The sequence below is a fragment of the Lysinibacillus sp. UGB7 genome (assembly GCF_049058285.1).
GTDB classification, from domain to species: domain Bacteria; phylum Bacillota; class Bacilli; order Bacillales_A; family Planococcaceae; genus Lysinibacillus; species Lysinibacillus sphaericus_B.
Map to the genome: position 1 here is coordinate 1 of NZ_JBMGUV010000013.1, position 57,671 is coordinate 57,671.

General features: G+C 37.4%; 59 protein-coding genes, 3 pseudogenes and 1 riboswitch (1 of these 63 running past the window's edge). Of the genes and pseudogenes, 31 read left to right on the forward strand and 31 right to left on the reverse strand.

What is annotated here, in order from left to right:
* The coding region (locus ACOMCU_RS13160; RefSeq protein WP_421050452.1) for a cache domain-containing protein at window positions 1-306 on the reverse strand (306 nt) is incomplete at its 3' end.
* A 586-nt stretch (window positions 307-892) separates the two neighbouring features.
* Between ACOMCU_RS13160 and ACOMCU_RS13165 the strand changes: the two genes are divergently transcribed.
* Window positions 893-2,326, forward strand: coding sequence for a BglG family transcription antiterminator (locus tag ACOMCU_RS13165; RefSeq protein ID WP_421050453.1), 1,434 nt, complete (start codon window positions 893-895; stop codon window positions 2,324-2,326).
* A gap of 281 nt (window positions 2,327-2,607) precedes the next feature.
* Here the strand turns inward: ACOMCU_RS13165 and ACOMCU_RS13170 are convergent, their stop codons facing one another.
* From ACOMCU_RS13170 to ACOMCU_RS13180, 3 genes are read right to left on the reverse strand one after another with little or no spacing between them, the layout of a single operon-like run.
* Window positions 2,608-3,867 carry a DUF4179 domain-containing protein gene (locus ACOMCU_RS13170; protein WP_421050454.1) on the reverse strand — a complete coding sequence of 420 codons (1,260 nt, stop codon included), beginning with the start codon at window positions 3,865-3,867 and terminating at the stop codon, window positions 2,608-2,610.
* A complete protein-coding gene (locus ACOMCU_RS13175) occupies window positions 3,864-4,364 on the reverse strand; it encodes a sigma-70 family RNA polymerase sigma factor (RefSeq protein WP_421050455.1) in 501 nt (166 codons plus the stop codon). Before ACOMCU_RS13175 ends, ACOMCU_RS13170 begins: the two co-directional genes overlap by 4 nt.
* Window positions 4,354-4,575 (reverse strand): hypothetical protein, encoded by a 222-nt coding sequence (locus tag ACOMCU_RS13180; RefSeq protein WP_421050456.1) that lies wholly within the window; start codon window positions 4,573-4,575, stop codon window positions 4,354-4,356. Before ACOMCU_RS13180 ends, ACOMCU_RS13175 begins: the two co-directional genes overlap by 11 nt.
* 504 nt (window positions 4,576-5,079) lie before the next feature.
* On the opposite strand from ACOMCU_RS13180, the gene ACOMCU_RS13185 reads away from it, so the two are divergent.
* Complete coding sequence (locus tag ACOMCU_RS13185; protein WP_421050457.1) at window positions 5,080-7,422, forward strand: EAL domain-containing protein; 2,343 nt, start codon at window positions 5,080-5,082, stop codon at window positions 7,420-7,422.
* Between the two features lie 245 nt (window positions 7,423-7,667).
* Here the strand turns inward: ACOMCU_RS13185 and ACOMCU_RS13190 are convergent, their stop codons facing one another.
* Window positions 7,668-9,347 carry a formate--tetrahydrofolate ligase gene (locus ACOMCU_RS13190; protein ID WP_010859036.1) on the reverse strand — a complete coding sequence of 560 codons (1,680 nt, stop codon included), beginning with the start codon at window positions 9,345-9,347 and terminating at the stop codon, window positions 7,668-7,670.
* A 210-nt stretch (window positions 9,348-9,557) separates the two neighbouring features.
* On the opposite strand from ACOMCU_RS13190, the gene ACOMCU_RS13195 reads away from it, so the two are divergent.
* The gene (locus ACOMCU_RS13195; RefSeq protein ID WP_421050458.1) at window positions 9,558-9,758 is read left to right on the forward strand and encodes a cold-shock protein; all 201 of its coding nucleotides are present in this window, start codon (window positions 9,558-9,560) and stop codon (window positions 9,756-9,758) included.
* 239 nt (window positions 9,759-9,997) lie between these two features.
* Here the strand turns inward: ACOMCU_RS13195 and ACOMCU_RS13200 are convergent, their stop codons facing one another.
* On the reverse strand, window positions 9,998-10,783 hold the full coding sequence (locus tag ACOMCU_RS13200) for a VOC family protein (RefSeq protein WP_421050459.1): 786 nt from the start codon (window positions 10,781-10,783) through the stop codon (window positions 9,998-10,000).
* A 565-nt stretch (window positions 10,784-11,348) separates the two neighbouring features.
* On the opposite strand from ACOMCU_RS13200, the gene ACOMCU_RS13205 reads away from it, so the two are divergent.
* Both ACOMCU_RS13205 and ACOMCU_RS13210 read left to right on the forward strand, forming a co-directional pair.
* The gene (locus tag ACOMCU_RS13205) at window positions 11,349-11,837 is read left to right on the forward strand and encodes a flavin reductase family protein (protein WP_010859033.1); all 489 of its coding nucleotides are present in this window, start codon (window positions 11,349-11,351) and stop codon (window positions 11,835-11,837) included.
* Window positions 11,838-12,246: 409 nt separating this feature from the next.
* Window positions 12,247-12,663: a hypothetical protein gene (locus ACOMCU_RS13210; RefSeq protein WP_010859032.1), complete on the forward strand. Its 417-nt coding sequence runs from the start codon at window positions 12,247-12,249 to the stop codon at window positions 12,661-12,663.
* Window positions 12,664-12,833: 170 nt separating this feature from the next.
* Here ACOMCU_RS13210 and ACOMCU_RS13215 read toward each other — a convergent pair whose 3' ends face one another.
* The 8 genes from ACOMCU_RS13215 to ACOMCU_RS13250 form a co-directional block, all read right to left on the reverse strand.
* Window positions 12,834-13,412 (reverse strand): ECF transporter S component, encoded by a 579-nt coding sequence (locus ACOMCU_RS13215; protein WP_421050460.1) that lies wholly within the window; start codon window positions 13,410-13,412, stop codon window positions 12,834-12,836.
* A 240-nt stretch (window positions 13,413-13,652) separates the two neighbouring features.
* Window positions 13,653-13,814, reverse strand: coding sequence for a YezD family protein (locus tag ACOMCU_RS13220; RefSeq protein WP_010859030.1), 162 nt, complete (start codon window positions 13,812-13,814; stop codon window positions 13,653-13,655).
* 71 nt (window positions 13,815-13,885) lie between these two features.
* Window positions 13,886-13,981: riboswitch (SAM riboswitch) on the reverse strand.
* 203 nt (window positions 13,982-14,184) lie between these two features.
* Window positions 14,185-14,403 carry a hypothetical protein gene (locus tag ACOMCU_RS13225; RefSeq protein ID WP_421050520.1) on the reverse strand — a complete coding sequence of 73 codons (219 nt, stop codon included), beginning with the start codon at window positions 14,401-14,403 and terminating at the stop codon, window positions 14,185-14,187.
* Window positions 14,404-15,189: 786 nt separating this feature from the next.
* On the reverse strand, window positions 15,190-15,384 hold the full coding sequence (locus tag ACOMCU_RS13230; RefSeq protein WP_010859028.1) for a hypothetical protein: 195 nt from the start codon (window positions 15,382-15,384) through the stop codon (window positions 15,190-15,192).
* A gap of 110 nt (window positions 15,385-15,494) precedes the next feature.
* Window positions 15,495-16,583, reverse strand: a complete 1,089-nt coding sequence (locus ACOMCU_RS13235; protein WP_036131304.1) for a DUF418 domain-containing protein — start codon at window positions 16,581-16,583, stop codon at window positions 15,495-15,497.
* A gap of 5 nt (window positions 16,584-16,588) precedes the next feature.
* Window positions 16,589-17,176 carry a TetR/AcrR family transcriptional regulator gene (locus ACOMCU_RS13240; protein ID WP_010859026.1) on the reverse strand — a complete coding sequence of 196 codons (588 nt, stop codon included), beginning with the start codon at window positions 17,174-17,176 and terminating at the stop codon, window positions 16,589-16,591.
* A gap of 232 nt (window positions 17,177-17,408) precedes the next feature.
* Window positions 17,409-18,083: a phosphopantothenoylcysteine decarboxylase gene (locus ACOMCU_RS13245; protein WP_010859025.1), complete on the reverse strand. Its 675-nt coding sequence runs from the start codon at window positions 18,081-18,083 to the stop codon at window positions 17,409-17,411.
* A gap of 409 nt (window positions 18,084-18,492) precedes the next feature.
* Window positions 18,493-19,368 carry a LysR family transcriptional regulator gene (locus ACOMCU_RS13250; RefSeq protein WP_010859024.1) on the reverse strand — a complete coding sequence of 292 codons (876 nt, stop codon included), beginning with the start codon at window positions 19,366-19,368 and terminating at the stop codon, window positions 18,493-18,495.
* Between the two features lie 134 nt (window positions 19,369-19,502).
* Between ACOMCU_RS13250 and ACOMCU_RS13255 the strand changes: the two genes are divergently transcribed.
* From ACOMCU_RS13255 to ACOMCU_RS13270, 4 genes are all read left to right on the forward strand, one after another.
* Window positions 19,503-20,399, forward strand: a complete 897-nt coding sequence (locus tag ACOMCU_RS13255) for a DMT family transporter (protein ID WP_010859023.1) — start codon at window positions 19,503-19,505, stop codon at window positions 20,397-20,399.
* A 391-nt stretch (window positions 20,400-20,790) separates the two neighbouring features.
* A complete protein-coding gene (locus ACOMCU_RS13260; protein ID WP_421050461.1) occupies window positions 20,791-21,870 on the forward strand; it encodes a GerAB/ArcD/ProY family transporter in 1,080 nt (359 codons plus the stop codon).
* Window positions 21,857-23,296, forward strand: coding sequence for a spore germination protein (locus ACOMCU_RS13265; RefSeq protein WP_421050462.1), 1,440 nt, complete (start codon window positions 21,857-21,859; stop codon window positions 23,294-23,296). The genes ACOMCU_RS13260 and ACOMCU_RS13265 overlap by 14 nt, the downstream gene beginning before the upstream one ends.
* A 5-nt stretch (window positions 23,297-23,301) precedes the next feature.
* Window positions 23,302-24,432 carry a Ger(x)C family spore germination protein gene (locus ACOMCU_RS13270; protein ID WP_421050463.1) on the forward strand — a complete coding sequence of 377 codons (1,131 nt, stop codon included), beginning with the start codon at window positions 23,302-23,304 and terminating at the stop codon, window positions 24,430-24,432.
* A 417-nt stretch (window positions 24,433-24,849) separates the two neighbouring features.
* Here the strand turns inward: ACOMCU_RS13270 and ACOMCU_RS13275 are convergent, their stop codons facing one another.
* A complete protein-coding gene (locus tag ACOMCU_RS13275; RefSeq protein WP_421050464.1) occupies window positions 24,850-25,374 on the reverse strand; it encodes a general stress protein in 525 nt (174 codons plus the stop codon).
* Between the two features lie 135 nt (window positions 25,375-25,509).
* Window positions 25,510-25,950 carry a Dps family protein gene (locus ACOMCU_RS13280; RefSeq protein WP_421050465.1) on the reverse strand — a complete coding sequence of 147 codons (441 nt, stop codon included), beginning with the start codon at window positions 25,948-25,950 and terminating at the stop codon, window positions 25,510-25,512.
* A gap of 355 nt (window positions 25,951-26,305) precedes the next feature.
* Here ACOMCU_RS13280 and pepF point away from each other — a divergent pair, with 355 nt between their 5' ends.
* Both pepF and ACOMCU_RS13290 read left to right on the forward strand, forming a co-directional pair.
* Entirely contained in the window at window positions 26,306-28,153 is a 1,848-nt protein-coding gene (gene pepF, locus ACOMCU_RS13285; RefSeq protein ID WP_421050466.1) for an oligoendopeptidase F, read from the forward strand.
* Between the two features lie 381 nt (window positions 28,154-28,534).
* Window positions 28,535-29,518, forward strand: coding sequence for an SEC-C domain-containing protein (locus ACOMCU_RS13290; protein ID WP_010859016.1), 984 nt, complete (start codon window positions 28,535-28,537; stop codon window positions 29,516-29,518).
* Between the two features lie 308 nt (window positions 29,519-29,826).
* On the opposite strand, the gene ACOMCU_RS13295 is transcribed toward ACOMCU_RS13290, so the two are convergent.
* Window positions 29,827-30,018, reverse strand: a complete 192-nt coding sequence (locus ACOMCU_RS13295; protein WP_421050515.1) for a zinc-finger domain-containing protein — start codon at window positions 30,016-30,018, stop codon at window positions 29,827-29,829.
* A 184-nt stretch (window positions 30,019-30,202) separates the two neighbouring features.
* Between ACOMCU_RS13295 and ACOMCU_RS13300 the strand changes: the two genes are divergently transcribed.
* From ACOMCU_RS13300 to ACOMCU_RS13320, 5 genes are all read left to right on the forward strand, one after another.
* A complete protein-coding gene (locus ACOMCU_RS13300; protein ID WP_010859014.1) occupies window positions 30,203-30,595 on the forward strand; it encodes a ribonuclease HI family protein in 393 nt (130 codons plus the stop codon).
* A gap of 345 nt (window positions 30,596-30,940) precedes the next feature.
* On the forward strand, window positions 30,941-31,735 hold the full coding sequence (locus ACOMCU_RS13305) for a transporter substrate-binding domain-containing protein (RefSeq protein ID WP_421050467.1): 795 nt from the start codon (window positions 30,941-30,943) through the stop codon (window positions 31,733-31,735).
* Between the two features lie 194 nt (window positions 31,736-31,929).
* A complete protein-coding gene (locus ACOMCU_RS13310; protein ID WP_421050468.1) occupies window positions 31,930-32,586 on the forward strand; it encodes an amino acid ABC transporter permease in 657 nt (218 codons plus the stop codon).
* A gap of 11 nt (window positions 32,587-32,597) precedes the next feature.
* Window positions 32,598-33,344 (forward strand): amino acid ABC transporter ATP-binding protein, encoded by a 747-nt coding sequence (locus ACOMCU_RS13315; RefSeq protein WP_010859011.1) that lies wholly within the window; start codon window positions 32,598-32,600, stop codon window positions 33,342-33,344.
* Window positions 33,345-33,781: 437 nt separating this feature from the next.
* Window positions 33,782-34,396, forward strand: coding sequence for an NlpC/P60 family protein (locus ACOMCU_RS13320; RefSeq protein WP_010859010.1), 615 nt, complete (start codon window positions 33,782-33,784; stop codon window positions 34,394-34,396).
* 422 nt (window positions 34,397-34,818) lie between these two features.
* Here the strand turns inward: ACOMCU_RS13320 and ACOMCU_RS13325 are convergent, their stop codons facing one another.
* Together ACOMCU_RS13325 and ACOMCU_RS13330 are read right to left on the reverse strand one after the other, a co-directional pair.
* Window positions 34,819-36,009, reverse strand: a complete 1,191-nt coding sequence (locus ACOMCU_RS13325; RefSeq protein ID WP_421050469.1) for an MFS transporter — start codon at window positions 36,007-36,009, stop codon at window positions 34,819-34,821.
* Window positions 36,010-36,014: 5 nt separating this feature from the next.
* Window positions 36,015-36,413 carry a MarR family winged helix-turn-helix transcriptional regulator gene (locus tag ACOMCU_RS13330; protein WP_010859008.1) on the reverse strand — a complete coding sequence of 133 codons (399 nt, stop codon included), beginning with the start codon at window positions 36,411-36,413 and terminating at the stop codon, window positions 36,015-36,017.
* A 409-nt stretch (window positions 36,414-36,822) separates the two neighbouring features.
* Between ACOMCU_RS13330 and ACOMCU_RS13335 the strand changes: the two genes are divergently transcribed.
* Window positions 36,823-37,377, forward strand: coding sequence for a DJ-1/PfpI family protein (locus ACOMCU_RS13335; RefSeq protein WP_421050470.1), 555 nt, complete (start codon window positions 36,823-36,825; stop codon window positions 37,375-37,377).
* 61 nt (window positions 37,378-37,438) lie between these two features.
* Here the strand turns inward: ACOMCU_RS13335 and ACOMCU_RS13340 are convergent, their stop codons facing one another.
* The 5 genes from ACOMCU_RS13340 to ACOMCU_RS13360 form a co-directional block, all read right to left on the reverse strand.
* Window positions 37,439-37,771: a DUF3889 domain-containing protein gene (locus tag ACOMCU_RS13340; protein WP_421050471.1), complete on the reverse strand. Its 333-nt coding sequence runs from the start codon at window positions 37,769-37,771 to the stop codon at window positions 37,439-37,441.
* A 208-nt stretch (window positions 37,772-37,979) separates the two neighbouring features.
* The gene (locus ACOMCU_RS13345; RefSeq protein WP_010859005.1) at window positions 37,980-38,123 is read right to left on the reverse strand and encodes a hypothetical protein; all 144 of its coding nucleotides are present in this window, start codon (window positions 38,121-38,123) and stop codon (window positions 37,980-37,982) included.
* 27 nt (window positions 38,124-38,150) lie between these two features.
* Window positions 38,151-38,366, reverse strand: a complete 216-nt coding sequence (locus tag ACOMCU_RS13350) for a hypothetical protein (RefSeq protein WP_010859004.1) — start codon at window positions 38,364-38,366, stop codon at window positions 38,151-38,153.
* Window positions 38,367-38,497: 131 nt separating this feature from the next.
* Window positions 38,498-39,334: a type II pantothenate kinase gene (gene coaW / locus ACOMCU_RS13355; RefSeq protein WP_010859003.1), complete on the reverse strand. Its 837-nt coding sequence runs from the start codon at window positions 39,332-39,334 to the stop codon at window positions 38,498-38,500.
* A 629-nt stretch (window positions 39,335-39,963) separates the two neighbouring features.
* Window positions 39,964-40,698 (reverse strand): SDR family NAD(P)-dependent oxidoreductase, encoded by a 735-nt coding sequence (locus tag ACOMCU_RS13360; protein ID WP_421050472.1) that lies wholly within the window; start codon window positions 40,696-40,698, stop codon window positions 39,964-39,966.
* Between the two features lie 271 nt (window positions 40,699-40,969).
* Between ACOMCU_RS13360 and ACOMCU_RS13365 the strand changes: the two genes are divergently transcribed.
* Window positions 40,970-41,791: a squalene/phytoene synthase family protein gene (locus ACOMCU_RS13365; protein ID WP_421050473.1), complete on the forward strand. Its 822-nt coding sequence runs from the start codon at window positions 40,970-40,972 to the stop codon at window positions 41,789-41,791.
* A 76-nt stretch (window positions 41,792-41,867) separates the two neighbouring features.
* Here the strand turns inward: ACOMCU_RS13365 and ACOMCU_RS13370 are convergent, their stop codons facing one another.
* Entirely contained in the window at window positions 41,868-42,356 is a 489-nt protein-coding gene (locus tag ACOMCU_RS13370) for a metal-dependent hydrolase (RefSeq protein ID WP_010859000.1), read from the reverse strand.
* 231 nt (window positions 42,357-42,587) lie between these two features.
* Between ACOMCU_RS13370 and ACOMCU_RS13375 the strand changes: the two genes are divergently transcribed.
* The 4 genes from ACOMCU_RS13375 to ACOMCU_RS13390 all read left to right on the forward strand — a co-directional run bounded on the left by ACOMCU_RS13375 (window position 42,588) and on the right by ACOMCU_RS13390 (window position 47,089).
* Entirely contained in the window at window positions 42,588-43,505 is a 918-nt protein-coding gene (locus ACOMCU_RS13375) for a DnaD domain protein (RefSeq protein WP_421050474.1), read from the forward strand.
* Between the two features lie 73 nt (window positions 43,506-43,578).
* On the forward strand, window positions 43,579-44,823 hold the full coding sequence (locus ACOMCU_RS13380) for a ferric reductase-like transmembrane domain-containing protein (protein WP_421050475.1): 1,245 nt from the start codon (window positions 43,579-43,581) through the stop codon (window positions 44,821-44,823).
* A gap of 605 nt (window positions 44,824-45,428) precedes the next feature.
* On the forward strand, window positions 45,429-45,788 hold the full coding sequence (locus ACOMCU_RS13385) for a BlaI/MecI/CopY family transcriptional regulator (protein WP_010858995.1): 360 nt from the start codon (window positions 45,429-45,431) through the stop codon (window positions 45,786-45,788).
* Window positions 45,789-45,814: 26 nt separating this feature from the next.
* Window positions 45,815-47,089 carry a M56 family metallopeptidase gene (locus tag ACOMCU_RS13390; RefSeq protein WP_421050516.1) on the forward strand — a complete coding sequence of 425 codons (1,275 nt, stop codon included), beginning with the start codon at window positions 45,815-45,817 and terminating at the stop codon, window positions 47,087-47,089.
* A 451-nt stretch (window positions 47,090-47,540) separates the two neighbouring features.
* On the opposite strand, the gene ACOMCU_RS13395 is transcribed toward ACOMCU_RS13390, so the two are convergent.
* On the reverse strand, window positions 47,541-48,950 hold the full coding sequence (locus ACOMCU_RS13395; protein ID WP_421050476.1) for a serine hydrolase domain-containing protein: 1,410 nt from the start codon (window positions 48,948-48,950) through the stop codon (window positions 47,541-47,543).
* Between the two features lie 34 nt (window positions 48,951-48,984).
* On the reverse strand, window positions 48,985-49,554 hold the full coding sequence (locus tag ACOMCU_RS13400; RefSeq protein WP_010858992.1) for a TetR/AcrR family transcriptional regulator: 570 nt from the start codon (window positions 49,552-49,554) through the stop codon (window positions 48,985-48,987).
* Window positions 49,555-49,859: 305 nt separating this feature from the next.
* Here ACOMCU_RS13400 and ACOMCU_RS13405 point away from each other — a divergent pair.
* Both ACOMCU_RS13405 and ACOMCU_RS13410 read left to right on the forward strand, forming a co-directional pair.
* Window positions 49,860-50,009 (forward strand): annotated as a pseudogene (locus ACOMCU_RS13405) (ATP-binding protein); the annotation flags it as partial.
* A 21-nt stretch (window positions 50,010-50,030) separates the two neighbouring features.
* Window positions 50,031-50,231 (forward strand): annotated as a pseudogene (locus tag ACOMCU_RS13410) (DUF418 domain-containing protein); the annotation flags it as partial.
* Window positions 50,232-50,641: 410 nt separating this feature from the next.
* Here the strand turns inward: ACOMCU_RS13410 and ACOMCU_RS13415 are convergent.
* Complete coding sequence (locus tag ACOMCU_RS13415; protein ID WP_010858991.1) at window positions 50,642-50,905, reverse strand: hypothetical protein; 264 nt, start codon at window positions 50,903-50,905, stop codon at window positions 50,642-50,644.
* Between the two features lie 320 nt (window positions 50,906-51,225).
* Here ACOMCU_RS13415 and ACOMCU_RS13420 point away from each other — a divergent pair, with 320 nt between their 5' ends.
* Window positions 51,226-51,351 (forward strand): hypothetical protein, encoded by a 126-nt coding sequence (locus ACOMCU_RS13420; protein WP_010858990.1) that lies wholly within the window; start codon window positions 51,226-51,228, stop codon window positions 51,349-51,351.
* Between the two features lie 314 nt (window positions 51,352-51,665).
* Here ACOMCU_RS13420 and ACOMCU_RS13425 read toward each other — a convergent pair.
* Window positions 51,666-51,955, reverse strand: a pseudogene (locus ACOMCU_RS13425) (phosphoribosyl-ATP pyrophosphohydrolase).
* Between the two features lie 116 nt (window positions 51,956-52,071).
* Window positions 52,072-52,767, reverse strand: coding sequence for a nuclease-related domain-containing protein (locus ACOMCU_RS13430; RefSeq protein WP_421050517.1), 696 nt, complete (start codon window positions 52,765-52,767; stop codon window positions 52,072-52,074).
* Window positions 52,768-53,138: 371 nt separating this feature from the next.
* On the opposite strand from ACOMCU_RS13430, the gene ACOMCU_RS13435 reads away from it, so the two are divergent.
* From ACOMCU_RS13435 to ACOMCU_RS13455, 5 genes are all read left to right on the forward strand, one after another.
* Entirely contained in the window at window positions 53,139-53,627 is a 489-nt protein-coding gene (locus tag ACOMCU_RS13435) for a hypothetical protein (RefSeq protein WP_010858987.1), read from the forward strand.
* A 270-nt stretch (window positions 53,628-53,897) separates the two neighbouring features.
* A complete protein-coding gene (locus ACOMCU_RS13440; protein WP_421050477.1) occupies window positions 53,898-55,055 on the forward strand; it encodes a pyridoxal-phosphate-dependent aminotransferase family protein in 1,158 nt (385 codons plus the stop codon).
* 302 nt (window positions 55,056-55,357) lie between these two features.
* Window positions 55,358-55,567: a hypothetical protein gene (locus tag ACOMCU_RS13445; protein WP_010858985.1), complete on the forward strand. Its 210-nt coding sequence runs from the start codon at window positions 55,358-55,360 to the stop codon at window positions 55,565-55,567.
* 350 nt (window positions 55,568-55,917) lie between these two features.
* Window positions 55,918-56,295 (forward strand): SET domain-containing protein, encoded by a 378-nt coding sequence (locus ACOMCU_RS13450; protein WP_010858984.1) that lies wholly within the window; start codon window positions 55,918-55,920, stop codon window positions 56,293-56,295.
* A gap of 262 nt (window positions 56,296-56,557) precedes the next feature.
* The gene (locus ACOMCU_RS13455; RefSeq protein ID WP_421050478.1) at window positions 56,558-56,791 is read left to right on the forward strand and encodes a hypothetical protein; all 234 of its coding nucleotides are present in this window, start codon (window positions 56,558-56,560) and stop codon (window positions 56,789-56,791) included.
* Window positions 56,792-56,901: 110 nt separating this feature from the next.
* Here ACOMCU_RS13455 and ACOMCU_RS13460 read toward each other — a convergent pair whose 3' ends face one another.
* Window positions 56,902-57,147, reverse strand: coding sequence for a YkuS family protein (locus ACOMCU_RS13460; protein WP_010858982.1), 246 nt, complete (start codon window positions 57,145-57,147; stop codon window positions 56,902-56,904).
* A gap of 143 nt (window positions 57,148-57,290) precedes the next feature.
* Between ACOMCU_RS13460 and ACOMCU_RS13465 the strand changes: the two genes are divergently transcribed.
* A protein-coding gene (locus ACOMCU_RS13465; RefSeq protein ID WP_421050479.1) for a GNAT family N-acetyltransferase crosses the window boundary here: on the forward strand, window positions 57,291-57,671 show its 5' portion. The gene runs 141 nt beyond the window's last position; 381 of the gene's 522 nt are visible here — the first part of the coding sequence; the start codon lies at window positions 57,291-57,293; its stop codon lies beyond the right edge, outside the window.

Sequence of the window (57,671 nt, forward strand, 5' to 3'; positions counted from 1 at the left end):
GAAATAGCCGTCTTCACCTAAATCAACGTTAGTAGTTATTGCACGGGAACCATCACTTTGTAAATCCCCGATTAAATTTTGTTTTACTTTTTCTTGGGCTTCTTCTAATGATATTTCTCCGGTTTGAACGGCATAATTCATTGAATCAATTAATTGGAGTGCCATTTCTACATTATTTTTTAGCATTTTCTCTCCCAAATCATCCAAGTGCTCTTTAGCAGAATAATAACTGCTTACACCTATTATTAAGCTTGGAATTAATAATAGGCTCAATGAAATAATAATTAACTTTGTACGTATCTTCATTTCCATTCCCCTTCCATTTTATGTAAACGCTTGATTTACCAAATTAATATCGACTAATCTGTAATAATGTTTAATGTAAAATAGTACTAAAGTTACTTGAATTTTGAATAAAACACATTTTAAGGTAATATATTATCCCTCTTCACAAAAAAAATAATATAATGCTATAATTTTATAATCCATCACGAAACCGCGAAGCTAGCCACATACCCAACGAGAATACCAGTACAATCTCCATAAATCTGTACAGATTCTAAAATATCATTAGATAGCGTTTTTCCATTATGTATAAACCTTATCAGAATGGCTATATTGTGTTTGATAATGTCATGAGAAAATTCGTAGTTGAGAGAATACACCTAGGTAAATAGCAGGTATTTGTTGACGATAAAATTATTGAGAAGTTATTATATTAATACAATGTTTAGTATTTTTATGCTGTTTTGTTTTGTGCAAATATTTTTTTACAGTGCTACGTCTCTGAATCAAAGTATTGAGCAATTGAATCTATTAGAGTAATCGCTTGGAGTTAATTTTTGCTTTAGTAAGTACGAATATAGAGATCCTTATCAGGGGGTGACATACCATGACAACTTCAAACAGACTAATCAAGCTATATCAGCACTTAGTAGAACACGAAGATTGGATAACGGCTCAAGAATTAGCTGTGTTGTTGAATTGCTCAATCAAGACAGTCCGAAAAGATTTAATAGAGCTTACTTCTTTCCTTCCAGGGAATTGGCTAATTGAGACTCAACGAGGAAAAGGAGTTTTTTTACATCGCCCCCCCAATCAAACAAGTTTAGCTTTCGAACATCTAATTAATGAAACGGACAAGCTGCATAATTTGATCACATTTCTTATGCGGAATGAATCAGGCTGCTCGCTCTCAGAAGTTAGTCAAGCGCTATACTATAGTGCAAGTACAATCAGTAAAGTTTTGGAATTATTGAGGAATGATTTGAAGAAATATTATTTAAAAATAGACATGAGGCCGATAAGAATCAATGGCAAGGAGTTTCATTTACGCCAGTTCTATTTTGACTTTTATTTACGAAAGCATTGTTTTCATCTGGTATCAGAACAATCTTCAGAATCAATATATTCATTTATGAGTGAAATTGAAAGGAAAGGCGGTTTTACTTTTTCTGATCATGCTTACGCACAACTGCCGATTCTTTTATCCATTTGGCAGAGCCGCATGATTAAAAAAAAATATATAACAGAGTTCGTATACCCTGCAGTTCTTGTTGAATCAGGCAATTCAATTGATTGGCTTCTAACTCTTATAGAAAGCTATCTTGAATCCATTCAGGTTATGGTTATCCCTAGTGAGCTTCATTATGGAGCAGCACTGATACTTGGTGCAGCAAGGATTGAAAAGAAGAAAGATGATGATTGCTTGAGTATGAATAAAATAATTGGACAACCTCAATTGGATTCTATAATGAACGTGATAAAATATGTAGAGGAGCAAACTCAATTACCCTTTTCGAACGACCCTATCTTGGTGCAGCAATGCCACGAATATTTCGAACATGCGAAAATAAGATTGATAACTAAAGTGTATAGCTATGCAAATCACCATAAATCAATCATTAAAAATAAACAAGCTTTCCTTTACAATTGTATTCAAGAAGCAATTGTACGTAACTGTAATTATGCAGAATCGTTTAGGGATGATGACTTTGCAGATATTACGATGTACTTTATGGCTAGCAAAAAAGGCCATGAAATGCAACAAAAAGAAAAAACAATTTTATTGTACATGAATGACCTTGGTGTCTTGAGATATATCATGTTGAAACTCTTAGACCATATCAATGGGCATATTAGATTGATGACGACTAATCAAGCACATGAAATGGTTAGTCTTGCTCTTCATGGAGATTTGGATGCAATTATTACAACAAATCATCATATCTATGGATTAGTAACGAACGATATACCTGTCCTTCAAGTGAGTCCATTGTTAAGCGACAGTGAGATCAAAATGATTAAAAATAATCTAAAAATATAGGCACCTAAAAAACCGAGATAAAACGGGATACTGCTATAGTATCCCGTTTTTTCGCGCTCTCGCTATGCGTGCTTATTCTTTTAACCAAAAATAAAAACGCCTAGCCCACTGCATTTTAGATATAAGAACACAAACAAGGAAGTACTATATTACCCTATTTATAATTCATCCATCTTCTCTCCTCCTGTGACCAAGGTAGCACACAATACAGGAATATTAACAAAAGTATGGAAAAATTAAAAAGATGTTCAAAAAGGAGAGCCTTTTTGAACACCTGCACTTTATTTCAATGGAATATTCAGTTCAATATTTTCTCCAATAGGATTGAAGTAATAGCTTAAATATATTTTTGCTTTGCCATCATAATTTTCAAAGTTCTCCGTCGCAAATAGGTACTCATCATCATCTGAAAACGAGCCACCTGTATATTTTAACGTCGTGCCATCTGCTTTTACAGCGCTATTTAGAAACGTATGTCGCCTTCTATCATCCCATTTCTTTGCAGCAACTGATACACTTTGCTGCGTTACAGAAATATCCCAATCCAAATAATCGGGCTTCGTGAGTACTTCTTTTGTGCCAAAATCAACTTCGATAAAATCCTCGCCCTTTGGAACGGCATGAACAGCTCCAATTATTATTTTGAGTGAATCTGAATCATGGAAATAATTACTTTGTAAATATAGCGTGAATTTACCGTCGTGAATATTTCTGCCCATTGCCATGGCGTATTTAATGCCTTCTCTTCGCTCCCCATTTTCCGTTTCGACCGCAATATCATCAAGCGATAAAATTTGCATCGTATTCGCTTCGTCTACTTCAATATCGAGTGCCGTTTTTAATGGAGAACGGCGAATTTGTGTAATCGTAAATTTCTGACCCTCGACATCTACAGTACGATTCGCAGTAATAGTTTTCTCCTTTGCGATTTCGTTTTGTAGTGAAAACGGTATCGTAATTTCAATGTTCCCCTTATCTTTGTCATAAAAACGAAAAACCACTTTAAAATCCTTTGAAGTATAAGCGAAAGGCTCTGAAAAACCATATTCTACTGTAGAAGAGATGTGTGTTTGATTTGATTGATTGCTTGTAAATGAACCTCCACCTTTAATTTTTTCGTCCCCTTGGAACAATTGAACTTCCTCCAACTGTAATTCCGAAATATCAAATGAGCCATCGGCGTCATAGTAAAGTACTAATCCCGAGGTATCTGCAATCACGCCTTGCAATGTAAGCGATAGGCCATTTTTAGACTGCGTCACATTGATTTCTTCATAGTATTCATTGTCCACAATATCTTTTATCCCTTTATCTCTTACAACCGCTGATACAATTACTTGAAAGCCAGGTATTTTTGCAACATGGCTAGCAATCGTAGGAGAAACACGAATTGAAAATAAAAGGCTTAAGCAAAACAAAGAGACTATTGCGACCGAAACAATGCGCTTCTTTGCTCTTTTTTCTCGTTGAACTTTACGAAACATATCCATCCGAACTTGTTGAAGTTTCTCCTTTGGAACGTCAATCGGTAGTTTACTCATAGCCAGTCCTCCTTTTCTCCAGCGAAGTTTCTAAGCTTCTTTAGTATGTGATGAAGCTTAGACTTTACAGTACCCTCCGGAATTTGATTTAGCTCGGCAATTTCTTTGTTTTTTAGTTGCTGAAAATATTTCATATAGACGAGTTGCTGCTCCGACAAGGATAAATGTTCCAATAACCGCTCCATATCAGAATAGATGGCCCCTTCAAATAGGTGATATTCCTCAATTGGAACGGTTGGTTGGCGTTTTCGCAAATGGTCTTTACAACAATTGATTAAGACGCGCACGAGCCATGTTCTGGCATATTCGTGCTGTTTAACGGTATGCATTTTTTTCAGTGCCTTGTAAACCAGGTCCTGCATCACGTCTAAAGCGTCTTGCTCATTTTTCAGATATGTAAAAGCCATGCGATATAAAATATCTTCATCCATTTCAATAAGTGAAAGTATCGCTTGATGATCCCCACGAATAGCACGCTGCACGATTTCAAATTCCATCCTTTTCCCCTCCTTCCTCCATTAGACGGAGCGATGCTTTATTTCGTTCAAAAATTTTAAAATTATTTAGGAAACCGTCTATGGATTTGCCTTTAAACTTTGCGTCAAAGATGTTCCTTTGAAGACATAAGTTTTTAATTTCTTCTTCAACTAACCTACCCCGTTCGTTCAAGAAATTCACTAAACATAATGTTAAACTTACTTCAATCAAAGCTATCCCCCATTTCTGAAATAACAATTACTTTTCTTCAATTCTACCGCTGCGTAAGTTTAAATACATTTCTTCACAAGAAAACATAAATGTCCAATCAAACTTTATAACAAATTATCAATTTTTTTTACAAAACTACACCATACATTTTTGATCACATCAAGATATATAGTGGGTTGTATTAATTTTTACCCTTATTCATTTGCTACAAGAGTAAAATCTAAAAATTTAAAATAATAATACTATTTTATAATAGATAGAAGGGTTCTTGAGAACAGTGTAGTGGCAATAGAAAGAGGGACTCTGGAGAAAATCTCATTCAGGAGATATTGTATTTTCGGATAAATAATAAGATTTCAATCGATGTTGTCCGTGGTGTGAAGAAAACGGAACTTCAAGTAATCACTGTTCACCCCCAAAGCCCTTTTCTGATGCTTGAAAAACCTTGTGTATCAAGGCCTTAGAGTAAGGCTAAATGCTCAATTGAAAAGAGGGATGATGTTAGTGAATCCATTTAGTGTACGAAATAAATTAATCATATCTGTATCCCTTATCCTCTGTATCCCTTGCGCACTGATTGGCTGGGTTTCGTATAAAACAGCATACGAGCAGATTACTGACAAAACGATGGAAGGGCTTGAGAGGAATCTACAGATATTAGATACTTATATTGATAAAATGTTGAGTTTGCCAAAACAGGAGATTTCTTTATTGGCTCAAAGTATCGATGCAGATAACATAGAAACAAATCAAGAGGACGGAGATTCGGAGATACGAGAGATCATTGACAGATTTCAATCCCTGAGTACAGATATTATTATGACCAGAGTCGCTTCGCACGATGGCGCCTTCATGTTTTCACCCCATCTAACCCTTCCTTCTGACTACAATCCACTAGAACAGAGCTGGTATAAACTTGCAGTTGAGAATCCGGGGATAGTATCCATAACTGCCCCTCGTTTATCAGAATCAAATAAACCAGTTGTCACAATGTCTAGGCAGACTAGTGATAAAAAGGGGGTTGTAGCTGTCGGTATCTCCCTGGAGGAATTGACGCGTAGCGTGAGCCAACTCACAATTGCTGAGGGAGATATTTTATATATATTGGATCCCACAGGAAAAGTCGTCGCCCACCCTCAGGAAAAACTTGCGGAAAAGCCAAAAGGAATTTACTATGACGAGATACTGAGAAGTACATCAGGTGATATAAGTTTTAAAGTTAATGGAAACCCTAAAAAGGCGATTTTTCTTACAAATGCACAAACGGATTGGCGAATTATTGCTGAAATTGATCAACTTAAGATTGCTCAAAGTGTCAAACCAATTTTTAATATTACCCTCTTCGTGCTGCTCATTGCGATTTGTTTAACATCTATTCTGATTTCCGTTATTGTTCGCTCGATTACGAAACCTTTGCAGGTGTTAGTGGATGCTTCTGAGAAAGTGAGCGAAGGGGATTTGTCGGGGCAGGTCATAATCACAAGTCAAGATGAGTTTCAGAAGCTTGGAGACGCTTATAATCATATGATTGACTCTTTAAGTAAATTCGCATTGTACGATCCATTAACTAATTTGCCTAATCGGAGGCAGTTTGTCTTTACCCTAGAACAGGCCATCACACAGGCTAGTTCAGAGCAATCTAAGTTTGCCATTATTTTCATTGATGTGGATAACTTCAAGCAAGTTAATGATACACTTGGGCATTCGGCTGGTGATGAGTTACTTCAGAAGATGGCAGAACAATTGCAGTCTTGTATAGGTTCGCAAGGAATGGTTGCACGCTTGGGGGGCGATGAATTCGTCATTTTTCTAGAACATAGCGCAGATCATGCTAATTTGGAAAAAATGTTGACTACGTTACGTGATAGCTTTGTTCAACCTTTTACTATTCATGGCCAAATCACTTTTGTTCAAATGAGTATGGGAATCGCGAGTTATCCCATCGATGGAGTGACTCAAGAAGAGCTTCTCAAACATGCTGATATCGCCATGTATAAAGCGAAAGAATTAGGGGGAAATAACCATCGATTTTTTGATGACAAGATGAATGAACTCGTTATCAAAAAGGACCAAATAGAGCGAATGATGCGTCTAGCGCTAGAAAGAAATGAATTTAACGTTCATTATCAACCGCAGATAGAATCAGCTAGTGGAAAGATCAGAGGGTTTGAGGCGTTAGTGCGCTGGAATAGCCCCGAGCTTGGATTTGTTTCTCCAGAAGATTTTGTTCCGATTGCAGAAAAGACAGGCTTGATTACACAAATTGACGAATGGGTCATGTATCAAGCCTGCTTGAAAAATGTCGAATTACAACATCAATTCGGTTATCCTTTCCTGATGGCGGTTAATATTTCGGCTTTACAATTAGGAAGAACAGATTTTGTGGATAAAGTCCAGCTCATTTTGAATGAAACGAAGATGAAGCCGGAACATTTAGAAATTGAAATTACTGAGAGTATCTTAGTTGAGTCGTTTGAAAGCTCAATTTCCATACTGCGAAAATTAGAAAGCCTAGGAATAAAGATTGCTCAGGACGATTTTGGCACCGGTTATTCTTCACTTAACTATTTGAATGTATTGCCGATTCATACCCTTAAAATTGATAGGTCATTTATTCAAAATATGACATCGGCGACAGCAGAAAAAACGATTATCGAATCAATTATCAACCTTGTCCATAAATTAGGTCATGATGTAGTTGCAGAAGGGGTGGAGACAAAAGAACAGTATAATTTGCTCAAAGAATGGAACTGCGACTTTGTACAAGGGTACTATTTCAGTAGGCCTGTTTCGGAAGACAAACTTGTCGAATTGCTGATGGAGGAAAAGAACTCCACAAATCAGTAAAAAATAAGGTTCTTTAATGACATAAATAAACAAACAGCCGCATTCTCTAACGAAAGGCCAGATGCTGATTAAAAATATCTCATATTCTATCCGCCATTATTTATATGACTTTGTTTCATAAACTAAGAGAAATGATCTGATAATTCAATTGTATAAATGACTGTAGCCCTTGTCTTAAAAAGATTAAAAGCTGCCCTTTATAATTTAAAGGAGCAGCTTTTATACGTTATATTTTCTATCGAATTTTAGAACAATCCTACCGCATGTCCTTCACTATCGACATCCATACGTAAGGCAGCTGGTTGTTTCGGTAAACCTGGCATTGTCATAATATCGCCAGTTAAACAAACTAAGAAGCCTGCTCCTAGCTTTGGAATAACTTCACGGATTGTCACAGTGAAGCCTTCAGGACGACCGAGTAAAGTTGGTTGATCGGATAAAGAATATTGGGTCTTTGCCATACAAATCGGTAAGACATCCCAGCCGAACTTTTCGATTTGGGCAATCTGTTTTTTTGCTTGATCGGTAAAGTTGACGTCTTTGCCACCATATACTTTTTGCACGATTGTACGTACTTTTTCCTCAATTGATTCCGTTACTTCATATAAAGGTGAGAAGTTGTTTTCTTCATTCAGTACTGCAAGCACCTGCTCCGCTAACTGAAGGCCACCTTTGCCGCCTTCTTCCCAGACATTGGTACGTGCAATGCGTACATGATTTTCTTTACACCAGTTCAGAACTGCCTCTAGCTCCGCTTCTGTGTCCGTAATAAAGCGGTTTAACCCGATAATTGGTTCAACGCCAAATGCGCGAATCGTCTCAACATGTTTAGCTAAATTTTCAATTCCTTGTAACAGGGCATCCACGTTTTCGCCTACTAGTGCTGTTTTCGCTACACCACCATGCATTTTTAATGCACGAATCGTTGCTACAAGCACCACGGCACTTGGTTTAAATCCAGCTTTACGTGCTTTAATGTTCATGAACTTTTCAGCGCCTAAGTCCGAACCGAAGCCCGCCTCCGTCACAACGATATCGGCTAACTTACGTGCTGTTTGTGTTGCCATAATGGAGTTACAGCCGTGTGCGATGTTAGCAAAAGGTCCACCGTGAATAATGGCAGGTGTGCCTTCTAGTGTTTGCACTAAGTTTGGTTTAAAGGCATCTTTCAATAATAATGTTAAGGCACCTTCCACTTGCAGATCACGCACAAATACCGGCTCGCGCTCAAATGTATAACCAATGACGATGCTAGCTAGACGTTCACGTAAATCTTCAATACTTGTTGCTAAACAGAATACCGCCATAATTTCTGATGCAACTGTAATATCAAAACCGTCCTCACGTGGCATACCTTGTACAGGACCACCTAGTCCAACGACTACTTTTCTTAGTGCACGGTCATTTAAGTCCATTACGCGTTTCCATATGATGCGACGCGGATCGATGTTTAACACATTGCCTTGGTGGATATGATTATCGATAAAGGCTGCTAAAGCATTATTCGCTGTTGTGATGGCGTGAAGGTCACCAGTGAAATGCAGATTGATATCTTCCATTGGTACTACTTGCGCGTAACCACCACCTGTGGCACCACCCTTAACGCCCATCACTGGACCAAGGGATGGTTCACGTAGTGCGACAAGGACGTTTTTATTTAATTGATGAAGGGCATCTGCAAGTCCGACTGTTACGGTCGATTTTCCTTCACCAGCTGGAGTTGGGCTAATCGCTGTTACTAATACGACCTTTGCATCTTCACCATGTGCTGTAATCTTCAATGGATCGATTTTTGCTTTATAGCGACCGTATTGTTCCAGTGCATCCTCTGGAATTCCTGCAGCTTTCGCAATTTCTGTAATAGGTTTCATAACCGCTTGACTAGCGATTTCTAGATCTGATAATGGTTGATTTTTCGTTGTCATTTGGCATCCTACTTTCTCTGTTGTTCAACTCCATTATAGACTTTATTGTGAAATAAAACATAACTAGTTATGCAACATTTCGACAATCAATTGACATCGAGTAGCAATTCAGGTATGTTCTAAGAGAAAATGCAATTATTTCATCTTATCAATTATGCTGAGACTTAGTTGATATAGTTTTACATTCAAGCGCACTGGAGGCGAATGCTTATGCAACAAGGAATCGTAAAGTGGTTCAATAATGAAAAGGGTTATGGCTTTATTGAATGTGATGATGGCGAAGATGTATTTGTACATTTTACGGGGATCCAAGAGGAAGGCTTCCGTACACTTGAAGAAGGTCAAAAGGTTTCATTTGATGTAGTGGAAGGCAATCGCGGCCCACAAGCATCCAATGTTATGAAATTATAATTAAGCGTGACGGAGCTGTTCACTAAAAGAACAGCTCCTTTTTGTTTTAAGTATGGTTTGATTTAATACTTCTATAGGTTTTCTGGATAGCTATCGACGATTCTCGATTCTCGGAATTCCAGTGATTCTATCCGTGAGTTCAGCGTTCCTATCCGTCAGTTCTGCTGTTCTATCCATCAGTTCTCGGGATTCCGGCGTTTTCTGCTCTTCTACCAGCGATTCTCTTTTCAGCCTGTTCTTTATGGATTGATCCAATAAAATGCGGCTGGGAAGATTAATGTTTCTTTTGTGCGGTCTGTATCTTGTAAGGTTACACCAAAAGGACCTTCACTTTTGCGGCCAAGCATCATGTTGGTTGCCACTGCTTCTTCATAAAAATCCAAGCGCATATTCGGTAATTGTAAGGAAATACATTGTGGTTGTCTGTCAGGATCGGGCAATTGTAATACTTCTCGCCATCGTTGTACCGTAGCTTCCGCATCTTGTACATAAAATTGCACGGACTCCATCGTAATAGATTGTGTCGTTTTGATTGCTCCACTGGCCTCTAATTGTGCAAAACGCTCTTGATCATCATCTGTCCATTCAATTAAAAATGGAAAATCGATGGCTTGCTCTGGCTGACCAAAGTGTAATAGCTTCCATTTCACAACTGAGCCATCTGGCCGTGTGCGACTACAAGCATCTGGTCCGTAAACTTCTAGCCCCAGTGCACGTAAACGAGCTGCCTCTTCGTCAATATTTGTAGTACGTAAAGCCATACGCGAAAACCCGTAACGCTCCTTGTTTTCTTTAAACGTATGATGTAATGTATAAGGTAATTTCGCCGCTTCCTCAAATAGCACGCGATCATAGACAGCAATTTGCTCAATATACGTTAAGCCAAAATAACTTAACGTATTATACGTTCCCCACATCGTGTGTTGTCCACCATTCACTGTATGGATATTCCGCTTATTTAAGAAATCCTTTATATTTTCTGGTGATTGGACTTGATGAACTAAATGGTCGAAATATAAAGTCATGATTGTTCCCCCTTTCATTCTTTTATTATATACTTTACCTGTTAGTTTTGTTGGTTTAAAATAATAGTAAGAATTTTCTAATAGTTAAGAAATCTTTGTCTATTATGACACCCATATGACGTTGCATTTTCGGCTTATCAAAAGCTTCTCCTCATTTTACAAAAGGAATAGAATTAGCCGCGAAAAATGCTGCTTCGGCATTTAATTCACAAACAGGACGGATTATCGTATGATTAAATAAACAACATGCTATAGGTTGGCAGTTCGCTGTAAAAAAGGCGCTACAACATACTACAGCCGAGCGTATCAAATCTAACTTCTCGCTTTCATAGTTTTGCGGAAGGCTATGCAACCGTCTTATTATTCGAAGATTACGAGATGATTAACAGTTTCCAATAAATTTTTCCGAATTTAACGGCAACTCATTGATTGATAGTTGAACCAATCGGGCTTTTATGGTCAGTTGATCGACCACTTCGTGTACTCGAGCTCTTTTTTCCACTTAAGGTGGGCGTCCTACTGACCGTTTATGCGGGACAAAATAACATAACAAGAGGTGATTTTCATGACTGATAAAGTAACAGCATTTAAACAAGCTCTAGGCAATTACCCAACAGGCGTCACAGTTGTTACAGCATTTAATGACACAAACGAACCTATTGGCTTAACCGTAAATTCTTTTGCATCTGTTTCAATTGATCCGCTTCTCATCTTATGGTCACTCGATAAAAAGTCGCAACTTCATGCTCATTTTTTAGCAGCAAAAAAATTTGCAGTTAATATTTTAGCGAGCGATCAAGCACGTTTATGTACATTATTTGCTAGTAGAATTCCTGACCGTTTTGCTCAAACAACTTGGTCCACCTCTGTACATGGTCTACCAGTTTTACATGATACATTATCCACATTACAATGCGAAACATATAAACAAATCGATGCAGGCGACCATACGATTTTCATTGGGCAAGTCTTGGCAATTGATAATACGCAGAAAGAACCCCTGCTCTACCATCGCCGGCATTTAGGGCAAATCCCTACAAGTTTTTACGAGTAGACTCAGTTCCCGATAGGCATATGCTAAAAAAACAAGTGATTCTTCTACTCATTTTACGCAGATGGTTTGCATTCGTGCAGAAAATTTACTTAATTCAATACAGATAAGGAGTCACCTCAAATTCACAACTTGAAGTAACTCCTTTTTTTGATGGATAACCCACTTTCATTCATCTAGCAGGAAAAATTGCTAAAAAAACAGGCATACCGAATTTTCTACTCTACTAAAATAAAAAAAGGCTTCACTTAGTTAGAATTGGCAACCAAAAAAACTATAAACAATATAGAATACGCCTATTGATAAAGCATTAAATCGGCTTAAAAAATTGTTCCCTATCACCTTCCCCCCTTCCATTTCCATCAACCACTTCCTTCAATCGATATCATATAGTGAGAGGAATGAGAAAACGATGTTCTATTTTAAAAAAGTACTTGTTCTTGTATTGTTCGTATTCATTGCTGCAAGTTGCACCGGTATGGAGCGGCAAAGAATCGAGGTTCAAAAAATGAATGATACTTGTACATATGAAGACTTTAAGGAAATCACCAATGCAAAAAAAGTGAAGATTGCTAAAAAAATACTTCATAATGCTGAATGGAAACAGATGAAAGTAGATATGGCCAGAGAGGCTGATTACCAATTCATTTTTCAGTTTGTCAATCCAGATATTCATGCCAAGGCCATTCCATACTCTGTTTGGATCAGTCCGAGTAAAGATACAATTGAAGTCGTGCAAGGAGAACAGCAATACGTGCATTTGAACACCGAAGATTCTCAAAAGCTATTCGAAGCTCTAACAGAAACTAACCTTGTCGATATAAAGTGAAACTTCATTCAGTGGGATGTTGCTTCTTTCCCACTGATTAGTAGTTGAACTAATCGGGTTTTTACGAGTTAACTCGGTCTCATCTTTGCACTGATCGTTATTGCGGAATCAAATAAAATAAGGGCTGCCATGTGGCGAGGGCGACCCATTTTCAATTATATTTCTCTTGTTTATGAAGCACGATTATATTTCAAGCGTTGTTGGTTCAGCCAAGCACGAATATTCCGGAATACTAACAATGTCACACTCATCACCATGACACCTTTAACAAGATTGAATGGTAAAATCCCTAAAACAATCATATCCTTTAAGGAGGCACCCTTCACAGGTTCCATCCCTAAAAACAATGTGTACATCGGTAAGAAGAGTACATAATTCAGTAAGCTCATACCAACTGCCATCGTAACAGTACCCGCTAGCAAACCAATAATAAGTCCCTTCACACGCTGTATTTTTGTATAGAAAAAATAAACAGGGATAATAAATAACACACCTGTTGCGAAGTTGGCTATATGCCCCACCGGTACACCTGTGATGCTTCCAGACAATAGCCAATCCAGCATATTTTTTAATAGCTCCACTAAAATGCCCGCTACGGGTCCCATCATTATAGCCGCTAATAAGGCAGGCACATCACTAAAATCTACCTGTAGGAAGTTCGGAAACGGTGGTAGTGGAAAATTAAATAGCATTAATACAATAGAAATACTACTCAGCACACCTATATTCATAACATATCTTATTTTCAACTTACTCGCCCCTTATTAAGTGCCGCCAATTAAAGTAAAACTTCCATCCGTAGCAATTTCTTCATACTGCTGATTGTTAGTTGTGCCGGTCAGGCAAAATCGGTCAGTTGACTTGATTCCTTCTTTCCACTCAAGATGGGCGTCTTACTGACCGTTATTGCGGGATAAAAAAGTCCACATATAGGCGAAGGAAATGATCCTTGCCTATGATGTGGCCTCCAGTTTCCTAGTCAGCTGCGATTATTCTTTATTTTTCTGTGGAAATCGTTGCTTTTCAAGTCGATTAATTTGCACAATGACACCATCTTGAATGGTAATATGCACTTCGCCAAATTGTAGATTTTCAATGGCCTTGGCAATTGCTTGTAACTTCATGTCAGCAGTCTTTGCTGTTTGAGACATTAGATACACCCCTTCTTTTATATACTTTTTTGTACAAAAGAGGTCAACGCATCAGGATGATTCGATGGACCCCCTTATCTCTCAGAAATCTCTGCTGGATTTGGCACCGATATAGTCGGTTGCCGAGGCTTCACTGGGCCAAGTCCCTCCACCTCTCTTGATAAGAGTATTACGTTTCTTGGAAATAATTCTATAATTCTGAAAACCTATTGTCAATATAAATATTACAAAACTTAGTTGAATACTAAGGAATTGAGTAAAATGGTTCATTTTGTAAAAAAATCCGTTTGCTTATAATCAAAATAAGCGAACGGATGTTTTTTTCTTTGGAGGCATATACAGAGCGTGGTCATCTATTAATAAAATATTGTTAGGATTCCTCCCCTTTCATGGGAATAAAAATAATAATACATAAGCCAGTAGGAGTGCATTTTGCAATTGACATTTTTCCATTTAATAGAAATACTTTGATATAAGCCCATCCTTCATGATTATTAGGGTCACACTCTTCATTACCTACCTGACCGATTCCGTCATCCTTTACGATAAGTACATTTAGAATAGAATGAATAGATAAAATTAAAATCAAGAGCGGCTTCCAATTTGCGTACTAAATGATCTTCAGGCACCATTTGGTCAATTGCCAGCATTTCTAATTGATCGTGTTCATTATTACAATTTTTCTTCTTCCTAGCTATGACATCAATCATTTATAGACGTACATTAGTTGATTGGAGCGCAGGCGGTGACTTCTGCGGGAATAGCATGAGCGAAAAGGCCCCGCAAGGAGATTGCAGCCATGCCCGCGAAAAGCGTCCGCCGTAGCGGAAATCAATGGATTCATATAGATGCTTCTATTTGAAAAGAAAAAAGACTGTAAACATAAAGTATTTCCGAGATCTGATCTGACCCAAAAAAGTTAGACAAATGATTTAAGAAGCTTCCAATTTGCGTACTAAATGATCTTCAGGCACCATTTGGTCAATTGCCAGCATTTCTAATTGATCGTGTTCATATTACTATTTTTCTTCATCCTAGCTATGACATCAATCATTTATAGACGTACATTAGTTGATTGGAGCGCAGGCGGTGACTTCTGCGGGAATAGCATGAGCGAAAAGGCCCCGCAGGAGCGTAGCGACGAGGAGACTGAAGCCATGCCCGCGAAAAGCGTCCGCCGTTGCGGAAATCAACGGATTCATTTAGTGCTTCTATATTTAAAAGAAAAAAGACTGTAAACAAACTCATTTTTTTGAGTTTGTCTACAATCTGAAGACACCATATGTGTCCTTTTTTATTAATTGATTTTTAGATCTTCATAAGATAATTTACTCAGTGTATTCGAGTGGCAATTAAGTAAGAATCGTCCCCCTCTTTAATTCATATTCAACAATTTCGCCATTATTTCGGCACTTCCTGCTGAGAACATAAAAAATGATAATGACATACAGAACAGCCCTACTAATACGAAACTAATTTTGTTAACAAACAATGATGGCTTTTTCATAAAGAGCCCTTTAATGACTAAAAATAGCCCTAAAAATAATAGTAAGAAATACCAAAAACCCATTATCCCACCCCTTTTTATAACAAGACGTAAACGTTTATTGGAAGGTTCTTACTGCCCTTTATCTTATGTAAGGCAGCTTATTTATTTTTGTTTAGCGAATTCTTGCTCCTCTACTTTGTTACTTTTCTCATTATTATCTCCATGGGGCCTCTATTATATTTTCGTCTCCATAGTACAGAGAATAGCATACTGCCGACGAAAAAAAGACACGAGAATAGTAGGGAAAACGCTATCGTTTGATGCTCAAGTCGGTTTAACACTATTAAAATGCCAATCCCTATAAAGACGTGGCTTACATAATGGGTCAATGTCAGTTGACCTGTATGGATAATGGCACGTATCAGTCCATTTTCAGCAAATTTTTCGGCGATATAAATGGAAACAACAATGACAATAAGTGCCGTTGCAGTATTGGAAACAATGTAAAAGACATTCGGTGGGATTGGCCCTGTTTCAAAGAGAAACCATGCGCTATCCGCATCCAGAACGGACTTAGTTGTTACATTCATCAATACTTTTGACATGACTTCTGTTACTACCGTTATAGCAAGGCCAGCAATCAGCAATTTTTTTCTTATGGTATCTTTCGTTAAATCGAAACGTCCTAAAACTAGCCCTATGAAAAAGAAACAAATCCATGGCAATACAGGGTGATAGCCGTTAAAAAACAAGTTTCTCAAAAACCCTTCTAAAGTCCAAAAATCAAGATATTCCAATAAAAACTGTTGTGGATTCCACCCTGCCATATAATTAAAGATTACTTGAAACGTTTGTGCCGTAACTAACAGCACACTTGTTAACAACAAGATTGTTTTGTTTGAGGACACGATAAAAAATGAGGCAATCAGCATGTATACACCATAATAATGTAAAATATCCCCTGACCAGCCTACAGCATACAAAACCATACCTAACACAAACAGGAAAAGCGATCTTTTCCATAGTGTTTTTCTATTTTGTTGTATAAGGGAAGGGGATTCTGTAGCTCTTGCCTTGGCTGTCATCAACGCGATTCCTATCCCAGCCAATATGACAAATATGGCAGATGCACGTCCTTGGAAGAGGCTTTGAACCCCTATCAACCAAGTAGGGCCATTCCCCTCTGCGCCCGTAATGACACCAAAATTTACAACCAACATACCAAACATCGCTAAGGCTCGAGCAAAATCAAGTCCTTCAATACGTTGACTAGCATGCACCTTCGTCATAGCGGTTGCTCTCTCAATACACTTTCTACAGCTTCTTTCCAAATGCCTTTATAATCTAATTTGCTGCCAGTTAGCATGAAATTCCCAATATTATCGATAACCATCGCCAGCATATGAGCTTTAGTTTCAAGGTTTGTATCGCTTATCGCTTCAATTTGTACAGCATAGCTAAATAAATCGTGATAGCTCTTTAAATAACCAGTTTGAATATCCAGCAGCCTCGCCATATATTTCTCATCCCGTGAAGCTAACAACACGTATTGATTAAAAATTTTATTAAAATGCACATCCGACTCTTGCTCGTCAATTGATTGGTAGCCGATTTCCAACAACTTGTGCTTGAGATTTGTTTTTGTCATATTACTATAGTCAAAAGTGTTGCCTAACGCTATCTCTTTGCATATTTCATCAAATAAATACTCGATTAATTCATCCTTGGATTTAAAGTAATAGTAGATTGCAGGTTTAGATATGCCGACCTCTGACGCAATCATGGACAAACTCGTTTTATCAAATCCTTTTTCCGAAAACATAACGTATGCTGTTTCTATAATTTTTTTACATGTTTCTTCGCGATTACGCATATTATTCCTCCAGAAAGTTTTATTTACCTACCGGTAAGTAAATAATATGGTAAATTATGTTGTAAATCAAGTACTATTTAGATTTTCCCTAAAAATCTATATGAACGCAAAAAACCTGTACAGACTCACTTTCAATCTGCACAGGTTTTTTTGAGGGCATTACCTTAGAAAAATGACAGCGCTGCTAGAGATTCTTTCACGGACGACAAAACTACACTTCGATGATATGGATTTAAATTTTTTGTAAGCATTGCATTAATGCTTTTGCAGTTTCTTCTTTGCCTATCACTTTTATTGGTTGTCCTTCGACTGGTACAATCCAGTGTGGTTCGTCTCCACCGTATAAGGACTGCGAGCTATTCGCTACCATAAACTGTGCATGTGCCGAATCCATACGTAAACGTGCACGTGCCAGTAAGAAATCTACATCATTTGTTGCTTCTAGTTTAAAGCCTACAAGGGTAACATCGGGTTGCCAGTCCTTTATTTGCCCAAGTATTTTTGGCGCTTTTTTAAAGTGGATAATTGGCGGCTCATCAGAAGGCATTTTTCCCGCTTCCTCCATTAAGTTACCTGATTGATCATACACCTTGTCAATCACCCAATCGGAACCAGCTGCTGCCATAATTACGATATCCACTTTTTGCTCTTGGACAGCATGGCGCACCTTATTCCCTAAATCTTCAATTCCTTCAAATTGTACTGTACGCATTTTATCGTGATTTGTCGGAAGTTGCGCGAAATAGCCGTGCATATACAATACATCGGCCCCAGCGGCAAGTGCTGCTTCAGCCAAATAGCACCCCATGCTTCCTTTCGACAAATTCGTATGCCCTCGTACACGATCCCATTTCTCAAGTGTTCCCCCACTTGTAATGAGTACGGTTTTCCCTTGTATTGTCCCCATACACTCACCTTTTCTTATTCGATTACGCCTCGGCGTAATGGTCCCTATCGCGATGCTTTCAGTACAACATACATCTAACACTGACGCTTCGTTGTCACAGATCAACAATTTATCCGCATATTGAATTGGGCTTAGACCTGCACAAAGGCCAATAGGATGTCGGTCATTTCGGTAAAACCATAGGATAAGACGGTTTTACCAATGCGGATAGTTAGCCATACACCTGTCGCATCACATAGGGCAGATAAATTGTCGCATGAGCGCGACAACAGCTAATCCCCTACATGGTCTCCATTCAACAGCAGTGGCTTCCGCCAGAGGCTTTATCTTCATTCAGTAGGCGGGTTGGATGCCTATTGAATAAAGATAAATATACATGTCCTATTTTAACGTAAAAAGACAAAATAACCTATTTGTTATTTTGTTCGTTTAACCAAATGCTTAGAATTTCCGCAAATTTCTTGGTCACTGGTGAAGCATGGCGCTTCATGGCAAGGCCAATGGTACGATAGCCACCTTGCTTCAATGGAATGGCTTTTAATGAAGATGGTAAACGATTAATGACTAATCGCGGTAAAATACTAATGCCTAAATGATGCGAAATCATCGAAAATATACCGACTTCTTCCGACAATTCAAAGCGAATATTCGGCTTCACATGATACTGCTCCAAAATCACCTTGACATCATTTGTACCACGGTATGACGTCATGATAAATGGCATATCCTCAAGTTCCACAATATCAATTTCAGTTCTTTCATAGAGTGGACTTTTATCGGAGACAATACACAAAAGAGGGTCTTGTTGTAGCTCGATAAATTGATATTGCTCAGATTTTTGTCCGTTTAAAAATCCAACGTCTACCTCTCCGCTTAGTAGCCATTGTTCTATTTCATAGTAATCCCCTTCACGAAGTTCCACTTGAATACCAGGAAATTGATTGTCCATAATACGAACGATTTCCGGCATCCAGTTGGAAGAGATACTTGATATCACACCTATACGCACTTTCCCACGCGTAACACCGAGAATATGCGCTGCTTCCTGCTGTAATAATTCTTCTGCGTCCAGTACATGGCGCATAGCACGCAACATGGATTGTCCCTCACTCGTTAAGGTCAAACCTGCGCGACTTCGGTGAATCAGTGCAAAGCCAAATTCCTTCTCTAGGCTAGATATAGCGTGGCTTACGGCTGATTGGGTTAAGCCTAGTGCATCAGCTGCCTTTGTAAAGCTTTCATGTTCTGCTACTTTATTTAAAATCTCATATTTAACTAAACTCATTTGCATTTCCCTCGACATACATGAATTATTTTAATATTAATCATTATAAACATTCGTTTTACTAATCACAACACAAGATATATAGTAAATTTTAGTATAAAACTGTTTTAGTACACAGATTGTAGGTGAGCATAATGAGTAATCAAGGAAAAGCAAATTTATTGATGATAATCGTTACAATGTTTTGGGGATTGTCTTATACGTTTATGGTAATGGGACTTGAAACATTGGCTGTTTATAATGTGGTGGCATTACGCTGTATCATCGCATTTTTAGCAGCAGGAATTATCTTTTATAAACGCATAATAAAGGTCGATTTCAAAACATTAAAATACGCAGCTATCCAAGGCTTTATCTTACTCCTTGTGTTCGCACTTAGTTTATTTGGATTACAAACGACTTCCGTATCAAACGCTGGATTTATTTTAAGCTTAACAGTTGTCTTAGTACCTATTATCAGTAGCTTTATCGACAAAAAATTGCCATCTAGAGCTGTTAGTTTTGCGATTGTTTGTACGATGATTGGCATCACAGTTTTAACTGCCCAAGGTTCGTTTTCATTCCAAAAAGGTGATATTTTAGTGGCGATTGCAGCGTTAGGTTATTCTATTTATTTACTTTTAAACAGCAAGTTTACACGTAGCGTAGAATCGATTTCATACGGAATCTACCAGCTTGGATTTGCGGGTTTATATGCGCTCGTTTTAACACTACTATTGGAAGCGCCAACACTGCCAAAAACAGCTGCTTCATGGATGGCCATTATCGGGCTCGGTATCATCTGTAGTGCCTTCTGTTTCGTAGGTCAAACTGTTGCACAACAGTACACTTCTGCTACACATACAGGTCTCATTTTCTCCTTAGAGCCAATCTTTGCTGCCATGTTTGCAATGATGTTCTTAAGCGAGGGATTGACAGTCAAACTACTGATTGGTGGTAGCTTTATTTTAATCGGTAATTTTGTCGCACAATTTGAACATATGCACCTTTCACGCTTTCTTAAAAAGCAAGCCCAGGAAAAAGTTATATGAAACCGTATCAGACTAGCGACGGAATCGGAGTTACAACCGGCGAACTTCCCTATTCAAGCAGCGATACAGTAAAAACATACACAGCTCGAATAAAAAACCAGAGTGATGACAGCCATCACTCTGGTTTTTCGTATATCCCGTAGATACTTGTTTATACACACTTTAAGGAAATGGCTTTCTCAAAACATTGTTTTAACAACATTTATTTATACAAACCTCCTTAGCCCTTTGATTGAAATTTACATAGAAGGTAATACTATAAAATGAAACTGGTAGTTGAACCATTCGGGCTTTTACGGTCAGTTGATTGACCGCCTCATTAATTTCCATTTGAGGTGGGCGGGCTTACTGACCGTTAATGCGGGACACAGAAATAAGGGGGCTTTTATTGATGATGAACAAAACTATTCAACCATTACATATATATTGCCTATTATTTTTATCCGGTAGTTTCTTGGTACAATTTATGCTAATTCCTACGATATTTTCGGAAGCTGAACGTGAATCTTGGATCAGTGCTCTAATAAGTTTACTGCCTTTCTTTCTGTTGGCCCTCGTTATTTCAAGAATTGCCTCTTCCTTAAATAAAAGGTCTTTACCTCAATTTATATCGGTTCATTACAATAAACCGCTCTACGTAATCGTCATTGCTTCATATGCCGTCTATATCCTTTTATCAACTTTCATAACACTTAAATTTACAATGATTTGGGTTGATGAGAATTTTGCATTTGAGTATCCCTATCTCATCAATGTACTGTTGTTTATTGTCTTGTGCTTCTATGGATCTTTGAAAGGAATAAAGACTATTGCAATTCAATCACTAATTATCGGTACACTTTACATTTTGTTATTTGCACTACTTAATATAGGCAACTCCGTTAACAATGAATACCAGCTCCTGTACCCAATAAATACAGGTAATATTTCTTCAACCCTATTCGGTGTTATATATATGTGTATTGGCATTTTAGAAATCGGCTTTATGTTATTTGTATTAATAGGGCATTCACAAGAAAAACTAAAATTTAAAGGGATTATCGTCATATCGATTGTCTTGCTTTTATTAGCCTTTATTACAATGACCTCTACTATTGCTGAATTTGGGATTTTTATAGCAAAAAAAATGACTTTCCCAGTGAACGAACAATGGAAAGTTTTGTCATTCGGTAAATATCTAACGAGGTTGGATTCATTATCCGTATTTCACATATTGTCGATCTCATTTATTCGAGTCAGTTTGTTTATGTATATATTATCTTCATTTATGAAAAAAAATCGAAATCGTTTACTCTCCATTTTATATCTTTGCTTAACATTAGGATTACTAATTCCTTGGTCCGTCTCTAGTTTTATTTTTTTTGTAAATAGGGTCTATCTTCCCTCAATATTCGTATTTTTATTCATTTTTATTATTGCTACCTATATATTATTGAGCCTGAAAAGGGGGAAACAATTTGAACAAACATAGGAATAGGGAGCGTTTGCAGCAAGCTTTAAGTAAGCAAACGGATATAAGAATCAGCCATAAGCATTATTGGTTTCATGATGAAAACCAAGAAATCATTTTTTTTTACTGTCCAAGTTTAATTGATAGCGACCTTTATTTTAATACGTTATTACCGAGTGTTAGACGACTTGCTGAACAAGGACATATGAATGATATAAAAATAATAAATCGCTATTTAGAGGTTGAAGAGTTACATGATTATTTGCAAAAACTTGAGGACATAAACAGTGGCATTTTTTCTGGATTCATCTATATCTATCACTGCCAATCAGATACGTTATATTCAATCAAATTAGCGAAACTTCCTGAACGTGCCATTGATGAATCCAATATGGAAGTTTCACTAAGGGGACCTCGTGATGGCTTTGTAGAAAATATAGATACGAACCTTTCATTGCTACGAATGAGATTAAAAAGTAATCATTTATGCAGTAAGAGCTATTTAATTGGGACTACTAGTAAGACAAGGGTTTTACTTCTTTATCTAGATAATCTTATAAAACCGGATATTTTAGAAAATGTACAAAACAAGTTAGATGTGATCGATGTAGATGTGATTGCCAGTAGCTATCATATAGAGGAATTACTTTATGATAAAACATCGGCACTATTCCCACTGATCGATTATACCGGAAGACCCGATTTTGTCGTCAATTCACTGAATCAAGGCCGTTTCGCCATACTGGTTGATGGCAGCCCAAGTTGTCTGATTGGGCCGGTTAATTTATTACTTCTTTTAAAGGCGCCTGAAGATGATCAATCCAGTTTCATTTACGGAAGCTTCTCCCGCATTTTAAGAATACTTTCTTTATTTACCAGTATCTTTTTACCAGGGTTTTGGATTGCCTTGACTGTTCATCAGCTGAACCAACTCCCCTTCCCATTATTAGCATCGATATCTACATCTAAAATTGGTTTACCTGTGTCCTCTTCTATCGAAATTTTTATCATGCTAATCTTTTTCGACCTTTTTAGAGAGGCAGGGGTACGCTTACCTAAAACGGTTGGTCAAACTGTCGCTGTTTTAGGAGGATTAATCGTTGGGGATGCTGCAATAAGAGCTGGTTTTACTTCCCCGTCTACATTAGTAGTAGGCGCACTTACTGTCATTTCTAGTTATACATTAATTAATCAAAATATATTGGGAAATGTGTTTTTATTGAGAATTGTCACGTTAATCATATCTTCTTTTTTTGGGATGTATGGCTTTTTTGTCTGTGTATTATTTTTACTAACATATATTTCCTCATTGGAAAGCTTTGGACGCCCTTACCTTTCCACACTGTATAAAGTTAATTTTCCAGATATGATGAAAGGTTTCTTGAAAATGCCGTTCAAATTTAAGTCGAAAGACCGTATGTATAATGCTCACCGAGAAAAGGAGTGAATTTAATGGCTCGTTATAAAGTGATACTGCAAGTAATCATTTTATGTCATTTATCATGGCTATTAATAGGCTGCTCAGGAATAAAAGAAATTCAAAGTGAAATTTATGTTACGGCTTTAGGTATTGATTTTTCTGACAATAAATATCATTTATATTTTCAAGCAGTTGGTTTTAATAATATCACTGGCTCGGAACCAGACATCGGGAAAGAACCTGCTCCAATTGTTATTGGACATGGAGAAGGTGACACAATCCAAGAGGCGATCGATGATATTGAAAAGCATTCAGTTAACCCCCTCTATTATGGGCATATACAAGCTATATTTATTTCCAAAAACATGTTAGATGGACAACTGGATGATTTTTTAGATTATTTTAGTAGAGACTATTATTTGCGTTACAATACGTTAATTTATGCGTATGAACGTAATATTAAGGAAATAATGAACGTACGAGGGTTATTTTATAAACCGCCAAACTTAACATTTACTTATGATCCAAAAGAACAATTGTTTTTTAATACATTTTTTCCGACAGTCACCGTACAAAACATCATAAAAAGATTTTATGAGCCAATTGGTTCGTTAATGATTCCCTCAATAGATGTAACAGATGATTATTGGGATGAAGATAACGACGCAAAAAAAATATTAACCATTGGTGGCGCATATTTTCTTTCAAATAAAAAATTAACAGGGTGGCTACAAGAGGAGGAGCTTGCAGGACTAGATTGGTTTAATAAAGAATTTAAAAACATGAAGCTGGCCATTAAAGATAAATCTGTTTCGATGTCTATCGATAATATAAAGCATACAATTAAAATAGTAGATGGGAAAGCGCCGAAATATGATGTCGAGTTAGATGTTAAAGCATCCATTACAGAAAATCCAAAAAATCTTGATAGAAAACAAATTGCGCAAGAAACCGAGGCCATCATATCATCTCAAATCCAACAAACATTTAATAAAGGACTAGAAATTAATGCCGATGTTTTCAATCTTTCAGAAAAAGCTTATCGATTCAAATCCAATACATGGACGAAAGAGGAAATAAAAGACCTAACGAATACTTCTATTCATCAAATCACCGTCAACGTTTTTGTGAAAGATGGGGGAGCTGTAAAAATTAAGAAATAGTCTATTTGTGTGGTATTGAGTGAGTAATAAGTGTTTCGAAAACAATGAAGTCATTGTGTGACAAAAGGTAATCAAGAAGGTTCATTCTCGATGCCTTTTGTCATTTTTTCTTTCTTTTTTAGTCCATCGCATGCCATGCTTTTGCATCGGAAAAGTACGGGCCTGTTTAAGCTTCGATTCACAATGCTACAGAATATCCTGTAAAGTAGTGAAAAGCCTCAAATCCGATTCACACGGTCAACCTGCCTAACCCTTCCATTGCATTAGACACAAGAGCAATCCATCTTTCCATCGCACTTCTTCCCTTTTCACATTATAAAAGCCTTCCACAGATGAATATGGAAGGCAAAATCCGGTCTTAACCTAAGTTTCTAAGTAATCGGTGAGAGGTAAATCCCCACCGATTACTGTTTTATTTTATAGATATCTTCTTATTTGTTCGGCGTCACTCATGCGTTCCTCAGCTTTTAAGCGTTCTTCACGTTGCTCGGATGTCTCCACATTGCCAACTGTATCATTAAATGGTCCTGGAGCTGTTACGTGTGGATCCAGCGGGTCATGACGATAGCGATTTTCTTCATCATCAGATGCCGTTATCAGTGGCTCACTTGTATCATCACGTTCAGCAAATAAGACAATGGCTCCTTGTTCGACAAGCTGCGAATAATAGGCTGTTTGTCCTTCTGATAAATCAAAACGTTTTAACCCTTCTGTCACAGCAGACTCACCAGTAAACCATGATTTAAACTGGTCTACCCAATTCCCTGCTGCATGCGTTGTAACATCCGGATCCCATTTGACATCCTCTAATTGGCTTTGATTCTTTGCAATAATATGAATATCTTCTGTATGATATCCAGCTAATCGCATACTTTCTAAAATGTGCAGCATTTCGTCTTTTGTATGTGCCACCTCAATTTGTGGGTTTTGTTCATTCATCATGTTCAATTCCTCCTATTTTGTATGGCTTACTATGTTTTTACCCAGCTCGTGGGATACGAAACGCCTTTTACATCTTTTTCATCATACTGTAATATTTGTAATATTTAATTTCACTTTGTCCTATTAGTTCATGATTTAGTTGCCAAGAAATGCTTTTAACATCCATGTATGTTTTTCAAGCGATTGATACATTGCATTGAGTAAATCCTCTGTACGGTCGTCCCCATCTTCTGCTGCTAGCGCCATTGTTGAATTTAATGCTTTAATTAACTTTTGGAAATCAGAGATCGTTGTTTCCACCATTTCCTCAGTCGTTTCCTTCCCTGTGGCTTCCTCTATATAAGATAGCTCCAGATGTTCCTTTAATGTAGCAACGGGCTTACCATCTTTCGACAAAATACGCTCTGCAATTTCATCTAAATTTAACGTGGTTTCATTATATAATTCTTCAAATTTTGCATGGAGTGTAAAGAAGGCGTTGCCCGTTACATACCAATGGTAGTTATGCAACTTTGTATAAAGTACCGAGTATGTTGCTACAAGCTTATTCAATTGCTTATTTAAGTTTTGTGTCATATTTTCTCCTCCAATTATCATAGTTCTAGCCTTTAGTATGCGTTGCATTGTGCATTGGCTATACACTCATTTTTCCCTACTATCATAATTTAAAACATAAACAATGATGTACATTGGCAAATCATTATTTTTGTGCTTAAACCATAACAAAAAGAGAACCTCGTAAAATGGTAGTTACTACACGAACATAGTACGAAGCTCTCTTTTTTCACATGACTTCAAAGGGATGTATTCATGACCCCAATGAGTTTTGTTCATCAACTAGCAAAATATTAAAACTATTCGCTCTAATTATTTCACTTTCCGAAATAGTTTCGTTATAATGAAATCACTTACAATAAAGGGGTGTTCACACATGGAGGTTTTACCATTACGCAAAGATGTTCCACTAGAAGAAACTTGGAATTTACAAGATTTACTTGAGAATGACGCAGATTTTGAACCTACTTTAGCGCAATTAGTGGAGGAAGCGGTAAATTTTGAACGTACGTATCAAGGCACCATTACAGATGCACAAAAAGTGATTGATGTTCTAACAGCTTTTGAAACATTGCAAGTAAAATTCGTCCCGATTGGCGCTTACGCTAGTTTAAACATTCAGGCTGATCGCACGGATGATGCGGCGCAAATGCGTGCTGCGAAATTCAGTACAGCTGTCGGAAAAATTAGTAGTGCGCTATCATTTGTGCGTAGTGAATTATTAGCATTAGATGAAACCATTTTAGAGGAAGCTGCTGCGTTGAGCCCACTTTATAAGCATTATTTAAAAGAATTATTAAAAAAGAAGCCTCACCAATTGCACCCTGAAGTGGAAAAGGCACTTGCGGCACTTAGCTCCACTTTTGATGCTCCCTATGAAATCTATAACACAACAAAGCTTGTCGATATGAATTTCGGTGATTTCGAGGTAAATGGAACAAAACACCCTCTCAGCTTTGTATTATTTGAAAATGATTGGGAGCTTGAAGTAAATACAAATGTGCGTCGGGCAGCATTTGATGCATTTTCTAGCAAGCTACGTGATTATCAGCATACAACAGCGCAAGTATATAACACACATATTCAACAAGAAAAAACAATAGCTAATTTACGAGGTTTTGACTCTGTGATTGACTATCTATTATTTGATCAAGAAGTAGATCGTTCACTCTATAATCGCCAAATTGACCTTATCACACAAGAGCTTGCACCGCATATGCGTCGTTATGCGAAGCTGATTCAGCAAGCAAATGATTTAGAAAAAATGACATTTGCTGATTTAAAAATCGCGCTCGATGCAAGCTATGATCCAAAGTTAACAATGGCTGAGGCGAAAGATTATGTCGAAAAATCCCTGGCAGTCATGGGTGAGGATTATCAAAATATGCTTGAACGAGCATTTAACGAGCGTTGGATTGACTTTGCGCCAAACAAAGGCAAATCAACTGGCGCGTTCTGCTCCAGTCCATACGGCAGTCATCCATACATTCTCATATCATGGAATGCGCGCATGAATGAGGTGTTTACCCTCACACATGAGCTTGGCCATGCAGGACATTTTGTGAATGCACATGGACATCAATCGTATTTCAATAGTCGCCCTTCTCTTTACTTTATCGAGGCGCCATCCACAATGAATGAAATGCTATTGGCAAATTATTTATTAACACATAATGATGACCTTCGTTTCAAACGTTGGGTCATTTCAAATATCGTATCAAAAACGTATTATCATAACTTCGTAACACATTTACTAGAAGCTGCTTATCAGCGCAAGGTCTATGAATTAGTGGACGCTGGCGAATCTGTCAATGCGACTGTTTTAAATAAATTAAAACGCACGGTCCTTGAAGATTTCTGGGGCGATACAGTAGACATTTCTGAAGGTGCAGAGCTAACTTGGATGCGTCAGCCTCACTACTACATGGGCTTATACCCATATACTTATAGCGCAGGTTTAACAATTTCAACACAAGTATCGCAGCGTATTTTAAAAGAAGGCAGCCCCGCTGTCGATGAGTGGTTACAGGTTCTCCAAGCTGGTGGTACAAAATCACCTGTAGAGCTAGCGCAAATGGCAGGTGTTGATGTGACAACAGATCAACCGCTTCGAGAAACGATTGCCTATATCGGGCATCTGATCGATGAACTTGAACGACTAACAAAGGAAATTGAAGCTTCAAGTGAAACTTTAATCGGTGGAGGTTTTCTTCGTCCCCAATGATTGTTAGTTAAACAATCGGGCTTTTAGTGAAACTTCTAACCGTGGGGATGGTATCTTCTCCAGCGTGACATGCAGCCTACTGTTGTAGGCTGCTTTTTTATTTCTATCCGTCACTTTACCTGTTCTTTCCGTCACTCTACCTGTTCTATCCGTCACTCTGCCCGTTGAATCAATTAGCGTTAATGCGTAGATGGTTTTCTTTTTTTAGTTCTAAGCGAGAATATACGTACATATACTAGAATCAGGGCGTCCCTCTACACTTTTTCGATATTTCAAAATAGATAATTATTTTCATTCGTACAAAAGTACCGTTATTATTAAGTGTACGCAATTTATTTAGCAAAATTCGACTAACAATTTTCAAAGGAAGTGTTTCTAATTATGGTAAAACGTAATGATCCATGCCCATGCGGTAGCGGCAAAAAATATAAAAAATGCTGTGAAGGTAAACAGCAAGTAACAGTAGAAACTGTAGCAATTGAAGAATTAGAGCGTGTACTACAAACATTCTATTTAGAGTACCCAGAACGCAAAGATGTCCGTGCCTATATCGAGCACGTGGGCACATGGCAGCCTAAATTAGAGAGCGTACTACAGCGTGAGCTTATTGAGGCTATCGCGTTGGACGACTTCTTCTTCCATCAAGAGCCATCTATCTGGAAAAGTTATTTAAAGAAAACGAAGAAAAAGACGGTTCGACCTTCTACTTTAAAAGTATTAGAAGGTTGGTCACAACCTACACTATTTATTGGTACCGTGTCAGTTGTAGAGGAGAATTATTTTAAAGCTTCACATGTGTTGTCAGAGCAAGAAATCTTTATCCGTCGCGAAAACGACAAGCCAATTCCTGAGGGCATGCATGTATTTGCATTCATCCTACCCGATGGCACGAAAAAAGAAACACATTACTTAGCTGTTTCAACACTTATTTTCTTCCCTCTAGACCATGAAAAGGTATTTGTACAATTGAAGAAAAATTTCGAGGCTTCTGGGAAAAAAGTGGAGGCTTTCTTAAAAGAGGATCATTTATCATTCTGGGAGCTGCTTGTGTCTAACGGCTACAAAGGCGAAGAATTTACTAGCTTTGAAAACGGTGTCCTTGCACAAGTTAAAGATTTCCTTGAGAAAAATGAACGCGATACAGAACCGATGTTAGAGCTATTAGAAGATTATTTAATTGAAGGACAACCTTCTGCACGTAAAGAAGCGGCTATCGCTGCGGGGGCGATTCGTTATGGTCAAGAAAAAGAGCTTTTCGAATCGTTATCAATGACGGTGAAAGAAATTGCTGCAACATTTGATATTTCAGCAACTTCTTTGACAAAGTACTATCAAGACCTAAGTAATTACGTAGCGACTAAATAAAATAGATTTATTTGCGCGCCGCACGTTCAGGTTCCGACCTTGAACGTGCGGCTTTATTATGGTATCCCTATCAACGACCATCATTGAAACAACCTTGTGGATGTTGCACTTCACTATGCATACAATAAAAAAAGCTACTATTGCCATCTGCATAGCAGATAACAAAGTAACTTTTTCTATGGTAACCAACCAATATTATTATTTCCGAACATACTATTATTTATGCACGCGAAAGCTCAAATATGATTATTTTTATGCAAAAAAGTAATTTTAATCGAGTTGTGGTTTTTCGACGTCAGGTAATCACTCTATTTACTATATACTTTTAATAGTTCTTCCCCCAAAAATTGCATTCGCTCCCCTACCGTACAAGCTTCAATACAGAAGCGATGAGCTCCCGTTTTACCACGTTCTCTACGCAGTTGCTTAATGACTAAGCAATCAGCACAATACATATCATGCAGTTCATCAATATCTTTCATAACCGTCACTTTATCCATCAAGAACGTTCACCCCTTTCACGTCCAAATTTCACTTCTTACTATTATGAAGTGAACATTTTGTACAAGCAACTATTTTGTTCACCCTTAATTAACAGAAATTGTTATGATGGTATTGAAGGTTGTTTAACAGCTCCTTTGCTGTACAATTATCATTGAATCTAATCGAAAAGTAGGGATTTATATGTTAGAAGTCTATATAGATGCAGCTAGTGCAGGTAATCCTGGGCCAAGCGGTATTGGCATTTTCATTAAAGGCGAGGGTCATCATGTCCAAATAAGTGAGTATATTGGTCATACGAATAATCATATTGCTGAATTTACCGCCTTAGTTCGTGGCCTAAAAGAAGCACAAAAGCTTGGTACAACCCTTGTCTCCGTACGCTCCGATTCTAAAATTGTTGTTGCCTCTATGGAAAAAGAATATGTAAAAAATGAAGAATTTAAACCTTATCTTGAACAGGCTTTATCACTTGCTGGTAGCTTCGATTTATTTTTCATCAAGTGGGTACCTGATTCACAAAATAAAGCGGCTGATGCGCTCGCACGTGCGGCCATTCAACACGAAAAGAACTAAAGCGCTGACAACATGATCAAGCGCTTTTTTCAATGCTCCGTTTTTCAGCCTCACTCATCCTTTCACTGACATCTGTCAATAATAAGAGAACTAAAAAATTTTAAGATTCTAGCGGCAACAGCTACGAATTTCTGGCACTCTTTACATCGTGAGCTTTGATAGTCTCCCAACAACAATGGCGCGAAATAGTTCAAAAATATATAGTTAAATTTCGAATTATACCCCATGGATATTGACAACTTTATACTACGGTGATATCCTTTAACACATTAGTAATTTAGTAAGAGAAAGCGCAAAACTATTATTTGCTAGTATTACATTTAATATGCGAGGGGAAATTTGACAATGAAGCGTATTTTCACATTACTTATCATGCTTACTGCCGTGCTAGCTTTGGCCGCATGTGGCACTTCAGATGAAAAATCAACAGGTGGTTCTAGTGACGCAGAAAAAGAAAAAATTATTATTGGTATCGATGATAAATTCGCTCCAATGGGCTTCCGTGATGATAAAAATGAAATTGTTGGTTTCGATATCGACTTAGCACGTGCAGCAGCTGAACATATGGGGATGGAAGCACAATTCCAACCAATTGATTGGAAAACAAAAGAATCAGAATTAATGAGTGGTCGTATCGACTTAATTTGGAATGGCTATACAATTACAGATGAGCGTAAAGAAAAAGTATTATTTACAAAGCCATATCTAGAAAACTCGCAAGTAGTGTTAACAAAAAAAGATTCATCGATTAAAGAACTTAGTGATTTAGCAGGTACAGAGGTTGGTATTCAAGCCCTTTCTTCTGCAGCGGATGCCTTAAACAGCAATCCAATTCACAAAGAAATTAAAAAAATTACAGAATTTGCAGATAACGTTTTAGCTTTAACAGATTTAAAAACAGGTCGAGTAGATGCAGTCATCATTGATGCGGTTGTCGCAGAATATTACATGACGCAAGAACCTGATACATTCAAATTATTAGAAGAATCTCTTGCACCAGAACAATATGGTATTGGTGTAAAACCAGGAAATGAAGCATTGTTAGAAAAGCTGCAAGCCGCATTAGATAAAATGAATGAAGATGGCACAGCTGCTGAAATCTCTACAAAATGGTTTGGTGAAGATAAGGTTTTAAAATAAAGTGAAACGTATAATTGGGTGGGGATTCTTTTTATCGCCCCTCGATTATTAGTTGAACCAATCAGGTACTTATGGGTGCTTGACCTTCATTTTCAAGTGGGCGTCTTAGCAACCGTAATTACGGGATAATTGAATGATATTTATGGCTAAGAGTTTCCTTGTGAAACTCTTATCTTTTTGGAGGGAAAATATTTATGGCGGACTACTGGCAAACAATGATTTTGCCGATGCTTGAAGGAGCAAAAATGACGGTATTGCTGTTCATTATTGCGATTCTCGTATCGATTCCATTCGGCTTCTTGCTGACATTAGCTGTAAAAAGTCGGATTAAACCGCTATCTTGGCTTGCACATACGTATATTTATGTGATGCGTGGTACGCCACTTCTACTACAGCTTTTATTAATATGTTTTGGTTTGCCGATGATACCCGTAATAGGCGAGTATTTAGTAATTGACCGCTTTGCCGCTGCTTGTCTTGGCTTTATATTAAATTACGCAGCGTACTTTGCGGAAATTTTCAGAGGTGGCTTACTTGCTATTGATAAAGGTCAGTACGAGGCAGCACAAATATTAGGATTGTCTAAATGGCAAACAACGACACGTATTATTTTGCCACAAATGTTTCGTGTAGCGTTACCGGCCTTATCCAATGAGTCGGTTACATTAATTAAAGACACAGCACTGCTATACGCTGTGGCTGTACCAGAGCTACTTCACTTTGCACAAACAGCAGTAAATCGTGACTTCACAATTGTACCGTACTTTATTGCTGGCGCTATTTACTTAGTCATGACGCTAGTGTTAACTGTATTATTTAAGTGGCTTGAAAAACGTTTTAAATTTGAATAGAGGTGACATGTATGGCACTTATTGAAATATCGAATTTGAAGAAATCATTCGGTGAGCTGGAAGTACTAAAACAAATTACATTTGACATTGAGAAAAATGATGTCGTTGCAGTTATTGGTCCATCTGGCTCTGGTAAAAGCACAATGCTTCGAAGCTTAGTTCATTTAGAAGAGATTAATGGTGGAAGCATTCGTGTGGACGGCGATTATTTAGTTCAAGATGGAAACTATGCAAAACCGCAGGACATAAAAAAAATTACTGCCAAAATGGGCATGGTATTTCAACACTTTAACTTATTTCCACATTTAACTGTGCAGCAAAACCTTGAGATTGCACCGGGTTTGCTGAAAACAGAGTCTTCGGATGCCATTGCACGACGCTGTCAGGATTTACTACAAAAAATTGGACTAGCCGAGAAAGCGAAAGCCTATCCTGCTAAACTTTCTGGCGGACAAAAGCAACGTGTAGCCATTGCACGTGCATTGATGATGAATCCTCAGATTTTATTATTCGATGAACCGACCTCAGCGCTCGATCCAGAGTTGACAGGTGAAGTATTGAAAGTCATGAAGGATTTAGCCGAGGAACATATGACAATGATCGTCGTAACGCATGAAATGGGCTTTGCGCGCGAAGTAGCAAACAAGGTGGTATTTATGGATGGTGGCGACATTATCGAAGCAAATCATCCTGAAGAATTCTTTACGAATCCGCAAAACGATCGGACAAAAGCTTTCTTACAAAAGAACTTAAAATAACAAGACAGGGCTGTCAAACAACAACGCCCGTCTTCCTATATGGTAAAAATCCGCTTCGCTTTCTGCAGGGGCAAGGCATGAGTTGCAGGAGTCTACGCGGATTTTTACTTTTATATCAAAAAAATAGCCTATATATTGTCTTTACTATAGAACAGCCTCGTATTCGTTTTAGGTTAGACAATACATATTACTTAGCAAACATCTCCCACTATTAATACGATGGCTGGGCTAATTTCACGTTTCCCCTTCCATCCATTCCAAACACAGCCTTAAAAAAAACGGATGAAGCCTCAGCATAATACCCCACCTATTATTATTTCACTACAATTGAAATGTATCTTTAATGTTATTTTGTTGACATGTAACTGTAATATTACAATGTTAATATCATTTATATACCAAGTTATAAGCTTTAAAGTTATAGGAGGATACATATTTTGACAAAGATTAAAAAGTTTAAATGGGGCATGAAAATAGCTGCATTAGCATTAAGTTCATCTGTACTTTTTTCAACTTTTGAGACAGCGTCAGCTGCAACTTATACAGTAAAATCTGGTGATTCTTTATGGAAAATTGCCAATCAACACGGAGTTTCTTATCAAACATTAATGAGCTGGAATAACTTATCTTCTTCAAACATTTTTGTTGGACAAAAGTTAAACCTCAATACTACGCTACCTTCTACACCTAATACACCAACTAACCTAGTACAAATTGCGAAACAACAACTAGGTGTAAAATACGCATTTGGTGGAACGAAACCGAGCACAGGTTTTGATTGCTCAGGCTATATCACTTACGTTTATAATAACGCAGGTATTTCGACTCCTCGCAAAACAGCAGCAGGTTTTTACAATTCAGCAAAAAAAGTAAGTACACCAAAAGTAGGTGATTTAGTATTTTTCGCTAATACATATAAGCCAGGTATCTCACATGCAGGCATTTATATTGGCAATAATCAAATGATTAATGCCAGCAATAGTGGCGTTACCATCGCTAACATCAATAGCACCTATTGGAAGCAGTATTTTGTGGGGTACGGTCGTTTATAGTAAACTGTCAGACAGAAAATAACTCGGAAGAAATCGAGTTTGTTTTCTGTCTTTTTTCACTATAAATCTACCATCCACTACGGCGGAACTTTCGGCGGGTTGAGTGGTTCAGAGCTACTGTATGTTTGTCACTTTAATGCTAACTCCTGGTAACTCGGCTGCGAGGTGATGTCATGGTGATGACTTGAGCGATAATCTCGTGGGCAGTTTAAACTTTGAAATGATTAATCTGCACATCAAGAAAAAACTCAACGGAAAAAAATCCCCGTTAAGTATGGAAATGATATTAAAAAATTTTTGGGTTGCTTAACTTCCTTTCTCGATGAAACCGCTGCGCTAAGCAAAAAAACAAAAATCGCCCCATCTTATGTTGCAGTAAAAGTCGATTTATAAGGGAATTTTATCGGATGCCAGTGCTGTCTTTATATGTGAGCTACATTTTTTGCTTTTATTTTGGCTAAACGCAGGAGATAAATGATAAAAACTACAACCAGTAAACCTGCTCCAGTTAAATAAACGGCAGCATAGCCCGCTTGTACGGCCACCATTCCTAAAATATAAGAACCTAGTGCAATACCGAGGTCAAACATTGTAAAGTATGTTGCGGTTGCATAACCACTGCGTGTATGGGCCGTTGATTGTACAGCTAAAGCCTGTAAGCTCGTTGTCACTGCCCCGTAGCCAAAACCAACAAAGATAGCTGCGCACAAAAATAATACTGGTCCTGATACAAACGCCAGCATAACAAGCCCGATAGCAAACGATAGTATGCCCGGAATGATAACAAATTGTGGCCCTTTCGTATCATAGAGCTTCCCTGTATATGGACGTGTAATGAGCATTGCTGCCGCAAATACTGCATAGAAAAGACTCGCAACAGCCATTAAATCCTTTTGCTGTGCGTAAATCGATAAGAACGATAACACACTCGCGTAAGAAAAAGCTATTAAGCTTGCAATGGCAGCAACCGGTAAAGCCTTACGTTCAAATAAATCGTTAAACTTAAATGTCAATTTCCCTTGATATGCAGGTTGCGGTAAATCATCCGTATTAATCGTGGCTGCTAATAGACCACCTGCTAAAACGCATATACTCATGACAATAAATAACACATTAAAACTACTATATTGAATTAATAGTAAGCCAATGAATGGGCCAATAACGACGGCTAAATTTGTAGACATTGTGAAATAACCCAGTCCTGCTCCCTTGCGGCTCACAGGCACAATATCCGCTGCTAATGAACCTGCCGCGGTTGTAATAACACTAAAAAATATCCCTTGAATAAATCGTAAGCCCAATAACAGCCCAAATGGATGAATGAATAAATATAAAACCGTACATAAAAAATAGCCCGCAATAGAGATGACTAATGGTTTTTTCTTCCCAAAGACATCTAATAATTTACCGGAAAAGGGACGGACAATAATTGCCGATAATAAGAAACCCGATAATAATAGTCCCGCCTCCTTGTCTGTTTGGTGAAGCTCGCCAATCGCATAGAGCGGCAATGTCGTGACCAAACCATAGAAAACAAAAAACACGGATATATTCGTCAAAAACAAACTAATGAACCGCTTCGTCCATATTTGAGTACTTTCCCCTTGTTGCATGCCAATCAACCTTTCATTTTTTGCAATAGGTTCATAAATTGCTGCTGCTCTTCCACAGTCAGTGAACCAACCATTTCTGCCTCAAATGCTAAAATTGTTGCAGTAATCGCAGGTAAGCGCTCCTCTGCCATCGCAGATAAGGTCACAATTTTTTCACGCTTATCTTCCCCATCAATTCGCTCCACCCAACCCAAATCTTCAAGTCGAGAAATCCCTCTTGTCACGCTTGGTGCCTCAACATTTAAATATTTCCAAATTTGTGTTAACGTCATGGCTCCGTGCTTCTGTAAGCAATATAAAATTGTCCATTGCGAACTATACAGATTGTGCTGTTTCAATACTTCATTTAAACAATTCGTTAAATAACGACTTTTTTGGAATAAAGCATGGAATATTGGATTCATATTATCACCTCCTCATTTATTTACCTAGCTAAACAAATACTATACGCTTCATTTTTTTCATTGTAAAGAAAGTTGCTTGAACATTCATCGACTGCGCTACCGGCGATTTTCGTGGTTTTAGCGGCGATTTTGACGGTTCTATCAGCGATTATTCATGTCTATCAGCGATATTTCATGGTCTACTAGCGATTCTGACGATTATCCATGGTCTAACAGCTATTCTGACGGTTATACCGGCGATTATTCATGTTCTATCAGCGATTCTCTCGGTTCTTTCAGTGCTATCTATTACTAAATCTGCTAACTAAATATCACCTTAAATTTCCTGTAAAATTAGCCAATTCAGCAGGGAATCTTCCTAAAGTGTCGAATAAAGCTACTAGATTCACAAAGAAAAGGAGATGGAGTTATGGGGAAAAATATTTTAATTATTGCAGGTGACGCTGTAGAGGCGTTGGAAATTTATTATCCATATTATCGCTGCTTAGAGGCTGGCTATAACGTGACGATTGCAGCACCTTCTGCGAAGAAATTGCAAACGGTACTGCATGATTTTGTTGAAGGCTTCGATACATACATCGAGCGTCCTGCGTATGGCTTAGAGGCCCATTCTGCCTTTGCAGATATTGATCCATCGACATTTCATGGGTTAATCATTCCGGGTGGCCGAGCACCGGAATACATTCGTTTAAACGAGCATGTCCCTGCGATTGTCAGCCATTTCTTTGAAGCCAATAAACCGATTGCCGCAGTCTGTCATGCAGCTCAAATTTTCGCGACCATTCCCGAGGTACTTAAAGGGCGCGAGCTAACAGCCTATATTGCCTGCAAGCCTGAAGTCCAAGTAGCAGGTGCTACTTATATTGATGCGAACTTGCATACAGACGGCAATCTCGTAAGTGGTCATGCATGGCCTGATTTACCTGGTGTCATGCGTGAGTTCATTCAAAAATTACAAGGTTAATTACAGTAAAGAGGATGCCTGAACAATGTAGGCACCCTCTTTTATCGTTGAGTCTAAATGTTTATCTAGCGGTTTCTTGAAACTCAATATTCTCCACTTTTTCCGTTGCAGTCGTATACTTAATTCTTACATAAACGCCGAATTCCTTGTTACCATCTTTTAGCCATAGCTTAAATTTTTCTATCGTTGACTGTGCAGAAGTTTCGCTTCCTTCATGCAGATAGTCAACAATTTTCGCACCGGGATATTTGGCGTGTGTCTCTATGATAGCAAGCCTTCCCCATTTCGCGTAGCTAGGCGTTTGTTGTTGCGCATGAGTAATCGTTGGCATATGAAGAGGCGCAGCATTAACCATCATAAAAATTCCAAGTGCAATAAATAATTTTCGCATCATTGAACGCCTCCTTTTACTATAGATTGCGCAATTTACTGAATATCATTTATTCTTTGGAACGTGAAGAAAATGGCATCGGCTCTGTTTAGCCACCAATATTAAGTGGAAACAAATCTTTATCAGTTGGCATAGATTTGCTGTAACAGTAAAAAATAAATGCACTATAAGTATTTATAGCCTTCTTTAGGGCATTAATTTTGTACTTGTTTTATTTATTGCTTTGTTTCGGTTGTTGCACGTTATTATGAATCACTGCATTAAACTCAGCTGAATATTCTTCACGATCATTCTTGTTCTTTTTTTTATGTTCTTGCTTTTTCTTTTTAAAACTTGTTTTACCTTTCTTCGCCATTGCCATTCCACCTCCAGCTAAGATTGACTATTTTCTTTTATTGGACTGCTGATTTTTATCATGGTTCGTTTTATTGTTTTTGTTCTTTGCTTTCGCATCAAATTCTGCAGAGAATTCTTCGTTTAGGTTGTCATTCGGGTTATTGTTATTACTATTACTGTCGTCAAGGTCTTTGCTTTTGTAGGTATCAAAAGGATTATGCGTTCTGACATTCATTGTCTTTTTGTTGTTTTTATTTCCCATTAGCTGTTCACCTCCTCGAGTCTAATGTGCTCAGGATAGAAGGTTTTATGCTTCAGGAATATTTCTTCTGACGATAGAAAAATGGAGGTGCCTCAAAAGTCTTTTGAGACACCTCCATTCCTACCAGTCGATTAGACAGTAGTATATTCTGTAATATTAAGCAGTGCACCAACTGCACCTGAAAAGCCGTGATCATTGATAAAAACCGGTGTATGCTTTTTCGTACGCGTGTAATTGGCGATTACATTGGCGAGATGATCATTATTGCTAAGCGTTGAGCCGATATAGACAATATGTTGGGCATTTTTTTCCTCGGCATATTGAATGCTAAGCGTTGTAATTACTTCCCCCACAAGCCCTTGAACAGTTGCAAGGATATCCTCTGCTGGCTGTTTAATGGCTTCTGTAATACCAACCTTGCCAAAGTTACTTGCCGTTAAATGTCCATCAATGGGTGTGTCCATTCCTTGATAAATATCTTTTACCAGTAAATCAACATCTTCCCGCTTTCCTTTAACGGCCATTTCACGTATTTCGTTGTAATCAGTAATGCCCGTTGTAAGCGCTGACAATCCAATTAATGTGCCACCGCCAACACCTGTTCCTCCAACACGAATATGCGTATTTCCTTCCATATAATGAATGGAAGTTCCCGTACCAATGTTGGTAATCATACTACGTTCAAAGAGATACCCTTCTTTATTTAACAAAAAACGGACACCTTTCAATGTAGCTTCAAATTCTACTATATAATGAATCGATTTCATTGTTTTAATGACATCAAGTAATTGTTCCGTACGTCCCCCCGTAACGCCAATATCCTCAATATCTGGATTATTTATAATCCAATCCTTTACAGCCTGCAAATCATTAGACGGGAAAGTTGATAGAATAAGTTCATTATGTTCGTCTAAATAAGCAACTTTCGTCAATGTGCCGCCTGCATCAATACCTATAGCCTTTGGCATACCATTCTCCTTTTACTTTATTCAGTAGAAATCTCCTATCTCTATAGATGCTGAGATGAATACTAGTTTAGCTTTTATTCAGTCAATGCATAAGCGCCACCTGAATATAGTTCATGCCCCCAGCGAATGTCACGGATTTTGAAACAGTCATTGTACTTCCACAATTCAAAATCTCGACGCCATGTGTAGTTGCATGCTTGCGAAGTGTAACAACAAAGTGTCAGCGACAATTATGCCGAGGTGTAATTGAATATTCGCCCTCCCTAAACTTTACCCCTGTTGAAATGATTGTGCAATAACTTAGCAAACTTTCATGAAAAAAACACGAAAAATATCAAAATCCTTTTATTATTTACACGATTATAGCGTTTCATTTTTAATACCTTAGTTCGATTAATGGTCGTTAAAAATTCAAGCAATGAACGTAACTAACGGTCAGTAAGACGCACACCACAAGTAAGCACACTAGGTGGTCTATCAACTCCGATTGGTTCAACTAACGTTCAGTGGGGATGCAAAAAAACCACTGATAGAGTTTTACTTTATCTTTACTCTATCAAAAAATGCAAAAAAGTGAAAATGCAGTGATTACATGCATTTCCACTTTTATGAATATCTATTTTAGCTAATTAACGGGCTGAGTAGCCGCCATCAATGACAAGCTCTCCGCCTGTAATGTAGGAAGCTTCATCAGATGCTAAGAATAAAATGGCTTTGGCTACTTCTTCTGCTTGTCCGAGACGTCCCATCGGTGTGGCACGAATCAACATGTCCATTGCTTCTTTAAATTGACCAATATTAGCAGTCATTGGTGTTTCGATGACACCAGGGAAAACAGTGTTAATACGGATATTGAATTGACCGAATTCAGCAGCTGCAGCACGGGCAATTGCGCGTAATGAACCTTTTGAAGCCGAGTATTCGTTAAAGCCTGAACCAATAATAGCTGTATACGATGAAGTATTAACAATTGAGCCTTTACCCGCTTCTATCATATACTTCGAAACATGCTTGATACCTAAGAAAGGACCAAATGAGTTAATTTTGTGCATCAGTGCCCAGTCTTGCTCTGTAATATCGTCTGGCATTTTTTTACCTGCAATACCTGCATTATTAATTAAAATATCAATACGACCGTATTTTTCAACGACAGCTTTTGTCACTTGTGCCCAGTTTTCATCGGAAGAAACGTCTAATTTCATTCCTTCTACGTTTGTTAATTCAGAAATTTTTGCTAAGTTTTCTTCGTTAATATCGGCTGCAATGACTGTTGCGCCCTCTTTGTAAAACAATTCTGCCATGGCGGCACCCATTCCTGATGCGCCACCTGTAATAATGGCAATTTTATTGTCTAATCGTCCCATGCTTAAAAACTTCCTCTCATTTAAATTCACCTCGGCGTAGTTATGTTCATTTGACACACAATAACAACAGCCAGGTCCAATACCTTTAAATCTCCACATTAATGTTTATTAATATATTGTTTAGATTTAAATAGTTTACTATTAAACTTTATCACTTTTTTTAAGCATTTACAAAGAATATGGCTGTAAATTGAACAATCTGTTTTATCTTTCCCCACTTTTGCGATACGATATACTATAGATGTGGTACCATTTGAACGGAGGAATACAAGTGAAAGATCAAAAAAAACTCTATAAAGAAGCGATGCATGTTTTAAAAGAAACAAGTCGCACATTTTATATACCGATTACTTTTTTAAAAAACGATTTGAAAATGTCTGTTGCAGCCGCTTATTTAGCGATGCGCGCAATTGATGAAATCGAAGACCACGAAATGCTGTCAAACGATTTAAAGTTCGATTTACTTACAGCTACAAGTGAATTATTAAAGGCTGACTTCGATGCTGAAGCGTATGCTGCGTTAGTAAACCCTTATGCTGAGCAATTGCCTGAAGTATCGCTTCGTTTAGCAGATTGGCTGACATTTTGCCCAGAAGGCGCACGTAACATTGTCCAAGCATCCACAAGTGAAATGGCATTTGGGATGGCGAAATGGGCAAAAGCAAACTGGCAAGTGCATACACGTGAGGATTTGGATGATTATACATACTACGTGGCAGGGCTGGTTGGTACCATGCTATCAGAGCTTTGGGCATGGGGTGCAGACATTCAAACTGACCGTGAGTTGGCAATTGGCTATGGGCGTGGGCTACAAGCTGTCAATATTTTACGCAATCAACACGAAGATTTGGATGATCGCGGTGTCAGTTTCGTGCCAGATGGCTGGACTCGCGATGATTTATTTGCCTATGCGGAGGAGAACTTAGCGAAAGCAGACCTGTATATGAAGGATATTCATAAACGTACAGTATTGCTGTTCTGCCGTCTTCCACTTGCATTAGCACATAAAACGTTGAAAGCGATGCAAGATGGCCGTGAAAAAATGACACGCGCCGAGGTTGAGCAAACCGTTGAAGAGGTAAAGGCAGATTAGGTGGTGCCTGGCACGCACACAATTTTCACACAATTTAATACCCCTGCGCACAGTTCACGCAGGGGTTATTTACTTTTCAGATAACACGAACGAATTGACTAATGAGTTCATAGCCAAAATATAGTGAGAGTCCTGATAACAGTGCTAACACGACCTTTTCCACTTTCCCTCCCGTTTTCGTTGTGAGTGGAAAACGCACCGAAATTTTTATGGGGAAAAATAACTTGACGCCTTGTTTCGTGCCCATATCGAGCAGTATATGACTAACCATTCCGACTATGATACCCGCCGTAATGGCTTCAAAGGGCATAAATGCGTGCAATAGTGTCACGACTAGAAATAAGAACAGTAAACTATGTGTGAAGGTACGATGTCCAAATAGCTTATTGACGATTTTCGAGATGATGGGAAACGTCCGCCCTATTTTACTACCGCCATGGCAAATATCCGGAAGTAATGCACCGACAATGCCCGCCCCTACTAAGACGAATGGGTTATCATTGGAAATTTGTGCAAAGGCAAGGCTTGCTGTAATGCCCCCAACGATATGTGTATTCCCTTGCATAATGATTTCCTCTCCTTATGTATGATAAAAATCTACTTTCCTAATTTAACACACTTCGCACAAAAAGAGAACACACATTCCGAACATACACTCGTATTCACGCTTATTTCAATATTTTTTCTATTTTCTGTCCCTCTTTCAGTCCTACAACGATATATATTGAATGACATGAAAAATGCTTTGTATAGCATTTCTCATCTCACAAACCGACTTGAAGGAGACGTGACGATAATGAACTTACTAATAAACGAATCCCCGCTGCAAGTATTGCCTACACTCGCTGTAAAAATTGGACTCAATCAAGCTCTCGTTTTACAGCAAATGTATTATTGGTTGCGCATTGCTAAGAACTATCGGGACGGACATAAGTGGATTTATAAAACGTTAGAGGATTGGCATAAGGAATTTCCATTTTGGTCAAAAAGTACACTTGAACGTACTATCCGAAAACTGGAGGAACAGCAGTTGATAGTGGTTGGGCATTACAATCGCTTGAAAATGGATCGCACCAAATGGTATCGATTAAATCAAGAAGCGATTGCAGACCTGTGTACGGATCAATGTACGCAACATGATGACATGCAAGTTAGCAAAATGACTGAACCCACAAGTGCATCTTCCGAACTTCCATGCCAGCAAAACGACGAGAACGGTGCCAGCAATTTGACGTCAGCAATACCAAAAGATTACACAGAAAACACAACAGAGACTACCTCATTCGATTCACAGCATGACAAGAAAGCTGTGCCAACCGCTGAACAGTTTCATATTGACAATGGCTTTGGTCGTTTAAACCCCTATATTGCTCAAAAAATAGCTTTTTGGAAAAATCATTTGAATGAGGACTTAGTGATATTTGCCATGAAAACAGCCATCAACTATCAAGTGCCGAAATGGAGCTATGTCGAATCGGTGTTAAAGGATTGGCAGCATAAACAGCTAAAAACTGTGGGAGATGTGGAGATTTATAAGCAATCGACTCAAACAAAACGGCAAGCTGGGCTTAAACAACAGCGCACCGAAATCATTCCACATTGGTTCCAAAAGCGTCAGAATGCACACGCTCATGAGGAAAGTGAACATGCACTTCCTATTGATTTTGAAGCAGAACGCAAAAAAATACTAAAAAAATTGAACCGTCATCTGTAAAAATCACCAACAATTCCGGTATTTATTGTATATCTAGTAGGGCAAACGATAAAAATGAGTACTGGAGGTTATTATGAAATCTTATAAAGGAATTTTATTTATCATCATCATCATGTGTGGTAGTACTTTCCTGTGGTATTTTGCGAAGCCGATAGAGACAATTCATGAACTAAATAAGCTCAGTCATATGATTGCAGGTTTGGCCATTACAGGATTCTTTCTAGTATTTTTATTGTCTACAAGAATGAAATGCATCGAACGCTGGTTCCACGGCTTAGAGCATGTCTATGTTTATCATAAATATCTGGCTATTCTATCATTAGGGCTTGTGATTTTACATGGGCAATTGCAAAATATGGTGCCTGACTGGGATAAAGTGACAAAAAATTCACTCACCGAATTGGCTAAAAATTTTGGAGAACTTGCACAAAATGGCTTTATCGCACTTATTGTGATTGCCCTATTTGCCAAATTTCTAAAATATGAGCACTGGCGCATCATCCACCGGTTATTACTCATCCCTTATGCATTCGGTCTCTATCATGCCTATTTTTCGAGTCGCTATGATTTATTACAGCCGACACCTTTAGGTATTTTCACAGCACTCACTGCAACCATCGGATTCATGTCTGCCCTTTACATGCTCACTATGTATCAGGACATGTGTTTTCAGCACACAGGTAAAATTACAGGCATCCAAAAAATTACTGCAAACGCCGTTGAAATAGAATTGACACTCGATAAAAAACTCGCTTATCGTGATGGACAATTTATCTTTTTGAAAATATTTCAAGAGGATTTAGAGGAAGCACCTCACCCCTTCTCCATAACGGCTGGAGATGGGCAAAAAATAAATGTCACGATTAAGGCACTTGGCGATTTCACGAAAAAAGTGAATGCACTGATTCAGCTAAATACATCCGTCTCCATTGAAGGCCCCTATGGTCATCTAAACTTCGAAGCTGGCAACAAACATCAACTTTGGATAGCAGGTGGAGTCGGCATTACCCCCTTTTTATCGTATTTAAAATCTACGCCAGTGAATCAAGATATTGAATTGTTTTACAGCTATCACGGACAGGACGACGCCATCCACACAGATTTTTTACAAGACTTTGCGAAGGATAATCCACATTTCAAAGTGAACTTTATTGACACAACGCAAATGGACAGGCTTTCTTTTGAAAATTATAACGTGCCTGCTCATACCAGCATCTTTATGTGTGGCCCTGTAAAAATGGTAAAACGCTTCTCAAAGCAATTCAAATCCAACAACCGCGACGCCGACATCAACTTTGAAACCTTTAAATTTAAGTAATGGAACGTGTGACCTTTTGAATGAAAGAATCTAAAGTTTAAAGCCATCAATCATCTTGTAAAAAGACCTCAAAAAGTATAATAAATTGAAGAATTGAATAAATTAAAAGACTGATTGATGGGGGTACATCCATCAGCTAAATATAATAGCAAGTTCCCTCAAAGGGACTGGCTACTTATAGGTTAGCTAACCCATCTGAGCCGTTAACTCAAGGATGGGTTATTTTTTATGGTTAAATGAAAGAATAGACCCAATCAACGCTGCGAACGCCAGCGCAATCAAAATTAATTAGGGTTGTATTATTAAATACATGTACAGATTTGCTTTAGAACCTGCACTTAAAATTCAGTTTGATGTCAACTGTAAATTGAAGCCGAGGCACATTAACAGAGCCATCATCGATGAAGACTTTACTAAGCTTTTAATACATGTTAAATGGGTTAGACACAGTATCGAAAGGTTCATTTATCGATATAATTATGCCCTTAAAACGGGTTTTCTACAACAGACTATCTCAATAGTCTTGACAACCACAGACTATCGCAGTAGTATTAGTTTGTGGCAAACTATTGCAATAGTCCACTTAAGAAAAGGAGCATGCGCGTATGCAAGTTAAATTGTTTGATTCGGAATTACAAGTCATGAATATTTTATGGGAAGAAGGCGATTTGACAGCTAAACAGCTCTCACAAATACTAAACGAACGAATAGGTTGGAATAAAAATACCACCTATACAGTCATAAAAAAATGTATAAAAAAAGAGGCCATTGAAAGAATTGAACCTAACTTTATCTGTCATCCAATCATCAAAAAAGAACAGATACAAGAACAAGAAACGACGGAATTGATTGATAAAGTATTTAATGGTTCTAAATCTTTACTATTCGCATCCTTACTAGACAAAAAGAAAATGTCCGCGAGTGAGATCGATAAATTAAAGCAAATTGTTAAAGATCTTGAGTGAGGAATTATGATATGAGTATTCTCAACATGAGTGTAGACGCATCTCTCCTCCTCATCATTGTGCTATTGATGAGGATATTAGTAAGAAATAAAGTGCCCAAGCAAACATTTTTAATTCTTTGGGGAATCGTTGCATGTAAACTACTCATCCCCTACTCTTTTTATTCAAAGTTGAGCATACAGCCTATGCTGAAAAACTTATTTGTTACGCTCACTCACTCAAATAATTCGGAAAGTATGCACAATACAATCGAAATTGCACAAACATCAAACACGTTCTATCATCAGCTTTTGCTTGTGATGACAAGCGATTTCATTCTGTACCTTTGGGCATGTGGCGGTATCGGGGTTTTGCTATTCTTTGTAGTGGCCTATGTTAGATTTTATAAAGAATTTCAAACAGCCATCCCAGTGAGGAATAATGAGTATCTCAATCAATGGCTAAACGAACATCAGTTAAAAAGAACGATTCAAATTGCAGTATCAGATAGAATTACAACCCCTTTAACATATGGAATCTTTAAACCAGTCATCTTATTGCCAAAATCAACAAATTGGGAAGACGCTGCAAGTATTCAGTTTATTCTCACGCATGAATTAATTCATATTAAACGCTTTGACGTTTTGTGGAAAGTCATTTTAACGATTATGGTAGCTTTACATTGGTTTAATCCATTAGTGTGGCTTATGTATTTTTTAGTAAACAGGGACATTGAATTGTCCTGCGACGAAAGGGTTATTAGGCAGTTTGGAGATAAGGCAAAGTCTGCATATGCACGATCTCTCATCAATATGGCAGATGAAACCTATACGGTTGCGCCGCTTTGTAATCATTTTAGTAAAAATGGGATTGAAGAAAGGATAGTGTCCATTATGACCTTAAAGAAAAAGTCGGTTTTAGGAACAGCATTAGCATGTACATTAGTCATTGGAGGAATGACCGTCTTTGCAGCAACTGGCCAAGAGCCACCAACGCTGAAAGAAGGCAAGGAACAAAATGCAGCTATTGTTACTAATGCATCAAATAGTACGACAGAACCACGTGTCATCACAACAAATGTAGGCAAAGAACAAAATGCAGCTCTTGTTACGGGTGCATCAAATAGTACGACGGAACCACATGTCATCTCAACAAATAAAGGCAAAGAACAAAATGCGGCTCTTGTTGCGGGTGCATCAAATAGTACGACGGAACCACATGTCATCTCAACAAATAAAGGCAAAGAACAAAATGCCGCTCTTGTTCCTAATGCTTCAAATAGTGCGACGAAACCAAGTGTAATCACAACAAATAAAGAATAAATAAATTACTGAAAAGACTAGTCCTGAAATCCGGGACTAGTTTCTTCATGTACTCCAGCATTTTTTCATAAGAAAACTCAAATGCCTTGGTATAAAGATTGATTCGATTAACTTAATAAACCTTAATAAAAGAACAAATAGAAAAGCGTGTTTTAAAAAAAGTTTGATCAAAACAAACTTTTTCTATTTGCAATTGAATCATCCTTTGATAAAGTGAAACTTCAATCAGTGGAGTTTTTCTTCATCCCCCACTGATTGTTAGTTGAACCAATCGGGCTTTTACGGTCAGTTGATCGACCACCTAGTTGACTCATTCTCATCTTTCCGCTTGAGGTGGGCGTCTTACTGACCATTATTACGGGATAAAAAGTTTGATAACTTTTGTGATCCTTGCTCAATAAAGCGCCCTATAATTGAATATTTTATTATTTGTAGTAGCCCAAGGATTTGCTTAGTAGATAAATTTCTTTTTAATAATAGTTATAATTAATGTCATAATTCCATTAAGAGCAAATATTACTACCAAACAATAGCTTAATAATGCTATGTCCGGTGCGAAAAAACTAACACTTTTCCATGGGGTACCTATAACATAAACAAATAGTGGGATTAATCCAACAGCTAGGAGGAGTGAGATAATTCCAACCGAGAACGTTATTTTTTTGTTTAGAACCTTCTTTCTTCTAAGACTGAAGAAATGGAATATCGTTAAAATAGCTAAGAGGAATGTAGCCACCAGTAGACTCCATTGGATACTATAGCTCTGAACAGGCAATTCATCTGGTTCTTTTCCGTTCAGGATAGAACGAATTCCATTCATTATATGAGACACTTGAGCATCTTCTATAAAATTATATTTATTGGTTAAAAGCACTGCTGCAATATTCTCTTCAGGTATAAAAAACATTTGCGCTCTAAAATCAGATGTTGCCCCACCGTGGAAAGGGAAATGTTCTGTTTTAGAAAAATGCCAACCGAAACCATATGTTTTACCTTCTTCTGGAGGAGTTTTTAATAACTCCAGGTTTTCTTCTGATATTAAGTCTCCGCCATCTAACATAAATGTTAAAAATTTCGCTAAATCATTTGAACTTGAAGCGATATAGCCGTAAGGTGCTCCCGCATGATCATAGAATCCATCACTAACAACTGGCTTACCAAACCATGACTCAAAACCAGATACATACCCTTTTTCTACCGCACTTTCATAATCAGCAGCGGTATTTTCCATACCAAGCGGGGTAAAAATATTCGTATTCAAAAAATCTGAAAAGGTTTGATTTGAAACATTTTCAATAATTGCCCCTAAGAGTAAATAGTTAGCAGAGTTATATTCATAAACCTCTCCAGGCACGTGAGATAACACTACACCACTTAGTTCTTTTATAGCTTGATTGATTGCCCCCTCTTTCGGCCTATCCTTGTCCGTCACTTTAAGACCTTCAAGCTCACTAATACCACTTGTTTGTTCTAATAGATGCAAAACTGTAATTGGTTTGGAACTGTCTGTTTTATAGGTAAACGATGGAATATAGGACTGTATTGGTTCATCCAGCTTTATTTTGTCCTCTTCCACTAACATCATAATTGCCAGAGATGTAATTGGTTTGCTTAAAGAACCGATAAGAAACGGTGTGTCTGCTGTGACATTTGACCCATCACTTAAAATACCCCATTGATTGTGATAAATCGTTTCCCCGTTTTCTAATATCGCCAATGATGTGCCGGGAATATTATACATAACTAAGGACTCTTCCATAAACTTTGTTATTTTCTGTTTAGTATCTTCCGTTTTAGCAGAAACAGAGAAAGGGGTTAGGAGGAGTAGTAAGCTCCCTATAAAAATGATTGCTTTTTTCATTGTTTTTCTCCTCATATGAACAATCTACGTTCTATTAATCTTTAATTGCTTCTTTTTTCAAATAGATCTCTAATAAGTCAATTAACAATGTATACGTTTGATCAAGGTCAAATTCGTCATCGAACATTTTTTGGAGGGCTAGTCCATCGAAGCAAGCCAATAAAATACTGGCAAGGGCATCAGTTTCTTTGGCTTCAACATTTAGGTTCTTCAAGGGATTAGAAAGACTCTCTCTCCCGTTTTGTAAAATGTTTGCTACTTCTTGTTTATATGGATCATTTTTTAATCCTAAAGAATAAAGCTCATATCTCCAACGATACCAATCAGGATCTTTTTCTACTCTTGATTTAATTTCAAACAAAACATCCAATGGATTCATTTCCGACTCTTTTTTGCCATCATATTGAATATGATATCGTTTTTGAATAGCACTCTGCACGGAGAATAACAATTCTTCCTTATTCTTAAAATAATAATGAACTAGTCCAGGAGTAATGTCAGCTTCGTGAGCAATGTCCTTTATAGAGGCATTATTGAATCCCTTCCTACTAAACACTTTATACGCCGCATCAATTAATCGTTGACGTTTATCATTAGCACTCATTTTATCTCTCCTTATTGTTTGGTTGACCAACCAAATTATATTTCGTATTGTAGCAGAAAGTCAATTGAATATTCAAAAAATATTTGCTTTACATAAAAAATTGGGCTATTAAAAGAAGATTATCAATGAATTATACAAATTACATTCATATATATAGTATTTAACCATAAAAAAATGAGCAGTAAGCTAACCTTGAGAACATTAACTACTGCTCATAATTAAAGTCTACATAAACCATCAATGCTTCCAATACTGTCAATGGCACCACGCCACTTTCAAAATGGGAGTGAGCAAACCACCCTTGACGAGGGGATAAGGCGAGAAAGGAAGATGGAGGGTCTGGTATTGGACTTGCCATCTCTAAAAGAATTATAGAGCTCCATGGTGGAACAATTAAGGCTGATTATAGAGAAGGTTGGTTAACCTTTACAATCGAATATATCATTAAAGAATAATAGCTTAATGAATATGGTTTAGCATTACATGGGAAATTAGGCGTTTTTGGCGAAATTCTATTTGGGATAGTTCTTTACAGTTTGCAATGTATGTTCAGCCTTGCTTATTTAAAGAAATTTAATCGAGGACCATTTGAAACGATACTTCGAATTTGGACAAATTGGTCTTGGAACGGACAGATTAAGATAAAATCGAAGGGAATTACTTTACATGAACAGTGACTCCAAAAAGCACTTGTGCTGCTGTAGCTGCGCTTAACACTATTTGTAATATAATTAACATTTAACCTTACTTGGAAACAACTATATAAATTTTGGAATTCGTTTTCACCTGCCCCCTACTGTATATTAGTACGACCTAATATACAGCTTAGGGGGCGTTTTGTTGCTCCAGCGAAATATGACCACTGGCTATAAACCACACAAACTAGGGATTTTCAATGACAAGCAACCTGGCATTATCATAAAAAAGCACTTGAAGACCGTCTACGTACACTCGATACTAAGTGCATACTATTACAATTCGTAAGACGCTGGTATTACAGAATGCTAAAATTTTGTTGTAAACAAATAATATCAACTAAAAACAAAATAAATGTTTGTTTTAGTTGATATTAGAAAATTAATCATTTTTAATTATTAACGATATTTAGGCACCAGCAGAAATTATCCCAAGCAGAATACCAGCCGTTGAAAATTTCGGACGAATCATCCCAACGCACTTCGAATTTCTTTTGACCGTCTACATCCACTAAATATAAAGCAAGGGTCTCATCCGCCTTAGAGACAACTATCTTCATCCCCACTTCAAGTTCTTCTTCAGTAAATGGAACGTCTGAAACCGATCGTACCTGTGCCTGTTCAAATACTTGTTTTTTAATAATTCTGTAATTCATATTAAACCTCCAATAAAACTTTCTATTAATTTTAAATCCTACTTTATCTGTAAATGATAGGACTATAAAATTATATCCTATATTCATTCAGCAATGAAATCAATATAAAAAAAAGCTTTGCTCTTTTTAATTGCACCAACCGCAAGACTGCTCTGACCAAAAAAATGAGTTTTTACAGACTTTTTTTAAACATAAAAGTATCTATATGAACCCGTTGTACGGCGGACGCTTTTCGCTCATGCTATTCTTTGCAGAAGTCGCCGCCTGCGCTCCAATCAACTAGTGTACGTCTATAAATGATTGAGGTGATGATATAAATAATGAAAGACATAAATTTAAAAATGCTGGCAATTGACCAAATGGTGCCTGAAGATCATTTAGTACGCAAATTGGAAGCTGCTATTGATTTTAATGTTATCTATCCATTAGTAGCATCTCTGGTCTAGAAAACACTTAATGTTTACAGTCTTTTTTGTTCCTCACAACAGCTACAATTGCTGTCATAGCGATGATTGCTCTATTTTGCCAATAAAAAGAAGTAACCACCCTCCGCTAACGGCATGTAAGCAGGGTAATTACTCTTTGAGCTAAACATTCTTATTACTGGCCAACCGCATTTCAAGCGGTATGTCAGCTACATTGACTGGGTGTTACAGCACTCAGTCTTTTTTTATTCTGACTTGATTCTTTCGGTTGAATTGCATAGTCTCTATAACAATCATTTCCGCTTCTTATAAATGCATGCGCTGATGTATTTTCATCACTCCTCCACCTCAATTAAATATATACCTTCTGAAAATCCGCCGCGTTGCTCCTTCTTCTGCACACGAATTTGTTCTATTTGTTCATATGTCACTCCGTAAACATCTAAAACCGTATGTACTAGCTCCAAAATATCAGCGAGTTCTTCTATTGCGTCTTTTGGAGAAGTGGCCTCTTGAAATTCCAGTGCCTCCTCTTGCATTTCGCTTAAATTTCATTTAAAAGTTCGCTTGGTTCTAACACTCTGGTCACACATGTTTTACCGGTTGCTTCAATTACTTGAGGAATCAAATCCCGCACTAATTTATTTTAGACAGGCATTTACTGTACTCCTTTTTAAACATTAATACTCATATGGTAGTAGTATAGCAATATCTTTAAAGTAGATTACTATCATGACTCCTTCATTTCCCATATTTCTGCTGAATCGTTTGGATGTGTCGGTTTTTTACTTCTTGCGATACGTGCATTTGAGGCAAGAGCTTCTTGTAGATAGCATCGATATCAGCTTGCGTAAAATATTGCTTGCCAGATTGTTTACGCGTTTCGATAAAGTGCGGCAAATCTTTGCGCTTTATGACGTGGACATTGTGCGAAGTCACCTCAATTTTTTTCAGCTCGCAACGTTCACTAAAAACGATCACAGAATGAATCACTTCACTTGGTAATGCTAAGGAATCTTGAACAGCTCTGATATGTGTAGCATTTTGGCGAATCGGATTATAAAACTTAAATTTTTTCTTATTGGGCATCGTTTGTGTCCATTGCTGATGTGCTTCGTTGCCAAAAATCCAACCACTGTAGTTTTTCGATTCAATCACATAAAGTCCCGTTCGATCTATATAAAGTAAATCGAGCTCCGTCATGTCCTGAGACTTTCTTTTTGGTACATAGACATTGACTAACTGCTGATGACTTTTCAGTGCATGCTTTTCGATGATTCGCGATGTTAAATACTCACCATACCTACCTTTATTGAACATAACCGTCATCAAATTATGATGTGTCCGTTCATAATAAATACTTTTACGATAAGCCCTTTGTTTACAATAAAAGGCTAGCGTTGCCGTCATGCATAATAATAAAAACACGATTAACATCAAACCCTCATCCCCCCCGGTAATTGCAATAGTTCCACTAAAATTTCTAATCCAAGGGCAAGCACTTAATAGCCATCCGTAATAATCCCTTTTGAAATCGAAATTGTACTACTTTTTTATATGCTGGCATATTATCCTGTGTTGATGTTTCTCCACTTTGATTATACCAATATTTTCTAACAAAATTGTATTTTTTATCAAATTTAATATTCATCAGCAAAAGTATTCGTACATAAGATATTCTAGTGTTCTCTAAATTTTTTCAGAGCTAACCTGGGAATTCTACTAAAAATTACTTAAAAATTGGTATAGCTTTGATATTCTACTATTGTTATTATTAAAAAGCATTTTCATGAAAAGGAGGTTTTTTGATGAATTATTATGATCCTTATTATAGTGATTATGATGCAGTCTTTGGCGGATTCCTGTTAATTGCTATTTTGGTGTGCCTTGTATTGGCTATTATTGGTTATATTATTAGTTCACTGATCTATTTTATGTCATCCAAAACGAATGGCTTTAGCGATGTTGCTTATATTGCATGGATTCCTATTATTAATGTTTATAGTCTTTTTCTACTGACGGCAAATGGTGAGGATGATACTACTGTCCGTGCAGCAGCGAAAAAGAATACACTGATTTATGCGGGATTATTTATTGTTTCATTTGTCCCTTTAGTTGGTATGCTCGCATCGCTTGCTATGCTTGGATATGTGATTTACTACTGTTATCGCTTAATGTATCGGTGGTCAGGCGAATCTGGTAAAGCCATACTTTACATCATTTTGTCGATTATCACAGGTGGTTTATTCTTTATGATTTATGGCTTAATGCGCATGAAGCGTCCATTCAAAGTATAATTACTTGCACACAAAAATCCTCTTTTTGTCTTTGAAGACCGAAAGAGGATTTTTTCATTTTTTCTATACCAGCCTTATTCATCTAAAATCATCCGGATAGTTCTTCGTTATCCCTTTCTTATCTGAACATACCCATTTGGATAACCTTCGTTCATATGCATAAAGTTAGGATCTCTGCCCATTTTTCTAAAAAGGAGTTCGAAATAACTATCAATATGCTATATTATAATTAGAAAATTTAGAATTTCACAAGAAAAGGTGATCATGATTATGTATGAAAACATTTTAAGACATCCGGGGCCAACACCTATTCCAAAAAAAGTTCAACTTGCTATGAATCGGGATATCTTCAGCCATCGTAGCAATGAATTCATCGAGTTGTACCGTGAAACAATCGAACTTGTTAAACCGATTTTTGGGACGAAGCAAGAAATTTTACTACTGCCCTCAGGCGGTACAGCAGCATTGGAAGCGGCAGCAGTCAATACCGTTTCTGTTGGAGAAGATGTGGTTGTCATTACCGTTGGGGCTTTCGGCGACTACTTTGTTTCGATTTGTGAACAATATGGCTTTAACGTACATAAGCTTGAAAAACAATGGGGCCAAGCATGCACAGCTGAGGACCTGCGCGCATTTTTACAGCCTTTACAAAATATTAAAGCTGTTTTTGTGACCTACAATGAAACGTCAACGGGTATTTTAAATCCCATTGCACAATTAGCACAGGTTGTTCGTGAAGAAAGTGATGCGCTATTAATTGTAGACGGTGTTAGCTGTATTGGCGGAGCACCGGCTGAAATGGATGCGTGGGGCGTGGATATTCTCGTTACTGGCTCACAAAAAGCTATGATGCTACCACCTGGGCTTTCCCTTGTTAGTGTCAGCGATCGAGCATGGCAAGTCATTGAAGAAAATAAAACGCCCTCTTATTACTTAAATCTATTAAGCTATCGTAGTTGGGCAGAAAAAGGTATGACGCCAAATACCCCTGCCGTTACGCTTATTTATGGACTGTATGAGGTGTGCAAGCTCATTGAAGAAGAAGGTGGCTTTGCCAAAACCATTGCACGTCATGAACTGATGAAAAATATGGTACGCAGTGCAATGACAGCACTCGGTATCGGACTGTTAACAGCTGACGACTATGCATCCCCAACAATTACAGCCATCCTGGCGCCAGAAGGAATTGTTCTAGGTGAGTTCTTGACGCATCTAAAACAACACTATCATTTAGATTTTGCTGGTGGGCTTGGTCATTTACAAGGGCAAATTTTCAGATTTGGACACATGGGCTATTGCTTCCCTAGCGATGTTTTACAAGCCGTTTCTTTAATGGAAGCCGCGTTACAAGACTTTTCTTATGCTTTTGAGCCAGGTGCAGGCGTGCGTGCAGCCCATGAAGTATTTTTAGCTGCACAGCGCAAATAATAAATAATAATGCATTGAATTAGCTGCGTATTGAAACACAAATTGACTGGTTAACGACATAGTCATTTAGTGTTAATCAGTCCTTTATTTCGTTTAAGAAAGTCATACAGTTTTAAATGTTTCACCGAATTAGTCACACATTTTTTGAACGAACAGAACATGTTAGTTCAAAAAGATACCTTCCACCTGTTTAATTGTGTGACAGCTCATGCTATAATAAGAAGCTTAAGGTTATTAATTTTGAATTGATCGGATGCCAAGAAAAGCCTCCGCTTAGCGTTAAAATATGGAGGTGTAAGAGAATGAATAAAAAATGGACGATTGGTAATATTAAAGAATTTGTTGAAAAAAATTCGGAAAGCAAGTTGCTCACGACGGAATATCATGGTTTTTCTCAAAAATTACTTTTCAAATGTGCATGTGGTAGCAACTTTGAAAAAACGTTTACAAAATTTAAAAATAAAAACCAACGTAAATGTGACGTCTGCCAACCACCAAAAGCGTCACGCTAAACATATAGTTCGTAAACGGGGTGCCGATTTCTATGCAAGAGAAGTTGGCTTTATTTTTTATGACGTAAAGCATACATTTTTTAATTAGACACTTGATGATTAGTTTGATTAAAATCACCTTACGCCCTATTGTCTTTTTAGAGGCGAGGTGATTTTTTATGGCTAAGACTTTAGCACACACCACCAATTTAACCTTGTGAACACTACTATAGTAGATGGTTATTTCTGTTCAGTGACAATAAAGATACTTAATTTACTATAAAGTCGTTTAAAAACGAATAAAAAGAGCTCAATGTTCAAATTAATGTTATTCTTAGAAAGAAAATTTTTTATGTGAGTAGGAGAACAATATGATTGAAGTAAAAACATCTCCAATAAGTGATGGAGAATTCAATAGAGGGGTATTTGCTAAAAGTGATATCAAAAAAGGAGAGCTTTTCCACGAAGCACCTGTTATTTCATATCCAAACGAACAGCATCAATATGTTGAGCAAACCCTCCTTGCTGATTACGCTTTTGAGTATGGGATAAGACATTCTGCTATCCTTCTTGGTTACGGCATGCTGTTTAATCATTCTTATGAGCCGAATGCAACGTATGAGATTAATTTTGATAATCACACATTTGATTTCTATGCTTACACAGATATAAAAGCAGGAGATGAAATTTTCATTAACTATAATGGCGACGTTGATGACAAAGATGAACTGTGGTTTAATAAGGACTAAAAAAAAGAGCAAATAAATGGGGGCGTTAATTCAAATAGAATTGACGCTCTTTTTGTTGAAGTTATTGCACGAAAGCAGCAATTTAGTGAAAAAACAGGAATTAAATTTTTTCGGCTCCCGTTTCCGATAAGTTGACAACCTCTTTTGTTGTAGAAGATGATGGGAATTATATAATTTGTATTATCAGTGCTTTACGGATGGTGTTATTTCAATTGATTAAATAGGCTATGTTGTTCAATTAATAATTTTGAGGAGGTTATTTATGAAAATAGGAGAAGTAAAAGATGATGACAAAGTAATCATTGATGGCTTTGAATTTTATGGACATATTGTCCATAAACAATGTTGTAGTAAATGCAAATTTAATTTAGTTTATTATGAAGATTTTGATGCTTATTTTTGTCCTAAATGTAATCGTTGGACTGAATCAAGATGTAATGACCCTAAATGTAAATATTGCCCTACCCGTCCAGAAAAACCGATATCTCATAAATAAATATATAGTTGAGTCTTTAGGCATCTTTGTGGACACTACCTGATATTAAAAAATCAAAAGGTGCTACCCTAGAAGTCAAAAAGCCCCCCAGATAGCACCCTGTAACGTATTTAGTTAAAAAATTTGTCTACACGCTGCGTTACTTCGTCAGCAGAAAGTCCATTAGCATCAATGACAGGTCCCGCCATTACAGGATCGCTAATGCCCATAACATTTTTGTCTTGCCCTGTGATGACGCAGGCATCACATTTTTTTGCATCTTCTTCATTACGAAGCTGCATAACTTCGTATCCTTTTGCTTTTAATGCATCTTCAACATTTGATAACGATTGTTCAACACCAATTATTCTAGTCAATATTCTTCCACCTCCTCTATGTAATGTGTCATTTAGGATTGCTAATTATTCATCTAATTCACTTTTTTGCGATATACTATTGAAATGACGAAAGCAAGTTAGTTCGATGAGATAAAAGAATGGTCGAATGGAGGAACTTATACATGGATGTATTTCTCGAAAAACCACATGTTAATGATGCAGAAAATTTATATATGTTTGAACTTGAAAATAGAACTTTTTTTGAAGAGATGGTACCGACTCGAGGAGATGACTACTATCATCCAGAGATTTTTAAAAAGAGACATGAAACCTTACTGGAAGAACAAGCCCTAGGTACATCATATTTCTTTTTAATTAAAGATAAAAATAATTTAATTTTAGGGAGAATTAATTTAGTCGAGATAAATAAATATCAAAAGGTCGGTCATCTAGGTTATAGAGTGAGCCAAATACATACGGGAAAAGGTATTGCAAATAAAGCATTGAAATTATTATTAGCAGAAACACTACTTGGTCAAGACATTAAACAGATTAAAGCGAAA

Bases quoted from the DNA above. Each gene is read 5' to 3' on its own strand.
- ACOMCU_RS13210 (WP_010859032.1), top strand. From the start codon at position 12,247: ATGTTCTATTTTAAAAAAGTACTTGTTCTTGTATTGTTCGTATTCATT.
- ACOMCU_RS13420 (WP_010858990.1), top strand. From the start codon at position 51,226: ATGAAAGACATAAATTTAAAAATGCTGGCAATTGACCAAATGGTGCCT.
- coaW (WP_010859003.1), bottom strand. From the start codon at position 39,334: ATGCCAAAGGCTATAGGTATTGATGCAGGCGGCACATTGACGAAAGTT.
- ACOMCU_RS13315 (WP_010859011.1), top strand. From the start codon at position 32,598: ATGGCACTTATTGAAATATCGAATTTGAAGAAATCATTCGGTGAGCTG.
- ACOMCU_RS13255 (WP_010859023.1), top strand. From the start codon at position 19,503: ATGAGTAATCAAGGAAAAGCAAATTTATTGATGATAATCGTTACAATG.
- ACOMCU_RS13435 (WP_010858987.1), top strand. From the start codon at position 53,139: ATGAATTATTATGATCCTTATTATAGTGATTATGATGCAGTCTTTGGC.
- ACOMCU_RS13175 (WP_421050455.1), bottom strand. From the start codon at position 4,364: ATGGAATTTGAAATCGTGCAGCGTGCTATTCGTGGGGATCATCAAGCG.
- ACOMCU_RS13335 (WP_421050470.1), top strand. From the start codon at position 36,823: ATGGGGAAAAATATTTTAATTATTGCAGGTGACGCTGTAGAGGCGTTG.
- ACOMCU_RS13200 (WP_421050459.1), bottom strand. From the start codon at position 10,783: ATGACTTTATATTTCGACCATTTAGTTCATCAAGTCCAATCACCAGAA.
- ACOMCU_RS13455 (WP_421050478.1), top strand. From the start codon at position 56,558: ATGAAAATAGGAGAAGTAAAAGATGATGACAAAGTAATCATTGATGGC.
- ACOMCU_RS13430 (WP_421050517.1), bottom strand. From the start codon at position 52,767: ATGTTAATCGTGTTTTTATTATTATGCATGACGGCAACGCTAGCCTTT.
- ACOMCU_RS13205 (WP_010859033.1), top strand. From the start codon at position 11,349: ATGACTGATAAAGTAACAGCATTTAAACAAGCTCTAGGCAATTACCCA.
- ACOMCU_RS13280 (WP_421050465.1), bottom strand. From the start codon at position 25,950: ATGACACAAAACTTAAATAAGCAATTGAATAAGCTTGTAGCAACATAC.
- ACOMCU_RS13165 (WP_421050453.1), top strand. From the start codon at position 893: ATGACAACTTCAAACAGACTAATCAAGCTATATCAGCACTTAGTAGAA.
- ACOMCU_RS13350 (WP_010859004.1), bottom strand. From the start codon at position 38,366: ATGGGAAATAAAAACAACAAAAAGACAATGAATGTCAGAACGCATAAT.
- ACOMCU_RS13450 (WP_010858984.1), top strand. From the start codon at position 55,918: ATGATTGAAGTAAAAACATCTCCAATAAGTGATGGAGAATTCAATAGA.
- ACOMCU_RS13270 (WP_421050463.1), top strand. From the start codon at position 23,302: ATGGCTCGTTATAAAGTGATACTGCAAGTAATCATTTTATGTCATTTA.
- ACOMCU_RS13220 (WP_010859030.1), bottom strand. From the start codon at position 13,814: ATGTCTCAAACAGCAAAGACTGCTGACATGAAGTTACAAGCAATTGCC.
- ACOMCU_RS13325 (WP_421050469.1), bottom strand. From the start codon at position 36,009: ATGCAACAAGGGGAAAGTACTCAAATATGGACGAAGCGGTTCATTAGT.
- ACOMCU_RS13245 (WP_010859025.1), bottom strand. From the start codon at position 18,083: ATGGGGACAATACAAGGGAAAACCGTACTCATTACAAGTGGGGGAACA.
- ACOMCU_RS13290 (WP_010859016.1), top strand. From the start codon at position 28,535: ATGGTAAAACGTAATGATCCATGCCCATGCGGTAGCGGCAAAAAATAT.
- ACOMCU_RS13170 (WP_421050454.1), bottom strand. From the start codon at position 3,867: ATGAGTAAACTACCGATTGACGTTCCAAAGGAGAAACTTCAACAAGTT.
- ACOMCU_RS13370 (WP_010859000.1), bottom strand. From the start codon at position 42,356: ATGCAAGGGAATACACATATCGTTGGGGGCATTACAGCAAGCCTTGCC.
- ACOMCU_RS13340 (WP_421050471.1), bottom strand. From the start codon at position 37,771: ATGATGCGAAAATTATTTATTGCACTTGGAATTTTTATGATGGTTAAT.
- ACOMCU_RS13330 (WP_010859008.1), bottom strand. From the start codon at position 36,413: ATGAATCCAATATTCCATGCTTTATTCCAAAAAAGTCGTTATTTAACG.
- ACOMCU_RS13190 (WP_010859036.1), bottom strand. From the start codon at position 9,347: ATGACAACGAAAAATCAACCATTATCAGATCTAGAAATCGCTAGTCAA.
- ACOMCU_RS13380 (WP_421050475.1), top strand. From the start codon at position 43,579: ATGAAATCTTATAAAGGAATTTTATTTATCATCATCATCATGTGTGGT.
- ACOMCU_RS13275 (WP_421050464.1), bottom strand. From the start codon at position 25,374: ATGATGAATGAACAAAACCCACAAATTGAGGTGGCACATACAAAAGAC.
- ACOMCU_RS13440 (WP_421050477.1), top strand. From the start codon at position 53,898: ATGTATGAAAACATTTTAAGACATCCGGGGCCAACACCTATTCCAAAA.
- ACOMCU_RS13240 (WP_010859026.1), bottom strand. From the start codon at position 17,176: ATGCGTAATCGCGAAGAAACATGTAAAAAAATTATAGAAACAGCATAC.
- ACOMCU_RS13250 (WP_010859024.1), bottom strand. From the start codon at position 19,368: ATGAGTTTAGTTAAATATGAGATTTTAAATAAAGTAGCAGAACATGAA.
- ACOMCU_RS13390 (WP_421050516.1), top strand. From the start codon at position 45,815: ATGAGTGTAGACGCATCTCTCCTCCTCATCATTGTGCTATTGATGAGG.
- ACOMCU_RS13415 (WP_010858991.1), bottom strand. From the start codon at position 50,905: ATGAATTACAGAATTATTAAAAAACAAGTATTTGAACAGGCACAGGTA.
- ACOMCU_RS13310 (WP_421050468.1), top strand. From the start codon at position 31,930: ATGGCGGACTACTGGCAAACAATGATTTTGCCGATGCTTGAAGGAGCA.
- ACOMCU_RS13345 (WP_010859005.1), bottom strand. From the start codon at position 38,123: ATGGCGAAGAAAGGTAAAACAAGTTTTAAAAAGAAAAAGCAAGAACAT.
- ACOMCU_RS13375 (WP_421050474.1), top strand. From the start codon at position 42,588: ATGAACTTACTAATAAACGAATCCCCGCTGCAAGTATTGCCTACACTC.
- ACOMCU_RS13400 (WP_010858992.1), bottom strand. From the start codon at position 49,554: ATGAGTGCTAATGATAAACGTCAACGATTAATTGATGCGGCGTATAAA.
- ACOMCU_RS13360 (WP_421050472.1), bottom strand. From the start codon at position 40,698: ATGGGACGATTAGACAATAAAATTGCCATTATTACAGGTGGCGCATCA.
- ACOMCU_RS13395 (WP_421050476.1), bottom strand. From the start codon at position 48,950: ATGAAAAAAGCAATCATTTTTATAGGGAGCTTACTACTCCTCCTAACC.
- ACOMCU_RS13260 (WP_421050461.1), top strand. From the start codon at position 20,791: ATGATGAACAAAACTATTCAACCATTACATATATATTGCCTATTATTT.
- ACOMCU_RS13300 (WP_010859014.1), top strand. From the start codon at position 30,203: ATGTTAGAAGTCTATATAGATGCAGCTAGTGCAGGTAATCCTGGGCCA.
- pepF (WP_421050466.1), top strand. From the start codon at position 26,306: ATGGAGGTTTTACCATTACGCAAAGATGTTCCACTAGAAGAAACTTGG.
- ACOMCU_RS13385 (WP_010858995.1), top strand. From the start codon at position 45,429: ATGCAAGTTAAATTGTTTGATTCGGAATTACAAGTCATGAATATTTTA.
- ACOMCU_RS13295 (WP_421050515.1), bottom strand. From the start codon at position 30,018: ATGGATAAAGTGACGGTTATGAAAGATATTGATGAACTGCATGATATG.
- ACOMCU_RS13195 (WP_421050458.1), top strand. From the start codon at position 9,558: ATGCAACAAGGAATCGTAAAGTGGTTCAATAATGAAAAGGGTTATGGC.
- ACOMCU_RS13230 (WP_010859028.1), bottom strand. From the start codon at position 15,384: ATGGGTTTTTGGTATTTCTTACTATTATTTTTAGGGCTATTTTTAGTC.
- ACOMCU_RS13445 (WP_010858985.1), top strand. From the start codon at position 55,358: ATGAATAAAAAATGGACGATTGGTAATATTAAAGAATTTGTTGAAAAA.
- ACOMCU_RS13305 (WP_421050467.1), top strand. From the start codon at position 30,941: ATGAAGCGTATTTTCACATTACTTATCATGCTTACTGCCGTGCTAGCT.